General features: G+C 67.0%; 51 protein-coding genes (1 of these 51 cut by a window edge). 29 read left to right on the top strand and 22 right to left on the bottom strand.

Annotation, left to right across the window (positions count from 1 at the left end):
• Window positions 1-60: 60 nt before the first annotated feature.
• Complete coding sequence (locus EU513_RS02930; protein WP_129624394.1) at window positions 61-825, bottom strand: VOC family protein; 765 nt, start codon at window positions 823-825, stop codon at window positions 61-63.
• A gap of 121 nt (window positions 826-946) precedes the next feature.
• Here EU513_RS02930 and EU513_RS02925 point away from each other — a divergent pair, with 121 nt between their 5' ends.
• Window positions 947-1366: a YkvA family protein gene (locus EU513_RS02925; RefSeq protein ID WP_168990115.1), complete on the top strand. Its 420-nt coding sequence runs from the start codon at window positions 947-949 to the stop codon at window positions 1364-1366.
• 176 nt (window positions 1367-1542) lie between these two features.
• On the opposite strand, the gene EU513_RS02920 is transcribed toward EU513_RS02925, so the two are convergent.
• The 7 genes from EU513_RS02920 to bioB all read right to left on the bottom strand — a co-directional run bounded on the left by EU513_RS02920 (window position 1543) and on the right by bioB (window position 7015).
• Window positions 1543-2034, bottom strand: coding sequence for a low molecular weight protein-tyrosine-phosphatase (locus EU513_RS02920; RefSeq protein ID WP_129624392.1), 492 nt, complete (start codon window positions 2032-2034; stop codon window positions 1543-1545).
• A 15-nt stretch (window positions 2035-2049) separates the two neighbouring features.
• Complete coding sequence (locus tag EU513_RS02915) at window positions 2050-2844, bottom strand: GNAT family N-acetyltransferase (RefSeq protein ID WP_205744648.1); 795 nt, start codon at window positions 2842-2844, stop codon at window positions 2050-2052.
• Window positions 2845-2902: 58 nt separating this feature from the next.
• Window positions 2903-3592: a dethiobiotin synthase gene (gene bioD, locus EU513_RS02910; RefSeq protein ID WP_168990114.1), complete on the bottom strand. Its 690-nt coding sequence runs from the start codon at window positions 3590-3592 to the stop codon at window positions 2903-2905.
• Between the two features lie 76 nt (window positions 3593-3668).
• On the bottom strand, window positions 3669-4958 hold the full coding sequence (locus EU513_RS02905) for an adenosylmethionine--8-amino-7-oxononanoate transaminase (protein ID WP_129624389.1): 1290 nt from the start codon (window positions 4956-4958) through the stop codon (window positions 3669-3671).
• A gap of 63 nt (window positions 4959-5021) precedes the next feature.
• On the bottom strand, window positions 5022-5690 hold the full coding sequence (locus tag EU513_RS02900) for a hypothetical protein (protein WP_129624388.1): 669 nt from the start codon (window positions 5688-5690) through the stop codon (window positions 5022-5024).
• A gap of 109 nt (window positions 5691-5799) precedes the next feature.
• Window positions 5800-5994, bottom strand: coding sequence for a hypothetical protein (locus EU513_RS02895; RefSeq protein ID WP_239702616.1), 195 nt, complete (start codon window positions 5992-5994; stop codon window positions 5800-5802).
• 7 nt (window positions 5995-6001) lie between these two features.
• Window positions 6002-7015, bottom strand: a complete 1014-nt coding sequence (bioB, locus tag EU513_RS02890) for a biotin synthase BioB (protein WP_129624386.1) — start codon at window positions 7013-7015, stop codon at window positions 6002-6004.
• Window positions 7016-7147: 132 nt separating this feature from the next.
• Between bioB and EU513_RS02885 the strand changes: the two genes are divergently transcribed.
• The 3 genes from EU513_RS02885 to EU513_RS16575 all read left to right on the top strand — a co-directional run bounded on the left by EU513_RS02885 (window position 7148) and on the right by EU513_RS16575 (window position 11261).
• Window positions 7148-7753, top strand: a complete 606-nt coding sequence (locus EU513_RS02885; protein WP_129624385.1) for a TetR family transcriptional regulator — start codon at window positions 7148-7150, stop codon at window positions 7751-7753.
• A gap of 44 nt (window positions 7754-7797) precedes the next feature.
• Window positions 7798-10101 (top strand): MMPL family transporter, encoded by a 2304-nt coding sequence (locus EU513_RS02880; RefSeq protein ID WP_129624384.1) that lies wholly within the window; start codon window positions 7798-7800, stop codon window positions 10099-10101.
• A gap of 380 nt (window positions 10102-10481) precedes the next feature.
• On the top strand, window positions 10482-11261 hold the full coding sequence (locus EU513_RS16575) for a transglycosylase family protein (protein ID WP_305037030.1): 780 nt from the start codon (window positions 10482-10484) through the stop codon (window positions 11259-11261).
• Window positions 11262-11338: 77 nt separating this feature from the next.
• Here EU513_RS16575 and EU513_RS02870 read toward each other — a convergent pair whose 3' ends face one another.
• Window positions 11339-12643, bottom strand: a complete 1305-nt coding sequence (locus EU513_RS02870; protein WP_129624380.1) for a M1 family metallopeptidase — start codon at window positions 12641-12643, stop codon at window positions 11339-11341.
• 55 nt (window positions 12644-12698) lie between these two features.
• Window positions 12699-16571: a Pls/PosA family non-ribosomal peptide synthetase gene (locus EU513_RS02865; RefSeq protein ID WP_129624378.1), complete on the bottom strand. Its 3873-nt coding sequence runs from the start codon at window positions 16569-16571 to the stop codon at window positions 12699-12701.
• Between the two features lie 98 nt (window positions 16572-16669).
• Between EU513_RS02865 and argS the strand changes: the two genes are divergently transcribed.
• The gene (gene argS / locus EU513_RS02860) at window positions 16670-18406 is read left to right on the top strand and encodes an arginine--tRNA ligase (protein ID WP_129624376.1); all 1737 of its coding nucleotides are present in this window, start codon (window positions 16670-16672) and stop codon (window positions 18404-18406) included.
• Window positions 18407-18505: 99 nt separating this feature from the next.
• On the opposite strand, the gene EU513_RS02855 is transcribed toward argS, so the two are convergent.
• Together EU513_RS02855 and galE are read right to left on the bottom strand one after the other, a co-directional pair.
• Window positions 18506-20311, bottom strand: coding sequence for an alpha/beta hydrolase (locus EU513_RS02855; RefSeq protein WP_129624375.1), 1806 nt, complete (start codon window positions 20309-20311; stop codon window positions 18506-18508).
• Window positions 20312-20391: 80 nt separating this feature from the next.
• The gene (gene galE / locus EU513_RS02850; RefSeq protein WP_129624374.1) at window positions 20392-21411 is read right to left on the bottom strand and encodes a UDP-glucose 4-epimerase GalE; all 1020 of its coding nucleotides are present in this window, start codon (window positions 21409-21411) and stop codon (window positions 20392-20394) included.
• A gap of 114 nt (window positions 21412-21525) precedes the next feature.
• Between galE and EU513_RS02845 the strand changes: the two genes are divergently transcribed.
• Window positions 21526-22089 carry a DivIVA domain-containing protein gene (locus tag EU513_RS02845; protein ID WP_129624372.1) on the top strand — a complete coding sequence of 188 codons (564 nt, stop codon included), beginning with the start codon at window positions 21526-21528 and terminating at the stop codon, window positions 22087-22089.
• A 271-nt stretch (window positions 22090-22360) separates the two neighbouring features.
• Here the strand turns inward: EU513_RS02845 and EU513_RS02840 are convergent, their stop codons facing one another.
• A complete protein-coding gene (locus EU513_RS02840; RefSeq protein WP_239702607.1) occupies window positions 22361-22813 on the bottom strand; it encodes a hotdog fold thioesterase in 453 nt (150 codons plus the stop codon).
• Between the two features lie 60 nt (window positions 22814-22873).
• Between EU513_RS02840 and paaN the strand changes: the two genes are divergently transcribed.
• Together paaN and EU513_RS02830 are read left to right on the top strand one after the other, a co-directional pair.
• The gene (gene paaN, locus EU513_RS02835; protein WP_129624370.1) at window positions 22874-24589 is read left to right on the top strand and encodes a phenylacetic acid degradation protein PaaN; all 1716 of its coding nucleotides are present in this window, start codon (window positions 22874-22876) and stop codon (window positions 24587-24589) included.
• Between the two features lie 32 nt (window positions 24590-24621).
• Window positions 24622-25434, top strand: coding sequence for an NUDIX hydrolase (locus tag EU513_RS02830; RefSeq protein WP_239702606.1), 813 nt, complete (start codon window positions 24622-24624; stop codon window positions 25432-25434).
• Window positions 25435-25500: 66 nt separating this feature from the next.
• Here EU513_RS02830 and EU513_RS02825 read toward each other — a convergent pair whose 3' ends face one another.
• A complete protein-coding gene (locus EU513_RS02825; RefSeq protein WP_129624368.1) occupies window positions 25501-25899 on the bottom strand; it encodes a phage holin family protein in 399 nt (132 codons plus the stop codon).
• Between the two features lie 77 nt (window positions 25900-25976).
• Here EU513_RS02825 and hisC point away from each other — a divergent pair, with 77 nt between their 5' ends.
• The 9 genes from hisC to EU513_RS02775 all read left to right on the top strand — a co-directional run bounded on the left by hisC (window position 25977) and on the right by EU513_RS02775 (window position 36131).
• Entirely contained in the window at window positions 25977-27062 is a 1086-nt protein-coding gene (gene hisC, locus EU513_RS02820) for a histidinol-phosphate transaminase (protein WP_129624366.1), read from the top strand.
• 2330 nt (window positions 27063-29392) lie between these two features.
• Window positions 29393-30562, top strand: coding sequence for a pyruvate dehydrogenase (acetyl-transferring) E1 component subunit alpha (gene pdhA, locus EU513_RS02810; RefSeq protein ID WP_129624507.1), 1170 nt, complete (start codon window positions 29393-29395; stop codon window positions 30560-30562).
• 1 nt (window position 30563) lies between these two features.
• Window positions 30564-31553: an alpha-ketoacid dehydrogenase subunit beta gene (locus EU513_RS02805; RefSeq protein ID WP_129624362.1), complete on the top strand. Its 990-nt coding sequence runs from the start codon at window positions 30564-30566 to the stop codon at window positions 31551-31553.
• A gap of 13 nt (window positions 31554-31566) precedes the next feature.
• On the top strand, window positions 31567-33006 hold the full coding sequence (locus EU513_RS02800; protein ID WP_129624360.1) for a dihydrolipoamide acetyltransferase family protein: 1440 nt from the start codon (window positions 31567-31569) through the stop codon (window positions 33004-33006).
• Window positions 32993-33481 (top strand): DUF3253 domain-containing protein, encoded by a 489-nt coding sequence (locus EU513_RS02795; protein WP_240795892.1) that lies wholly within the window; start codon window positions 32993-32995, stop codon window positions 33479-33481. The genes EU513_RS02800 and EU513_RS02795 overlap by 14 nt, the downstream gene beginning before the upstream one ends.
• 308 nt (window positions 33482-33789) lie before the next feature.
• Window positions 33790-34572: a MerR family transcriptional regulator gene (locus tag EU513_RS02790; protein WP_129624356.1), complete on the top strand. Its 783-nt coding sequence runs from the start codon at window positions 33790-33792 to the stop codon at window positions 34570-34572.
• A 123-nt stretch (window positions 34573-34695) separates the two neighbouring features.
• Complete coding sequence (locus tag EU513_RS02785) at window positions 34696-34875, top strand: hypothetical protein (protein ID WP_129624354.1); 180 nt, start codon at window positions 34696-34698, stop codon at window positions 34873-34875.
• A gap of 42 nt (window positions 34876-34917) precedes the next feature.
• Window positions 34918-35742 carry an AraC family transcriptional regulator gene (locus EU513_RS02780; RefSeq protein WP_129624352.1) on the top strand — a complete coding sequence of 275 codons (825 nt, stop codon included), beginning with the start codon at window positions 34918-34920 and terminating at the stop codon, window positions 35740-35742.
• Complete coding sequence (locus EU513_RS02775) at window positions 35739-36131, top strand: VOC family protein (RefSeq protein WP_129624350.1); 393 nt, start codon at window positions 35739-35741, stop codon at window positions 36129-36131. Before EU513_RS02780 ends, EU513_RS02775 begins: the two co-directional genes overlap by 4 nt.
• Here the strand turns inward: EU513_RS02775 and EU513_RS02770 are convergent.
• From EU513_RS02770 to EU513_RS02755, 4 genes are all read right to left on the bottom strand, one after another.
• Window positions 36116-36910 carry an ABC transporter permease gene (locus tag EU513_RS02770; RefSeq protein ID WP_129624349.1) on the bottom strand — a complete coding sequence of 265 codons (795 nt, stop codon included), beginning with the start codon at window positions 36908-36910 and terminating at the stop codon, window positions 36116-36118. The two genes, EU513_RS02775 and EU513_RS02770, sit on opposite strands and share 16 nt — an antisense overlap.
• Window positions 36911-37017: 107 nt before the next feature.
• The gene (locus EU513_RS02765; RefSeq protein WP_345770871.1) at window positions 37018-37392 is read right to left on the bottom strand and encodes a GNAT family protein; all 375 of its coding nucleotides are present in this window, start codon (window positions 37390-37392) and stop codon (window positions 37018-37020) included.
• A 284-nt stretch (window positions 37393-37676) separates the two neighbouring features.
• Window positions 37677-39551, bottom strand: a complete 1875-nt coding sequence (locus tag EU513_RS02760; RefSeq protein WP_129624347.1) for an MDR family MFS transporter — start codon at window positions 39549-39551, stop codon at window positions 37677-37679.
• Window positions 39548-40015: a MarR family winged helix-turn-helix transcriptional regulator gene (locus EU513_RS02755; protein WP_168990113.1), complete on the bottom strand. Its 468-nt coding sequence runs from the start codon at window positions 40013-40015 to the stop codon at window positions 39548-39550. Before EU513_RS02755 ends, EU513_RS02760 begins: the two co-directional genes overlap by 4 nt.
• Window positions 40016-40274: 259 nt before the next feature.
• Here EU513_RS02755 and EU513_RS02750 point away from each other — a divergent pair, with 259 nt between their 5' ends.
• A complete protein-coding gene (locus tag EU513_RS02750; protein WP_129624344.1) occupies window positions 40275-40643 on the top strand; it encodes a DedA family protein in 369 nt (122 codons plus the stop codon).
• Window positions 40644-40646: 3 nt separating this feature from the next.
• Here EU513_RS02750 and EU513_RS02745 read toward each other — a convergent pair whose 3' ends face one another.
• Complete coding sequence (locus EU513_RS02745; RefSeq protein WP_129624342.1) at window positions 40647-41486, bottom strand: maleylpyruvate isomerase family mycothiol-dependent enzyme; 840 nt, start codon at window positions 41484-41486, stop codon at window positions 40647-40649.
• 50 nt (window positions 41487-41536) lie between these two features.
• Between EU513_RS02745 and EU513_RS02740 the strand changes: the two genes are divergently transcribed.
• The 6 genes from EU513_RS02740 to EU513_RS02715 all read left to right on the top strand — a co-directional run bounded on the left by EU513_RS02740 (window position 41537) and on the right by EU513_RS02715 (window position 50228).
• The gene (locus tag EU513_RS02740; RefSeq protein WP_129624506.1) at window positions 41537-42241 is read left to right on the top strand and encodes a class I SAM-dependent methyltransferase; all 705 of its coding nucleotides are present in this window, start codon (window positions 41537-41539) and stop codon (window positions 42239-42241) included.
• Entirely contained in the window at window positions 42238-44202 is a 1965-nt protein-coding gene (locus EU513_RS02735) for a cytochrome c oxidase assembly protein (protein ID WP_129624340.1), read from the top strand. The genes EU513_RS02740 and EU513_RS02735 overlap by 4 nt, the downstream gene beginning before the upstream one ends.
• Window positions 44202-44996, top strand: coding sequence for a carbon-nitrogen family hydrolase (locus EU513_RS02730; protein WP_129624338.1), 795 nt, complete (start codon window positions 44202-44204; stop codon window positions 44994-44996). The genes EU513_RS02735 and EU513_RS02730 overlap by 1 nt, the downstream gene beginning before the upstream one ends.
• A gap of 87 nt (window positions 44997-45083) precedes the next feature.
• On the top strand, window positions 45084-46895 hold the full coding sequence (locus EU513_RS02725; RefSeq protein ID WP_129624337.1) for an NHL domain-containing thioredoxin family protein: 1812 nt from the start codon (window positions 45084-45086) through the stop codon (window positions 46893-46895).
• A gap of 61 nt (window positions 46896-46956) precedes the next feature.
• Window positions 46957-49047: a phosphate acetyltransferase gene (gene pta / locus EU513_RS02720; RefSeq protein ID WP_129624335.1), complete on the top strand. Its 2091-nt coding sequence runs from the start codon at window positions 46957-46959 to the stop codon at window positions 49045-49047.
• Window positions 49044-50228, top strand: a complete 1185-nt coding sequence (locus EU513_RS02715; RefSeq protein WP_129624334.1) for an acetate/propionate family kinase — start codon at window positions 49044-49046, stop codon at window positions 50226-50228. The genes pta and EU513_RS02715 overlap by 4 nt, the downstream gene beginning before the upstream one ends.
• Before the next feature lie 342 nt (window positions 50229-50570).
• Here the strand turns inward: EU513_RS02715 and EU513_RS02710 are convergent, their stop codons facing one another.
• Entirely contained in the window at window positions 50571-52433 is a 1863-nt protein-coding gene (locus EU513_RS02710; RefSeq protein ID WP_129624333.1) for an acyl-CoA dehydrogenase, read from the bottom strand.
• A 145-nt stretch (window positions 52434-52578) separates the two neighbouring features.
• On the opposite strand from EU513_RS02710, the gene EU513_RS02705 reads away from it, so the two are divergent.
• The 5 genes from EU513_RS02705 (at window position 52579) to aroQ (ending at window position 56365) form a co-directional block, all read left to right on the top strand.
• A complete protein-coding gene (locus EU513_RS02705) occupies window positions 52579-53079 on the top strand; it encodes a Fur family transcriptional regulator (RefSeq protein ID WP_129624331.1) in 501 nt (166 codons plus the stop codon).
• Between the two features lie 47 nt (window positions 53080-53126).
• Window positions 53127-53660 (top strand): YbhB/YbcL family Raf kinase inhibitor-like protein, encoded by a 534-nt coding sequence (locus EU513_RS02700; RefSeq protein ID WP_129624329.1) that lies wholly within the window; start codon window positions 53127-53129, stop codon window positions 53658-53660.
• Window positions 53661-53863: 203 nt separating this feature from the next.
• Window positions 53864-54553 (top strand): Pr6Pr family membrane protein, encoded by a 690-nt coding sequence (locus tag EU513_RS02695; protein ID WP_129624328.1) that lies wholly within the window; start codon window positions 53864-53866, stop codon window positions 54551-54553.
• A gap of 42 nt (window positions 54554-54595) precedes the next feature.
• On the top strand, window positions 54596-55912 hold the full coding sequence (locus EU513_RS02690; RefSeq protein WP_129624326.1) for an MFS transporter: 1317 nt from the start codon (window positions 54596-54598) through the stop codon (window positions 55910-55912).
• A 9-nt stretch (window positions 55913-55921) separates the two neighbouring features.
• The gene (gene aroQ, locus EU513_RS02685; protein WP_129624324.1) at window positions 55922-56365 is read left to right on the top strand and encodes a type II 3-dehydroquinate dehydratase; all 444 of its coding nucleotides are present in this window, start codon (window positions 55922-55924) and stop codon (window positions 56363-56365) included.
• Between the two features lie 102 nt (window positions 56366-56467).
• Here aroQ and EU513_RS02680 read toward each other — a convergent pair whose 3' ends face one another.
• Both EU513_RS02680 and EU513_RS02675 read right to left on the bottom strand, forming a co-directional pair.
• The gene (locus tag EU513_RS02680) at window positions 56468-57316 is read right to left on the bottom strand and encodes a biotin-dependent carboxyltransferase family protein (RefSeq protein WP_129624322.1); all 849 of its coding nucleotides are present in this window, start codon (window positions 57314-57316) and stop codon (window positions 56468-56470) included.
• A protein-coding gene (locus EU513_RS02675) for an allophanate hydrolase subunit 1 (RefSeq protein WP_205744644.1) crosses the window boundary here: on the bottom strand, window positions 57313-57671 show its 3' portion. Its footprint extends 289 nt past the window's final position; 359 of the gene's 648 nt are visible here — the last part of the coding sequence; the start codon falls outside the window, past its right edge; it ends in the stop codon at window positions 57313-57315. Before EU513_RS02675 ends, EU513_RS02680 begins: the two co-directional genes overlap by 4 nt.

Raw genomic sequence — 57671 nt, 5'->3', positions numbered from 1 at the left:
ACCAGCGGCCGGGCGATAACCCGGACACCAGTTCGTGACCCGGCCACTCGGCGAAAGGGGTCAGGCCTCTTCTACCTCGACGATGCCGAACACCTCGCCGTGCTTGGCCTGGATGATCGCCTCCGGACCCATCGGGGAGTCGAAGGTCATCAGGATGAATCCGTCGAGTTCCTGCGCCAATTGCGCCGAGGAGTCGCGGTCGGCGACGCCGAAGTGGGGCAGCCAACTGGCGGACGCATCGTCCGGCAACTGGTCGGCCAGGTGGATGCTGCAGATGCGGGTGCCGTCGGGCAGCGCCGCCACAACGCCGTATTCGTCGGCGTCGACGTAGGTGTAGCCGAAGACCTCGGCGTAGAACGCGCGGGCAGCGTCGAGGTCCTTGGTCAGCAGGGTGCTCCAGGCGACCGTGCCGGCCTCGCCGCTGATCCCGAAGCCGGGGTGCTCACCGCCCTGCCAGAGACCGAAGACGGCGCCGGTCGGGTCGCTGCAGAACGCCATGCTTCCCGATGCACCGACTTCCTGCGGTGGGAGGATGATTTGCCCACCCGCTTGGGCCACGCGCTGGACGAAGGTGTCGACGTCGTCCACCGCGAGGTAGGTGTTCCACACGGTCGGCGCGTTCTCGTCCTGGGTGAGCGTGATCCCCGCAGCCGGGTGGTCGTCCTTCAGGCAGATCGCGTAGTCGTCGTCGCCGTCGACGACGTGCCACCCGAACAGGCGCCCGTAGAAATCCTTCGCGTGATGCAGTCCACGGTGCGCCTCCTGGTATGAGCAGTCGACCCAACAGGGGACGCCGTTGGGCCAGGTGCCGGTGTGAATCGCCATGGTGCTCCTTCGTCCGATATCTCGTTCGACCCTATGTCGCGGGCGGGTCGAAGGTGTCGAATCGGTACGGGTTTGGCGGATTCCGACTTCCCGACCTCCTCGAACTGCCTACCCTCGGAACATGCCTGCTGATGCCGCTACCCGGCGCCTGCTTGCTTCCGAACCTTTCGCGCGCTGCCGCCGGATGGCCGAAGACGCAGCCCGTGACGACCACCGACTCCGCGTGTTGCTCGCGGAGGTCGAGATGAAGGTCATCGAGTCGGAGTTCTTGCGGGCCAAGCCGATCGCGGTCAACATCGACATCGCTGCGGCGGTCGTCGAGGCGTTCCTGGAGAGCGGCGAGCCGTACGCGTCCCTGGACGCCACCCGCTCGGCCCGGCTGCGGCTGGTGATCGCCTGCCTGCAGTACCTCGTCATGCCGCACGACGCCATCCCGGATGACAGTAGACACGGCCTGATCGACGACCTCACCGTCGTGCGTTGGGTCGCCCGCGTGGCCTCCGGCTCCGAGGGGCACCCGGTCGACGAACTGGAAGAGTAGGCGCCGGCCGCACTGGGTGAGGTTGTCACCACGCAGCGGAGAAGTCGGAGACAGCCAGCATCAAGTAGCTGCCGCCGGTGACCAGCCCGAGGAGCACCGCGGTCGAGACCGCGGAGGCGGTCTTGGTGAAGGTCGTTCTGCCGGCCCGGGTTTCACCGCCGACCTGCGTGTCGGGCTCAGCGCTGTGACGTGACGGTCTTCAGGTGCTCGACCAGGCCGCGGCAGGCGGCCTCGACCTCGTCCCGGCAGCGGTCGAATCCGACCCCGTCACCGAAGTAGGGGTCGTCGACCTCGTCCTTGTCGGCGTCCGGATCGAACTCACGCAGCAGTCGGATCTGCGCGCTGCCCTTTCCCGCCTCGACCATCTCCTCCACCTCGTCCAGGTGGCCGCGGTCGGCCACGACAATGAGGTCGCGCTCGGTCAGGTCGTCAGCGCTCAATTGACGTGCCCGGTGCCCAGACCCGTCGTAACCGCCGGACGTGAGTGCGGTCAGCGTCCGCGGGTCGGCCGGGTCACCGACGTGCCACCCGCCCGTGCCAGCGGAGTCGACAATCACCTTGTCCGACAAGCCTTCCCGCTCAACGAGCTCACGCAGGATCACCTCGCCCATGGGGGAGCGGCAGATGTTGCCGGTGCAGACGACGCAGACGCGGTACGGATCGGTCATGCCGACGATTGTGTCTCAGACCCGCGTCCAGATGTACGGGGTCGTGGTGGTGACGGCGGTCAGGCCGCTGCGTTCGAGGATCAGCTGCGACATCGGGGAGCAGTCGCTCTGCATGAACTTCACTCCGGCTTGCTGTGCGTGCGCCGCCCGAGCCGCGGTCAGCGCGCGATAGATGCCCTGGCCACGGCGGGCAGCGTGGGTCACACCGCCCCAGAGGCCCGCGAAGTCGGTGCCCGGCACGATCTCGAGTCGTCCGGCACTGATCACCTCGTCGCCGTCCTCGGCCAGCCACATGGTCGCGTTGCCTCGGGACCGTTCGAGCCGATCGATGGTCTCGACAGCGGTCGCGTCGCCGCCACCGAAGACGGCGTTCTGCAGGTGATTGGCGCGGGTCACGTCGTCGGTGAAGTCACCGGCCACCCCGGCCTGCCGGATGCGTACCCCTGGCGGCAGTTCGACATCCTGCACCAGATGTTCGACCGGGCCGACCATCACGGTCTCCAGTTCCTCGGCCTGGAAGCCCTGCGCGACCAGGCGTTGTCCGAGATCGGCCGGTTGATCGTGCCCCCTGGTCTTCCATTCGAAGCGGGCCACCTCGGTCTCGTCGCGGTAGTGCGCGATGGTGCGTTCGATGAGTTCGTCGAGGTCATCGACGCCGTCGAGCGAGCGATAGGTCGTGAAGCCGCCCCAGCCGAAGACACCGCGTACGAGCGGTCCGTCCTCGGTGAAGGAGAGCGCGCCCACCACCTCCGCGTCCCGTCGAAGTTGGTCGTCGTACGCCTGCAGCAGTCGGGCGATGTCGTCGGTCATGGCGGCCATCATCCTCGCCGATCGGCCGCGAGCCCATCTCTTTTCGGGACGGCTCCCGTCAGAGGCGAATCCAGGTCGGGGCCTGCTCACGGAAGGTTTGCGGAGGGAGGTCACCGGCGCCGCTCGGCACCGCGCCGAGCAATTGACCCTCGGCCAGCGTGCGCAGTCGGTCGACGTTGGTGCGTTCGGCGAGGTCGGGCTGGTCGGATGCCGACCCGATGACGACGCCGACCAGGTCGAGTCCGCGGTTGCGGAGTGCTTCCAGCGTGAGTGCCGTGTGGTTGAGGGTGCCGAGTCCGGGCCGAACCACCACGACATAGCCGGTACGGATCCCCTTGGCTTCCAACGGGATACCCAGATCGGCCAGGGTCGCGCCCTCACTGTCGAGCCGAACGAGCAGCCCGCCGGACCCCTCCACCAGTATGACGTCGTAGCGATCGCTCTGCGCCTGTTCGGCGACGCGTTCGGCATGTTCGCCCACCGTCGGGATCGAGGTCTCGGCCAGTTCGGCGGCCACGTCCGGAGCCAGCGGATCGGGCAGCCGCAGGTGCTCGTCGACCTCGACGCCGGCGAGCCGGGCGATCGTTTGCGCATCGCCGTCCTCGTTCTCACCCACGCCGGTCTGGGCGAGCTTGATCGCCAGGACGCGTTGGCCGCGGGCGGCCAGGGCGGCCGCAATGACCGCCGCGGCGACGGTCTTGCCGACCTCTGTGTCGGTGCCGGTGATGACGAGGACAGGTGTGCTCACGCGACCACTGTCGCACCTCGCCCTGCGATGACTCAGGCCTGTTGTGGTTTGCGGTACGAACGTTCCTCGAACAGCGTCATGCGACAGCCCGGGTCGCCGCCACCATGGCTGCGCCGATCTTCTCCACCTCGTCCAGGGAGCAGACGTACGGCGGCATCGCGTAGATCAGGTCTCGGAAAGGACGCAGCCACACGCCGTGCTCCAGAGCGACCCGGGACGCTGCGGCGTGGTCGCGCGGCGCGTCGAGCTGAATGATTCCGACAGCTCCGATCGACCGGACGTCGGCTACTCCCGGCAGTGCACGGGCGGGTTCGATCGCCGAAGACAGCCGTGAGCCAAGCGAATTCACGCGCTCGAGGAGGTCGTCGCCGAGCAGGTCGATGGATGCGGACGCGACCGCACACGCCAACGGGTTCGCCATGAAGGTCGGCCCGTGCATGAGGGCGCCGGCAGGATCGGCCGAGACTGCATCGGCGACCTGCGAGGTGCACAACACTGCGGCAAGGGTCAGATACCCGCCGGTCAACGCCTTTCCGACACACAGGACGTCGGGGACGACGCCGCACCGGTCGGCCGCCCACATCGTGCCGGTACGGCCGAATCCGGTTGCTATCTCGTCGAACACCAGCAGCGCGCCGGATGACCGGGCGAGGTCGTCGAGCACGCGAACCGCCGACGGTGGATGGATCCACATGCCTCCGGCTCCCTGGAGCACCGGCTCGACGATCACCGCGGCGATGTCGTCTGCGTGCTTTTCGAAGAGTGCTCGCGTCTCGACCTCCCAGGCGGAGATGTCGGCGTCCAACCCACCGGGAGGTTGTGGCGCGAAGATCTGCTGCGGCAGCACCCCTCGAAAGAGCGTGTGCATCCCGTTCACCGGGTCGGTGACGCTCATCGGGGACATCGTGTCGCCGTGATACCCGCCACGGATGGTGAACACCTTCGAGCGCGGACGGCCAGCGGCGGCGTGCGCCTGCCAGGCCATCTTCAACGCGACCTCGACGGCGACCGAGCCACTGTCGGCGAAGAACACGTGCTGCAGCGAGTCACCCGGTGCGAGGCGAATGAGCTTGTCGGCCAACGTGATCGCGGGCTGGTGGGTCAATCCACCGAACATGACGTGCGACATGCGGTCGAGTTGCGAGCGGGCGGCCGCGTCCAGTTCCGGTACCGCGTACCCGTGGATCGCGCACCACCACGAGGCCATGGCGTCGATGACCTCGTGGCGCGCGCCGTCGGCTGTCCGCAACCGAAGTCGCACGCCCGACGCCGACTCGACCAGGTGCGTCGTGGTGGGTCGGGTGGCGGATGCGTATGGATGCCAAAGGTGTTCACGGTCGAAGTCGAATAGGTCTGGCGACGGCACCCGCCCATCAAACAGTAGGAGGGTCCGGGTAGCGCCCGGACCCTCCTACCTCGAAGTAATGCGTCAGTCGCGCTTGCGAGTGAGCTTGGCGACGTTGACCGCCAGTTCCAGCAGGACGCGGGCGCCGAAGATCACGGCACCGACGATCGCCAGGTCGGCGAGCATGTTGAGGACGGCCGGGAAGACCTTCATCTTCATCGTGACGTCGTTGTCGCCGTCACCCATGGTGTCGCCCATGAAGCCGTGCAGGATGTCGGTCAGACCCCAGAGGATCGCAGCCGCGCTGATCAGCATGAAGGCGAGCGGCGCGATCTTCTCGGTGAGCGACTTGCTGAACTTGTCGCTGAACATCGCGCCGGCGCCGTCGCCACCACCGGAGTTACCGGTCGGCTGGAAGCCACTCTGGTTGCCCGAACGGCCGGTGCCGTAGGCGGGAGAGTTGTCGCCGTAGGACTGCTGGCCGTAGGACTGCCCGGAGTTCTGTGAACCCTGGCCGTAACCCTGCGCGGCAGACGAACCGCCACCCTGGGACCCCCACTCCTGGGTGGACTGCGAACCGGCCTGGTTGTCGGCCTCGGGCGAACCCCAGTTCTGACCGAGCGAGCCGCCCTGGCCGCCTGCCTGCTGCTGACCGTAACCCTGGCTCGAACCCTGGCCCGCGTCCCCTTGGCCCCAGTTCTGGCCGAGCGAGCCGCCCTGGCCGTCGTACGACCCGCCTGTCGGCTGTGACATCTGCTTCCTCCTGAAGTCGTGCGGCCTGCCTCGGCCGCTCGGATCAAACCTAGTTCGCTCGCCGCGCCGACGGTGAGGGTTTCCTCGGCGATTCCGCAAAACGGGTCGTTCAACCGCCCTCCAACTCACCGTGCTGGACGCAGGTCGCGCTCCAGTGTGTCGGGGTGACCTGCACCTTCATCCGGCGTTTGCACTTCGTACAGAACCGCGGAGGTTCCTCGGCCGCCAACCAGCGTGCGCACACTTCGTGGTCGCCCTCGGCCACCGGCTCACCGCACCGGGCGCAGTAGCGGTCGTCACTCACCACCGGCTCACAGGGAAGCGTTCAGTGCCTTGATCGGCATCTGCAACTCGTCGAGCAGTTCGAGGTCCTGCTTGGGATTGCGTCCCAGGGTGGTCAGGTAGTTGCCGACGATGACGGCGTTGATGCCGCCCAGCAGTCCGTCGCGCGTGCCCAGGTCACCGAGGGTCAACTCGCGTCCGCCCGCGTATCGCAGGATCGTCCGCGGCATCGCCAACCGGAATGCCGCGATCGTGCGCAGCGCGTCCTTGGAGTCCATCGGTTCCAGGTCACCGAACGGGGTGCCGGGGCGCGGGTTGAGGAAGTTCAACGGCACCTCGTGTGGCTCGAGTTCGGCCAGCTGCGAAGCCAATTCGGCCCGCTGCTCCAGCGTTTCGCCCATGCCGACCAGGCCGCCGCAGCACAACTCCATGCCGGACGCCTTCACCATCTGGCAGGTGTCCCACCGCTCCTCATAGGAGTGGGTGGTGACGACCCGCGGGAAGAACGACCTCGCGGCCTCGAGGTTGTGGTTGTAACGGTGCACACCCATCTCGACCATCTGGTCGACCTGTTCCTGGGTGAGCATGCCGAGGGACGCCGCGACCTGGATGTCGACCGCTTCCTTGATCGCCTTCACGCCGTCGCGCATCTGCGACATCAGCCGCTCGTCCGGCCCACGGACCGCGGCGACGATGCAGAACTCGGTCGCGCCGGTGGCGGCGGTCTGCTGCGCGGCCTTCACCAACTCGGGGATGTTCAGCCACACGCTGCGCACCGGGGAGGTGAACTGACCGGACTGGCTGCAGAAGTGGCAGTCCTCGGGGCAGCCGCCGGTCTTGAGCGAGACGATTCCCTCGACCTCGACCTGTTCACCGTTGAACTTCAAACGCACCTCGTGGGCCAGAGCGAGCAGGTCCGGGAGCATCTCGTCCGGCGTGCGCAGCACCTCGACGATCTCGTCGTAGGTGAGTCCTTCGCCCTTGATGAGGACGCGGTCCCGCGCGCGTTCGAGGATCGAGGTGTTCGCTGTGGTGCTGGTCATGGCGCACGATCCTGCCGCAGGCCGGCACAGGGCTTTCGCCGGACCCGCTACTCGGCGGTCACCGGGCCGGCGTGGCACAACTCACTGAGTGCAAATTTGCACCCTCCGCCCTCAAAGGGCAAATATTGACCAGTGCCCGAATCCAACCTCTATGAGCTCAGCCGGCGCTCGCTGAACAAGCACCGCACCGCCCAGCGGATCACTCGCTGCGCCCAGCGGTTGGCCGCCGATCACGGTTACGACGAGTTCACCCTGGACCAACTCGCCGACGCCGCCGAGGTGTCGCGCCGGACGTTGTTCAACTACTTCCCCACGAAACTCGACGCCGTCCTCGGAGACGGTCCGCGCATCGACGCCGCCACCCTCGCGACGTTCAAAGCGGGTGGGCCTACGGGGGTCCTGATCGACGACTGCGTCGAGATGGTCAGGGTCATGTTCGACGACCCGGAACTCGACCGGGCGGCCATGGTCAAGGTGACGCAGTGCTTCGAGCGCAATCCGAAACTCACCCATGAGGCCCTGCAGCGCGCACGTCACCACATCGGTGAGTTCGCCGGCGTGATCGGTGAACGAGAAGACCTGCCGCCCGACCACCCGCGCGTCCGGGTCGCGATCGCTACTTTGCTGGCACTGGTCGAAGTGACCATGCAGCAGTTCGTGGCCGACGAGGGCGCCCACTCCTTCAACGAGTTCTACGCCGCCAATCTCCAGGTCGCGCACGACCTGCTCGGCCGCTGACCGCGATTCCCGACGACTTCCACCCGCACGAGAAGAAAGAAGCTATGGCTACCTTCCTGTACCGCCTCGGCAGTACGGCCTACCGCAAATGGCCGGTGTTCATCGCCGCCTGGCTGCTGGCCGTGATCGGATTCGGCGCGCTCGCCGGCGCCGTCTCCAAGCCGATGGCCGACTCCTTCAGCATTCCCGGAATTCCTTCGCTCCAGGCGCAGGACATGCAGAAGAAGCTGTTCCCGGACGCCAAGGACGTCGAGAACGCCGCCACGGTCAACGTCGTGCTGGCCGCGCCCGAGGGCCACTCGCTGCGCGAGGCGAAGTACCAGCAGGCCGCCGGTGCGCTGGTCAAGGACCTCGCCACCGTCCCGCAGATGCCGAAGACGCAGATCGCGCCGCCGGTGCCCGCAGCCGATGCGCAGTACAAGATGGCCGTCCAGGGCGCGATGAAGAACGGTGCTCCGAAGGCCGTCGCCGAGGCGAACGCGAAGGTGCTCCTGCCGCTCTCCGCAGACGGCCGGGTCGGCACGATCACCTTCGATTTGGACGTACCTGCCGTACCGGACGTGAAGCCGGCGACCAAGGACAAGCTGACCGAGGTGCTTCAGAAGCATGCGAAGACCAGCGGCATGCAGATCGAGGTCAACGGTCAGGGCATGCAGTCGATCCCGGAGACCGGCGGCAGTGCTGAGCTGATCGGTATCGCCGTAGCCGCGATCGTCCTGATCATCACCTTCGGCTCGCTCGTGGCCGCCGGTATGCCGATCATCGCCGCCTTCTTCGGTGTCGCGATGGGCATGATCGGGATGTACATCGCTACCGCCTTCACGACCATCGGCACCACCACGCCGATCCTCGCGACGATGATCGGCCTCGCGGTCGGCATCGACTACACGCTGTTCATCCTGGCTCGCTATCGCGCGGAACTGCGGCACACCGAGGATCGTGCGCATGCCGCAGGTCTTGCTGTCGGAAAGGCCGGTTCCGCCGTCGTGTTCGCCGGTCTGACCGTGCTGATCGCCCTGGCGGCGCTCGCCGTCGTCGGCATCCCGTTCCTGACCTCGATGGGTATGGCAGCTGCCGGCACGGTGTTCTTCGCGGTGCTCGTCGCCCTCACCCTGCTGCCCGCGATCCTCGGAATGTTCAAGAGCAAGGCATTCGCCGGACGCGTCCGTCGTCACAAGGACCCGCTGGACGAGGACGGTCGCCCGCTCAACAACGGCGTCCGCTGGGCCCGTTTCCTGGGCAAGAAGCCGGCCGCCATCGTCGCTCTCGTGGTCGTGTTGCTCGGTGCGCTGGCCGTGCCGATGAAGGACCTGCACCTCGCGTTGCCCACCGACTCCACGGCCGCCAAGTCGACTACGCAGCGCAAGGCTGCTGACCTGGTCGCCGGGGCGTTCGGCGAAGGGCGGCAGTCCCCGCTGGTGACCGTCGTGGACGGTTCGTCGCTGAAGACCCCGCAGGAGCGCGTCGCCGCCTACAACAAGGTCGTCCAGTGGGCGGCCGGGCAGGACAACGTCGCGAACGCCCAGATGGTCGCGGTCAACAAGGACATGTCGGGCGCTCAGGTGCTCATCACGCCCAAGACCGCCGCTGACGACACGAAGACCGAGGACCTGCTGCACGCGCTGCGCGGCGGTGAGTCCGGCATCGAGTCGCAGACCAGGACCGACATCGGGATCACCGGTGTGACCGCCATCCAGACGGACGTCTCGGAGCGGCTGACCGAGGCGCTGCCGATCTACCTCGCGGTGGTCATCGGCCTGGCGTTCCTCCTGCTGTTGCTGGTCTTCCGGTCGCTGCTGGTGCCGCTGACCGCGACGCTCGGCTTCCTGCTGTCGGTGCTTGCGACGCTCGGTGCGACCGTGCTGATCTTCCAGGAAGGCACGTTCGGCCTCGTCGAAGGCGCACCGCTGGTGAGCTTCATGCCGATCATCCTGATTGGTCTGGTGTTCGGCCTGGCGATGGATTACCAGGTCTTCCTGGTCACCCGGATGCGGGAGGCGTACGTGCACGGCATGTCGGCCCGCGAGGCGGTGGTCGACGGCTTCCGCCACGGCGCCCGTGTGGTCTCCGCGGCTGCGGCGATCATGATCTCCGTCTTCGCCGCGTTCATCCTGCAGGACAACTCGCTGATCCAATCGATGGGCTTCGCGCTGGCGATCGCGGTCTTCTTCGACGCGTTCGTCATCCGGATGACGCTCATCCCGGCACTCATGTACCTGATGGGCGACAAGGCGTGGTCCCTGCCGAAGTGGCTGGACAAGATCCTGCCGTCGGTCGACGTCGAGGGCGAGAAGCTCGTCGGTATCCACCCGGAGCTGGAGAAGGAGCCGGTGCTCGAGGACGACTGATCCTCGGGCCCACACAGCAGGCGGGGTCGCGCCCTTTTTTCGGGGGAGGGCGCGACCCCGTCGTCATACCCGCCCCAGCCCCGGAAAGACGCAAAGTTCGGTCGGTCGCACGCGGCAGTCCGGATGTGAGTCATGTCACATTTCGTGACCTTCCTGTAACACTTCGTCGACGTGTCGCGTTGTTGCCCCTGACCGCATGGTTGCCCGACCGCTCGGACCAATGAGTTGCGTCGGGAGCTGGCACGTTCGCTCGCCGTACCTCCCAGGTGAACGTCGCGTCCGGAACTTCCGGAGCCAGACGAGGCGCCGCGGTGCATGACGAGCCGACCGATCGGAGGCTTGCGTGCGCCTGGTGAGGCAGCAAACCGAAGGGAAGCATTTTGCTCAACAACCGCAAGACCCGAATCTCCACCCTCGCCGTGACGGGCGCCGCTGCCGCGGCTGCCGTGTCGTTCGGTACCGCCGGCGAGGCCAAGGCCGAGACCGTCTGGGACCGCGTCGCACAGTGTGAGTCGGGTGGCAACTGGAGCATCAACACCGGCAACGGCTATTACGGCGGACTGCAGTTCAGCCAGCAGACCTGGAGCGGCTTGGGTGGCTCCGGCTCGCCGGCCAACGCCAGCAAGGCCGAGCAGATCCGTGTCGCCCAGCGCACCCTCGCGGTGCAGGGCCCCGGCGCGTGGCCGGTGTGCTCCGTGCGTGCGGGTCTCACCCGCGCCAACGGTGGCGCCACCTCCTCGACCGCCCCGGCCCAGGCCGCTGCGCAGCAGCAGACCTCGCGCAGCGCTACGCGCAAGGCTCCGCAGCAGCAGGCTCCGACCTACCAGGCGCCGAAGAAGCAGTACCAGGCGCCGAAGAAGAGCTACCAGCAGCAGGCTCCGAAGAAGAGCTACCAGCAGCAGGCTCCGGTGCAGCAGCAGGCTCCCGTGCAGCAGGCCCCCAAGAAGGTCAAGCAGCACAAGCACGAGGTCACCCGCGCGACCCCGAAGGTGCAGAGCACCGGTGACACCTACACGGTGAAGTCGGGCGACACCCTTGGCAAGATCGCCGAGAAGCTCGGTCTGAACAACTGGAAGTCGCTGTTCCACCTGAACAACGACAAGATCAGCAACCCGAACCTGATCTTCGTCGGCCAGGTCTTCGACATCCCGGCGAACTGATCACCGGGTAGTCACCCCCCTGAACGAATCCCCCGGACGCGTCACGCGTCCGGGGGATTCGTTCTGTCGCGGAACGGTCAGCGAGGCAACGGCGGCAGCGGCAGCGCGTACACCCATGCGTCGATCAGGTCGTCGATGCGGACGCCGCTGTGCTCGCCGGCGAACGCCACGAACTCCTGTGTGGACACGTTCTTCCCGTTGTAGGCCTTGACCCAGTCCTGCAGCATCGAGAAGAAGCAGGAGTCGCCCAGACGCTTGCGCACCGCGTGGACGGTGAGCGCGCCGCGCTTGTAGACGCGGTCGTCGAAGACGTTCGCCTGGCCCGGGTCGCCGAGCAACAGATCCTGCGGCTTGCGCGTGAGGCCGGCGTGGTGCTCGGCGGCACGCTCGTTGGTCGAGGGCCCGCCGGACTCCTGCGACCACAGCCACTCGGCGTAGCAGGCGAAGCCCTCGTGCAGCCAGATGTCTTTGAGCGAGTGCATGGTGACCGCGTTGCCGAACCACTGGTGTGACAGTTCGTGCGCGATCAGACGCTGGGCGTCCCATCCACGGTTGAGGAAGTTCGTGCCGAAGATCGACAGCGACTGTGCCTCGAGCGGGATCTCCAGCGGCTCGTCGGTGACCACGACGCGGTAGACGTCGAACGGGTACGGCCCGAAGAGACGGGTGAAGAACTCCAGCATCGCCGGCTGGTCGGCGAACGCACGCTCGAAGGCGGTGAGTCGCGCCGGCGGCACCGCACCGCTCATCGGCACATCGGCCGACTGCGGCACCTCGACGTACCGCCCGATCTGGACGGTGGCGAGGTAGGGAGCCATCGGCTCGCGTTGTTCGTAGGTCCACACCACGCGTCCAGCGCGGCGGCGGGAGGCGGTGCGGATCCCGTTGCACACCACCAGGTAGTCGGGGTGGGTCGCGACCGTGATGGTGTAAGTGGCCTTGTTCGACGTGCGGTCGTTGCAGGGGAACCAGCTCGGTGCGCCGCCGGGCTGCGCGGCGACGATCGCGCCGTCCGTGAGCTCTTCCCAACCGGCGTCCCCGACCTCGTCCTTCACCGGTACCGGCACGCCGCGGTAGGCGACCGTCAGGCGGATCTCCTCGCCCTTGGCGAGTTCCTTGGCCAGCTTGATCCGCAGCCGTGAGTCGCGGTGGGTGTAGCGGGCCACCCGGACCCCGGAGATCTTGACGACCTTCAACGCGTGCAGGTCGACCACCAGTTCGTCGAGCTTCTTGCAGGCGCGGATGTGCAGCGTCGCCTTGCCGGCGAGGTTGTTGTTCTCGATCGCGTAGTCGAGGTCGAGGTCGTAATGGGTGACCTCGTACGAGGCATCACCGTGCCCGGGCAGGTAAGGATCGACGGGGCTCTTGCTCAGGGGGCTCAACAGGTTTCACCATCTACAGCGGTAGTCATCGGAAGTGGTTGCAGTAGCGACCGGTTCACGGCTGGTCGCCTTCGTTCCATGCGCCGATCGGGTTGCCCAACCAGCGGGTCTTGTCGGGCACCGACTCCCCGCGCATGACCAACGACACCGGGCCGACGGTAGCCGACCGACCCAGGGTTGCGGCGGGAAGTATCACGCCGTGCGGGCCGAGCGTCGCGCCTTCCTTGAGCGTCACCGTGTCCATCGACAGGACGCGGTCGTGGAACAGGTGGGTCTGGACGACGCAGCCGCGGCCGACCGTTGCTCCGTCGCGCAGTTCGATCAGGTCGGCCTCGGGCAGCCAGTACGTCTCGCACCAGACGCCGCGTCCGATCTTGGCGCCCATCGTCCGCAGCCAGAGGTTGAGCACGGGGGTGCCGGACGCCGAGCGGGCGAGCCATGGGGCGGCGAGCATCTCGACGAAGGTGTCGGCTAGTTCGTTGCGCCACACGAACGAACTCCACAGCGGGTGTTCACCGCGGCGGATGCGTCCGACCAGCACCCACTTCGACAAGGACGCCAGGCCGGACGCGATCGCGCCGCCGACCATCAGCACCGGACCGACCAGCACGATCATCGGCACGACGCCCCAGTGACGCTGGATCTCCAGCAACGCCGCGGCCACGGCGACACACAGCCCGAAGGCCAGCAACACCGGGACGATGCGGCACAGTTCGACGATGCCGCGGGCGATCCGCAGTCTGCGGGCCGGTCGGAACGTTCGGCTGTCGTCGGTCTTGCTGGACTCGCGACGCAGCTTCACCGGGGGACTGCCCAGCCAGGACGTGCCCGACTTCGGCTTCTCGGACTTGCTCGGTGCGGCGGACAGCACCGCGACGAGGCCGCGCTTGGGCACCTTGCGGCCGGGTGCGGCCATGCCGGAGTTGCCGAGGAAGGCGCGCTTGCCGATCTTGGTGCGGCCGACGCGCAGGCGTCCGTCATGCAGTTCGTAGGGGCCCACGAGGGTGTCGTCGGCGAGGAAGGACGCCTCCCCGACGGTGACCAGCTTGGGGATCATCAGGACGGTGGACGCCTCGACGTCCTTGCCGATGGTGGCACCGAGCGAGCGCAACCAAGCCGGGGTGAGCGCGCTGGAGTAGAGCGGGAACAGCCAGCCGCGCGCTTCGTCCATGAGGCGCAGGGTGCCCCAGGCGCGCAGAGCCTGCCCGCTGTGCACGGGGAACTCACCTTCCTGAAGCTTGGCCTGCAGCAGTCGGGCGAGCAGCCAGATCGACGCGGTGAGAAGGGTCAGTCCGGTCAGTCCACCGGCGAGGACCATCGGGACGGCCATCGTCCAGGCCGACCGGTCGTCGAGCACCAGGGAGCCGACGTAGATCGCGGCAGCTGTGGCAAGTACGGGCAGTCCGGCGATCAACAGGGCGAGCGTGCCGTACGCGAGGGTGAAGATCGGCCGGTGCGGAGGGCGGTCAATCTCCCGCGGCTTCATCCTGGCCAGCTTGGTCGCGGGTGCGCCGCTCCAGAACTCCTCGTCCGGCACGGTGCCGAAAACGCCTGAGCCCGGGGCGATCTCGCTGCCTCGACCGACGATCGCGCCCGGCGTGAGGGTCGACCGGGTGCCCACCCGGGAGTCCTTGCGGACATGGACCTGCCCGATGTGCAGGCGGTCGCCGTCGAGCCAGTGCCCGGACAGGTCGACCTCCGGCTCGATGGAGGCGTACTGACCGACGGTGAGCATGCCGGTGACCGGCGGGATCGTGTGCAGGTCGGCGTCCTTGCCCACCTTGGCGCCGAGCAGGCGGGCGTACGTCGTCATCCAGGGCGCGCTCGACAGTCGGATCGCACCGCTCTCCTCGGCGATCTTCTCGGCCAGCCACAGTCGCATGTGGATCTTGCCGCCGCGGGGGTAGTTACCCGGCTCGAGTCCGGCCAGCGTGATGCGAATCAGGCTGGTCGCCAGCAGGATTCGTCCAGGAGGCGTGAGAAAGATCAGCACCAACGGGAGGATCAGCCACCATGACGCCGTTGGGAGATCGCGATCGACCACGAGAGCGGTGAGCTTCGTACCCAGCAGCAACCAGGCGATCCAACGCATACCGGCCAGGGCCCGCGTGCCGACCAGCCCTACGTGCTGCCCGATCTGTGTCTTGAGTGGAGTCGGCGGGACGGTGCGTTCCCGCACGTTTGCCGGAGCGGCCATCGAATCCAGTTGTGTGGCAAGGGCTCCCACCGTCGGATAGTCGTAGATGTCGGCGACGGTTACCTCGGGATGCGTCTGGCGCAGACGGGACACCAGCTGCGCCGCGGTCAGGCTGCCGCCGCCGGCTTCGAAGAAATCGTCCTTGGGTGTGGCGACCACGACGCCCATGACCTCCAGCCACAGGTCGGCGACCATCTTCGCGGTGCCTTCGAGTTCGACAGACTCCTGCCCGACCGGACGCAGCGTGGGCACAGGCCAGGGGAGTGCGTCGCGGTCGATCTTTCCGCTGGTGCGCGTCGGGAGGGTGTCGACCTCGGCGAGCCGCGGCACCATCGTCGCGGGCAGTTCCGCACGCAGCCGGTCCATCGCCACCGACAGGTCGAAGTCGGGCTTGGTGGTCAGGTAGCCGACCAGGATCTTGTTGCCGGTGCTGGTCGATCGGATCGCCGCCGCGCCGCCGTGCACTCCGGGCAGCGCGGTGAGGGCGGCGTCGATCTCACCGAGTTCGATACGGCGTCCGCCGAGTTTGATCTGGTCGTCCGCGCGACCGGCGAAGAGCAGTCCTTCGGAGTCCTTCACCACGTGGTCACCGGAGCGGTACGCCCGCTCCCAGCCGAGAGTCGGCATCGGTGCGTACTTCTCGGCGTCCTTGGCCGGGTCGAGGTAGCGCGCGAGGCCGACCCCGCCGATGATGAGTTCGCCGGTCTCGCCCTCGGCGACCGGGTTGCCGTCGGTGTCGACGACCTCGAGGTCCCACCCGTCGAGCGGGAGGCCGATGCGGACGGGGCCGTCGCCGGTCAGCTGCGCGCCACAGGCGACGACGGTCGCCTCTGTGGGCCCGTAGGTGTTCCAGATCTCGCGGGTCTCGGTGGCGTACCGGGTGCCGAGCTCGGGCGGGCAGGCCTCGCCGCCGAGGATGAGCAGACGCACCTTCGACAGTGCTTCGGCCGGCCACAGGGCCAGCAAAGTCGGCACCGTCGAGACGACCGTGATGTCGTTGGCGATCAACCATGGACCGAGGTCCATCCCCGACTTCACCAACGACCGTGGTGCCGGGACGAGGCAGGCGCCGTACCGCCACGCCAGCCACATCTCCTCACAGGAGGCGTCGAACGCAACGGAGAGACCGGCCATAACTCGGTCGTCCGGGCCGATCGGGCTGTCCTGCAGGAACATTCGTGACTCGGCATCGACGAACGCTGCAGCATTGCGGTGCGTGACCGCGACGCCCTTCGGCTTGCCGGTCGAACCCGACGTGAAGATGATCCAGGCGTCGTCCTCGGTCGTCGGCGGCTCGACCGACTCCTTGGGCTCGGCCTCACGGCGGACGTCGATCGCCAGGTCATCGCCGAGCACGGCAGCCACCTGCGCCTCGCCGAAGACGGTGCGGGCGCGCTCGTCCGGGTCGTCCGCGTCCACCGGCACGTAGGCCGCTCCCGCGGCGATGATGCCGAGGATCGCGACATAGAGGTCAGTCGTGCCGGACTTGATACGGACGCCGACGCGGTCGCCGCGTCCAACCCCGGCGGTGGCGAGCTGCTCGCTGAGTTCGGTGACCCGCTCGTCGAGTTCGGCGTACGTCAGTACCTCGCGCCCGTTGTCGAGGGCGAGCGCGTCCGGGCACTCCTGCACGGTCTCGGCGAAGATGTCGACGAGCGTGCGGGGTGCCGGGGCCAGATCGCTTCGCAACAAGGACACGGATCCATCGCTTTCGTCGGGAGCAGCGGCCATATTGTGCCGCGGTCAGGTGAACGCCGCTGTGTCGGTCGGCATTCGGCCTTCGATGGACGAGGCAGAACCGATTTGCTCGCGTCCATAAACTGATTCACATGGTGGATCCGATCGCAGCCCTGACCTCACACGTCCAGAAGGCCATGGTGGCTGCGCTGGGCGACGAGTTCGCGAGCGCCGATCCGGTGATCCGTCCGGCCAACAAGAAGCAGACCAGCGCCGACCTGCAGGTCAACGCGGCGATGGCGCTGGCGAAGAAGGCCGGCAAGAACCCGCGTGAGGTCGCGCAGTCGATCGCGGCCGACCTGCCGCCCGACGACCTGATCGAGTCGGTTGAGGTCGCCGGTCCCGGCTTCCTCAATGTCACCCTGCACTCGCGATGGATCGCCGAAGCAGCCGCGTCGATGATCGGTGAGCCTTTGCTCGGCACGGTGCTTCCCGAGCAGCAGACGATCGTCATCGACTATTCCTCGCCCAACGCGGCCAAGGAGATGCATGTCGGGCACCTGCGCACCACCGTCGTGGGCGACTCACTCGCGCGAACGCTGGAGTTCCTCGGGCACGACGTCATTCGCCAGAACCACCTCGGCGACTGGGGCACCGCCTTCGGCATGCTGGTCGAGCATCTCCTCGAAGTCGGCGATGGCAGCGATGACGCAAAGCTGCTGACCATCGACCCCAACGCGTTCTATCGCGCCGCGCGGGCGAAGTTCGATGCGGACGCAGACTTTGCCACTCGCGCTCGTGCCCGTGTCGCGACCCTGCAGGGTGGCGACCCCGACAGCCTGCGGCTGTGGAGGGAGATCCTCGACCTCACCAAGGGCTACCTGCGCCGGGTCTACTCCGTTCTCGGGGTCACCCTCACCGACGACGACATCGCCGGGGAGTCGTCCTACAACGATGAGCTTGCCGAGGTGTGCAAGACGTTGGAGGACAAGGGAATTGCCGTCATGAGCGACGGCGCTCTGTGCATCTTCTCCGACGAGTTCACCGGACGCGACAACAAGCCGGTGCCGCTGATCATCCGTAAGTCCGACGGCGGATACGGCTACGCGACGACCGACCTCGCGACGATTCGTCGCCGTTCGCTGCAGATGAAGGCCGACCGCGCGATCTACGTCGTGGGCGCGCCGCAGAACCTGCACTTCCGCATGGTCTGGGCCGCCGCCGACAAGGCCGGCTGGATCAAGGGCACCGAGCCCGTCCACGTCCAGATCGGCAACGTCGTGGGCACGGACGGCAAGATCCTGAAGACCCGGTCGGGCGACCTGGTGTCGCTGCAGTCCATGGTCGACGCCGCGCTGGAGCGGGCCGCGGCCGTCGTGTCCGAGTCGCGTCCCGATCTGGATGAGCAGACGCGGAACACCATCGCCCACCAGGTCGGCATCGCCGCGGTCAAGTACGCCGACCTGTCGGTCAGCCACGCGTCCGGCTACACCTTCGACCTCGACCGGATGGTCGCCTTCCAGGGCAACACCGGTCCGTACCTGCAGTACGCGACCGCCCGTATTCGTTCGATCCTGGGCCGTGCGGACGTCGTCGACCCGAAGGGTCCGATCGTGCTCGGCGAGCCGGCCGAGCGCGACCTCGCCCTGAAGGTGCTGGAGTTCGGCTCGGTCGTCAACCAGGTCGGCGAGACCCTCGAACCGCACAAACTCGCCGCGTACCTGTTCGAGCTGGCGACCACTTTCACCGCGTTCTACGAGGCGTGCCCGGTGCTCAAGGCCGAGGACGCCGCCGTCCGTGACTCGCGCCTGGCGCTGTGCCGGCTGACCCTCGAGGTGCTGACCCGCGGCTTGTCGTTGCTCGGCATCGAGGCGCCCGACCAAATGTAGGCGCCGTCCACGGTCCTCCCGACGAGGGCACGCCAGATGCACGAGGGCACTCCGTATACGGAGTGCCCTGATGCATTTGGAGTGCCCTCGCCGGGACGGTCAGTCGCGCGGCGCGGTGTTCTTCGGCGTCAGCAACTCGTCCAGGACCGCTCCGAGGACGGCGAGCAGCGCCTTCTTCCATTGCGGCGTCGGGTCGACCGGCATCGCCAGCTTCTCGCCCTCGGGGTCGAAGCCGACCTTGTGCACTTCCTTGTCCTTCGGCAGCGCGATGCCGGGGCAGACCGAGTCCTTGTCCATCAGCTTGCCGTTCTGCAGGAAGCCGTAGGTCTGCTGCTCGACGCACAGGTTGCCGCTACCCAGCACGGCACCGTGGTTGCCCTGGTCGTTGACCGCGAGGAAGCGGGTGTTCTTGGACGCCTTGTGCGCCTTCAGCCCGCCTTCGTACGCGGTCGCCGGGTCGTTCTCGGTCTGCACCAGCAGCATCTGCGGCGCCTTCGAGGTGTCGACCTTCATGTCCTGTGCCTTGTAGGGCCAGTACGCGCACTCGTTCGCCATGTCGAAGTAACCGACGAGCGGGTACTTCTGTCCGTCCTGCTTGGCACGGTCGACGTACGACTTCTCGTCCTTGCTCCACGAGGTGTCGTTGCAGCGGATCGCCATGAACACGGTGTTCTGGTTGCGGGAGTCGTCGATGTCCTTCTTGGTGCGGCCGCCGCCGGCAGCGCCCTCGGCGGTGCGCAGCGCATCCGCGTCACCGTTCATCGCCTGCTTCAGCAGCGCCAGTAGCGCACCGGAGCTCTGGAAACCGCGGTCGCTGTACAGCGTCTGGGCGACGATGTTGTCGATGATCATCGGCTCGAACTGGCCGAGCTTGCCCTCGCCCGCAGCCTTGCGGATGTCCTCGTAGGAGGCGTTGACGTCGTCCGGGGTCGAGCCGAGGTTGTAGGTGGTGTTCTGGCGGGCCAGCCACGGCAGCAACTGATCCTTGAAACGGCGCTGGAACGACATCGGCTGGGTGGCCCAGCTCGACTGCAGTGTGCCGGTGAACTCGGTGTTGCTGTCCAGCACGAAGCGTCCGACCTGCTTGGGGAACAGCGTCGAGTAGTACGCCCCGAGCCAGGTGCCGGCGCTCACGCCGTAGTAGTCGACGGTCTCGACCTTCAACAACTGGCGGACGAGTTCGTGGTCACGCGCAGTGTTGGCCGTGGTGATGTACGGCAGCAGATCGCCGTTCTCACGCGCGCACTCGTCCACGGTCTTCTTCGCGGCGGTCTGAAGGGCCGAGATGTCGGTGTCGGACAGGTTGCGGTAGTCGGTGACACCGCGCGCGGAGTACGACTTGCAGGTCAGCCGCGTCCCGCCGCCGACGCCGCGGGGGTCGATGCCGATGACCACGTGGCTCTCGCCGAGCGGGGACAGTGCCGCGGTGATCACCGAGAAGGCACCGGCCGGTCCGCCGGGGCCGCCGGGATTGGTCATCAGGACGCGGTGGTTCTCGCCCTTGGCCGGCTTGGTGCGGGTGACCATCACCTCGATCTCGCCCTTGCCAGGGTCGCCGTAGTCCTTCGGCACCTTGATCTTGGCGCATTCGCTGCGGTCGTTGACCGGGGCCAGGTCACGCAGACTGAAGGACTTGAGTTCCTTCACGTCGTCGGTGCAGGTGTCCTTGCTCCACTGCATCTGCTGGGCGGTGTAATTGCTGAGGTCGGCGCCGGTGGGGGAGAGCTTGCCGTCGCCGGCAGCCTTCGTGTCGCCGCCGCCGTTCGGCGATGTCGAGGTCGTGGTCGTGGTCGACGAACCGGTGTTCTTGGAGCCTTCGCTGTCGCCGTTGCAACCCGCCAGCGTCGCCGCCAACGTGACCACCGTCGTCGCGGTCAACGCCCGCGTCCCCCACTTGTGCGCCATGTCCCCTGCTCCTGGTCGATTGAGTCCTGCCGGGAGCCTAGACGGGCTCGAGCGGGTAGATGGTTCCTGGTGCCAGACCGTCAGCCGGGGAAGCCCTGAGGATTCGCCGACTGCCAACGCCAGGTGTCGGCACACATGTCCTCGATGGACTTCGTTGTGCGCCAGCCGAGTTCGTGCAACGCGCGGGTCGGATCGGCGTACGTCACCGGCAGATCACCGGCGCGGCGAGGTCCGATCTCGTACGGGATCTCGACTCCGGTGGCAGTACGGAACGCGTTGATCATGGCCAACACGGACGTCGGCACGCCTGTGCCGAGGTTGAACGCGCGTACCGGTTCGGCCATCGCGTCGATGTGCTCCAGTGCGGCGAGGTGCCCGGCGGCGAGGTCTTCCACGTGGATGTAGTCGCGCTCGCAGGTGCCGTCGGCGGTGTCGTAGTCGTCACCGAACACGGTCAGCTTCTTCCGGCGTCCGACCGCGACCTGGGAGATGAACGGCATCAAGTTGTTCGGGATGCCCTGCGGGTCCTCGCCGATCGTGCCGGACGGGTGCGCGCCGACCGGGTTGAAATAGCGCAGCAGCGCGACCTGCATGCCGGGTGTCGCACGGGCGACGTCGCCGATGATCTGCTCGTTCATCACCTTCGTCCAGCCGTACGGGTTGGACGACTGCAGTGGTCGGTAGTCCTCCTGGGACGGCTGCGGGGACTCATCGCCGTACACCGTCGCCGAGGACGAGAACACCAGGCGGTGGACGCCGTGCGTCGCCATCGCGCGCAGCAGACTGAACGTGCTGTCCAGGTTGTTGCGGTAGTACTGCAGCGGCTTCTCGACACTCTCGCCGACGGCCTTGTGCCCGGCGAAGTGGATCACCGCGTCGAACCGCTCGGCCGCGAACAGCGCCTCGGTCTTGTCGGGGTCGCACAGGTCGAACGCGTGCAGCGGGATGTGGCCGCCGACAAGCTGCTCGACCCGTGCCACGGCGCTCGCCTTGCTGTTGTCGAAATCGTCGACAACGGTCACGTCGTGCCCGGCCTGCTTGAGCTGGACGACCGTGTGCGAACCGATGAAGCCGGCCCCACCGGCGACGAGAACATGCATGAGCGCATCCTACTTTCCATCGTCCCCGACCGGTTCGGGAACGACCTCTGACCGGCGTTCTGTTGCGTGCCGCTACCGTCCCCGTCGGCTCGGACGTCCTGACACTATGGACCGGTGAATTCCGTGCCGTGGACCCCGGAGCACGTCGCCACCGTGCGGCGCGCGCCGTTGTCGAAACAGCGTGGCGGCTACAACTGCGACGATGTCGACCGCTATCTGCAGCACGTCGTCGCCCTGATGCGCGCCCGCCGCGAGGTGCCCTCCGCGCCGTTGTCCGGGCTGCGTCGCTCGCCGCTCAAGCAGGGCTATTCGCCGGCCGCCGTCGAGGCATTGTTCGGCCACATTGCTGATTGGCAGAGCGAGTTGGCGGCGCCGAAGCGCGCCCCTGCCGAAGCGATGGCAGCTGCCGTGCCGCAGCGTCCGTACTGGACTCCGCAGCAACTCGACTGGGTGCGTGAATCGAACTTCCGGCCGGCCCGTGGCAAGCGCGGCTACGCCGAGGACGAGGTCGACTCCTTCCTCGACCGGGTGCTCATCGCGATGACCAAGGGGGAGGAGTTGCCCGACATCGACTCGGTGCGCTTCTACCCGCCCCGCGCTGGTCGCGCGGGTTACGAGGCGCTCGCGGTCGACAAGTTCCTGGACGACCTCAAGCGCCTGCGCCCCATCCTGCGCTGAGCGGCACGCTGGTCGAGTAGGTGCGAGCCCCTGGGCGAGTGCCGCGATCGAGACCATGGTGACGCGATACGCGGAGCCGGGTTGAATGTGGTTGCGTTCCAGCGGATCTCGCGTTGGTTTCGGCGCGTACGGATTCGTTCCTCATCCGTACGGCTCAACCAGCGGTGGTAGGTGAGTCCACACATCACGCAGTCCGGGGCGCAATCTTCGCTGGTTGAGCCGCGGGACTGACGGAGGAATTCCCGGGGGCTGTCATCGACGGCGGGCAGGATCATGACTTCTCCTCGGTGGTGCGTGCCGGCAGGCTGCGCGATCGTCCGCGGAATTCTGCGATCAGAGCGCCGTCTGATTCACGGGTGATCGTGACATCGGTGATTCCGCTACGTCCGAACCGTGCGCGTTCGGTTGCCACACAGCGCAATTCGTCACCGAGGTGAGCGCTGGTCACGAAGGTCACGTCTGCTCCGGAGGCCACGGTGAGTTGCCCGGACGCGTTGCACGCGAGCGCGAACGTCGAGTCGGCCAGCGTGAACAGGTAGCCACCGTGCGCGATGTCGTGCCCGTTCACCTGATCCGCGCCGATCGTCATCGTGGTTTCGGCGTGACCGAGGCCGTCGGTGACCCCGACGGCGAGCAACCGGATGCCGAGGCGGGAGGAGGCGCGGTCCTCGCGCCACATGCGGTGGACGTGTTCGAGGTCAGCTCCGACTTCATCCGTGGCCATGTGACGCATGGTTGCATAACTGCATGTGATCTGTAACACGTTGGCCGTTACGATGAGACGATGACTGCTGCAGACCAGACCACCGCATCCGCCGAGACCTCCACCGGCTCAAAGTTCGATTCGGTGCTCGATGACGCGCTCGCAGCCCTTGCCGGGCGCACCTACTTCTCGCGTTACCCCGAATCACCCTCGCCCCGCGTCTACGGCGAAACCGCCGCCGCACAAGGACTTTCCGCCTACGAGGGCCGCCTCGGCAAGCCGTTCGAGGGCCTTCAGGGTGCCTTCGACGACACCACCGTCGGCGACGAGGTCTCGCCCTACGGCCCGACGCTCGGTGTCGCCTACCCACACCTCGACGTCGACGCGGCCATGGCGGCAGCGACGGACGCGATCCCGGCCTGGCGCGATGCCGGCCCGCGCAGGCGGGCGCTGGTGCTGATCGAGGCACTGGACGCGTTGAACAAGCAGTCGTTCGAAATCGGCAACGCGGTGCACCACACGTCCGGCCAGCCGTTCGTGATGGCCTTCCAGGCGGGCGGACCGCAGGCCCAGGACCGCGGCCTCGAGGCCGTCGCCGCGGCGTACGCCGAGCAGTCACGCGTCCCCGAGAGCGTCACCTGGGAGAAACCGGGCAAAGGCGAACCGCTGCGGATGCAGAAGGACTACCGCATCGTGCCGCGCGGGGTCGCCCTCGTCGTCGGCTGCAACACCTTCCCGACCTGGAACGCCTACCCGGGTATCTTCGCCTCGCTCGCCACCGGCAACGCGGTCGTCATCAAGCCGCACCCACGCGCGATCCTGCCGCTCGCCATCACCGTCGAAACGCTGCAGCAAACGTTGAGCGACAACGGTTTCGACCCCAAACTCGTCCAGCTCGCCCCCGAAGCCGATGGCGAAGGCCTGGCCAAGACGCTCGCCGAGCGCGATGAGGTCAAGATCATCGACTACACCGGCGGCCCGACTTTCGGTGCCTGGCTCGAACGTGAGGGCGCGGCCCGTGGGCAGCAGGTTTATACCGAGAAGGCCGGCGTCAACACGGTCGTGGTCGACTCCACCGACAACGTCCGGGCGATGCTGGGCAACCTCGCGTTCTCGCTCAGCCTCTACTCCGGGCAGATGTGCACCACCCCGCAGAACATCTACCTGCCCAAAGACGGCATCGACACCGACGAGGGACACCTGTCGTTCGAGGAGTTCGGTGCCAAGCTCGGCGGCGCGATCGGCAAGCTCACCGGTGAGGACGAGAAGGCGGTCGAGATTCTCGGCGCGACGGTCAACGACGACGTCCGCGCCCGAGCCGGATCGCTCGACAAGATCGCCTCGGACGCCGGCGGCTCCGTCGTCGCCGACACCCGCCAGGTCACGCACCCGAAGTACCCGGACGCCGTGGTCCGGACTCCGGGCTTGATCGGTGTGGGTGTGGAGGCGCAGGGCGCGTACACCACCGAGCAGTTCGGTCCGGTGACCTTCCTCATCGGCACCGACGGCACCGACCAGTCACTGTCGACCTTCCGCGACACCGTCCGCAAGCACGGCGCGATGACCGCTTCCGTGTACTCGACCGACGAGGCCGTGCTCGACAAGGCGCGGGACGCCGCAATGGACGCCGGTGTGGCGCTCTCGGAGAACCTGCTCGGCCAGGTCTTCGTCAACCAGACCGCTGCATTCAGCGACTACCACGGCACCGGTGCCAACCCGGCCGCCAACGCCGCGTACGCCGACAGCGCGTTCGTGGCCGGGCGCTTCCGGGTGATCACCGCTCGCCGCCACGTCTGATTCCGCGCGGCGGATTGGGTTAGCGTCGGATCGTGAGCGATGACGTGACGATCCGACCCGACGGCTCCGAGTACGAGATCGTCTCGGCCGGGTCGGTGATCGGCCGAGCGGCTGTCCACCCGGACGGCGGGCTCACCTGGAACTTTTTGGAGGACGTCGACGAGCGGCTGGCCGTCCGCGGCCTGGACGCGATGATCGAGTACGCGTTCGGTGAGCTCGGCGTCCACCGGGTGCAGGGCCGACTACCCGCCGATGCCAAGCACGATCTGCGGATCGCGGCGCGGGCCGGACTGCGCAAGGAAGGTGTCGTTCGCGGGGGCGGCGTCGAGCAGGCCGACTTGGTGCAGTTCGCCCGGGTGGCCACCGACCCGCCGCTGGCCGACCGGTCGACGTTCACTGCCGTCCTCAACTCCAGCCTGCCGACCAAACGCTGCATCGCTCAGGCAATCGTTCGCGACGACGAGGGACGAATCCTGTTGTGCGAGTTGGTCTACAAACGGTTCTGGGACCTCCCCGGCGGAGTCGTCGACCCGCACGAGTCACCGGCGACCGCCGTCGTGCGCGAACTGCGTGAAGAACTCGATGTCGAGGCCACCGTCCGCGGGCTGGCCGCCGTCAGTTGGCTGCCGCCGTGGCGCGGCTGGGACGACGCGACCCTCTTCGTTTTCGACGTCGAGTTGGACCGTCCGCCGCACTCGCTGCAGCCGCGCGAGATCAAGGCCGTGCATTGGGTCGACCCGGCCGATCTGGGCGAACACGTCGCCGAGTACACCGTCCGGGTCATCGAACAAGCCCTCGCCGCCGACGTGCCGGTCTACCTCGAGGACGGACGCCCGCGCGTCTGACGAACCCGCCAGTGTCAGAAGGGATGCGTCGACTGCGACGCATCCCTTCTGACACTCGAGTCAGGGTCAGCGGTTGATCTCGTGCTTGTCGGGCAGGATCACGTTCGCGACGAACCCGAGGACGGAGATGATCAGCGCACCGATCACGGCGTCCCAGAAGAAGTGGTCGACGTGGAAGGCGAGGTCGAACTTTCCGGCCAGCCACGAGGTCAGCTGCAACATCGCCGCGTTGACGATGATCATGAACAGCCCGAGCGTCACGAGCAGCAACGGGAAAGAGAAGAACGTGGCGATCGGCTTCAGCAGTGCGTTGACCACACCGAAGACGAGCGCGACGAGTAGAACGGTCTTGATCTTGTCGAAGGTCTGCGACGAACCGTCGGCGAGATGGATGCCGGACAGTGCCGCGGCGGCCAACCAGAGCGCGATGGCGTTGACGACGAGGCGGATCAGGAAGTTCTTCATGCCTCCATCGTCGCAGGCGGCGCTGCAGAAACCGACTGGTTGAGACGCCGGTCACACCGGGTCGTAGATTTGCTCGCATGAGCGACACTCAGCCCGACGTCCGTCTGCGCGACACCCTCGGCGCCGTTCCCGCCTACAAGGCCGGCAAGCCGGCGCCGCCGCGGGAAGACCTGGTGACCTACAAGATCTCCTCCAACGAGAACCCGTACCCGCCGCTGCCGTCGGTGCTGAAGACCGTGCAGGACGCGGCCGGCCGGATGAACCGCTACCCCGACATGAGCGTGCGTGAACTCACCGAAGCGCTCGCCGCCCGCTGGGGAGTCACGCCGGACGAGATCGCGACCGGCACCGGCAGCGTCGGCGTCCTCGGCTCGTTGGTGCAGATCACCTGCAACCCGGGCGACGAGATGGTCTACGCGTGGCGCTCGTTCGAGGCCTACCCGATCGTCGCAGCGCTCGCCGGCGCGAAACCGGTTCAGGTCCCGCTGGATTCGCAGGCACGCCACAACCTGAACGCGATGGCGGACGCGATCACCGACCGCACCCGCCTGGTGATCGTCTGCACCCCGAACAACCCGACCGGTCCGAGTGTCACCGAGGACGAACTGCGTGGCTTCCTGGCCAAGGTGCCCTCGGACGTCCTGGTCGTCATTGACGAGGCATACCTGGAGTTCGTCGAGCCCGATCACCAGATCGACGCGCTCGCGATCTACCGCGACCACCCGAATGTCTGTGTGCTGCGCACCTTCTCCAAGGCGTACGGCCTGGCCGGCCTGCGGGTCGGGTACTGCATCGCCCACGAGCCGGTGGCCGAAGCGCTGCGCAAGGCGGCCGTCCCGTTCGGTGTCAGCGACGTCGCCCAGCAGGCCGCGCTCGCCAGCCTGGAGGCCTACGACGAACTGCAGGAGCGCGTCGACGCGCTGATGACCGAGCGCGCCCGTGTCGCGCAGGCGCTCGCCGAGCAGGGCTGGAAGATCCCCGACAGCCAGGCCAATTTCGTCTGGTTGCCGCTGGGTGACGACGCGATGGCGTTTGCTGCCGCGGCCGACCAGGCCGGTCTCGTCGTCCGCCCGTTCGACGGCGACGGCGTCCGCTGCTCGATCGGAGAGACCGAGGCGAACGACCGCCTCATCGAGGTGTGCGAGGAATTCCTCAACCGCTGAATCGGTTCTCGCGGGAGTCGTCATAACGGCTTACATTGTCTGGATTATATGGGCAAGCAAAGGCCGCCCCTCATCGATATGGAAGGGTGGTCATCACTGGCAAGGCACGGTACCTGGACCGCATCGGTGTCAGTGATGGGACGAAGCGCTGCATTGTCCTACACGCACGTCAACAGCAACCCTCGCGTAAACGTGGGTCTCGGCTACGGTGTGTCTGCCAGCAGAAGGACGTTCACTCGCGCCCCATCCGCATCTGTAGGGTGGTCGCCGGGCGTACCTCATACCAGGTCAAAATTCACAGGCGGCGGCGCTTTCTGCCGCAGCAGGTGTGTGGGCGCACAGTCCGGATACCGGAGTCGGCTCGCCTACCGCGGGCGGGTTCCCTACGTCGGCACCGGCGCTGGATACGGCGTCTGGGTTGCGGGAGGAGTGCCTGTGTGGGCCGCACGGAGGTAGTTTTGTGCAGGTTGCGTTTTTTGTTTGCGCTATCGGCCCCCACGCTGGCACTCTTGATCATGGCGTTTGGCCTGTTTTTATATGTGCCCATACTATTAGCGGTTGGTATGGTCCCACTGATGCTTAGGTACTCGCTTGCGGGCCCCCCGCACGCGACGATGACTTCGTGCATGGGTGGCTCGGTGTTCTAGGCTTGCAGCTAGAGCAGGTTGTTCGGCTGGCAAGAGGTACGTCGCTATCCCCTAGGGCCGCACAAAGGGCGTTTTATCTTTCTTGGGTTCCCTTCGGATGCGGATGCTTATTTTTTGTTGTTGCTGTGGTGATAAATGGAGTCACGGGAAGTTCGTCCTAGCCTCGAAATTTCATGGGCGGTGACGTGGAGGTCGTTGGCGGCGTGATTGCCGGCATCACCCGCGCCGGGATCGACCCACTCCTCTACTCCACGCACTCTACGCGCGGGGTTCATCACCTACGCCCACCTGCGCGGAGCAACCGACCGGGCGATCGCGCACCAATCCGGCTCTTCACAATCGAGGGTATAGATCTGTCAGCGCGTCGCTCACCGGGTAGGGGTCGAGGTCTTCCGAGGATGAATATTCCTACACGCCTCATCTGGAAGACCTCGACGTGCCCGACGCTACTGCCAAGGACGGCTTCAGCTGACCTGACCAGACCTCGTTCTGCGGTCTCGACGAACTTGGCCTTATCGACGTTAGGTGCAAACATCTCTAATCATCGTCCTCGTCCCACGCGTCGAAAGCTCCGGGCAAACGCTTTTGAAATGGGCTCCGCTGCGGAATCCTCTTTGCCACAAAGAAGCAGGTTAATCCAACAGCTAGCCAATAGAACGTGACAAGCATATAGAAGGTTATGAATGGGCCAGAGTCTGCTACTCCTTCCATCGCTACCGGCGTTAACAAGACCGTTATCGATTCGACGATGGCTGGGACCGTCGGTGACCAATAGAACAGCGAAGACACTAAACCCAGCGCCCCCGCGATGGCAAGGGGAACCCACACAACCGGTTCCAATAGATCCCGAGCTGATAATGGAGGATTAGTATTCCGTGCCATATAGTACAAGGGTCCGTATGCCAACGGAGACCAAATTATCGGAACTGCAGCTAGGATCGCTCGGCGTCGCCAGTATGTACCAGGCTCGAGCCGTGCCGCTTTCTCCTGATTGTCATGCCTGTGGTTGGTGCCTTCTTGGAGGCCCAAAGTATTCCTCCTAGCTCCGGTATAACAAACATGCGTCGTTGATGTTTGATTCGATACTGGTAGATTATTGGAGTTTAATGTCCCACGAAATCTGGAAGACCTGCTGGGTTCGGAAGCTTGCGTACGGGTTGGTGCAGCGAGCGATGGCGCTGCTACTAGCGCAGTACTTCCTGCGCAAATGAAGGCAGCGGAGAATTTCCTCACGGCCTCGTGATTCCCCTTGCTGACAACCGTTCTCAGCTCGCCGCTCGAGCGAGATCCGGCTCTACTGAACGCATTGAAGCGCACCCGCAGCCGCTGTCGCTAGGTTTCGGCAAAGGGAATTTTGCATGCGATAGTGCTTAGAATCCCGTGCAACACCCGCGTAGCGAGCACTATCAATAAGTCAGTTCGCCAAGGGTGGGTCGTTGCACCGCACCCCAGAGTGCCGCCGAGTGGATGACGGTCCGCCGGCAGCACGGGTCGATTCGCAGACACCGAGCGCGGACCAGTAGCCTCGTTCGTCGAGCCTGTGTGACCCACGTCATAGGCCGAAAGCCAGCGTCGGCACCCACGGTCACCCCCGTTCTGCCGGCCGCACGAGCAAGGAGTGGCATGTCCGACCCGACAGATGTGTCCGGAGCCCCCGGCGTGAACGCCGATGCCCGGCACACGATGCACCACGAGACCTCCGTGGCACCGAGCATGGAACACGACATCACCGACGGCGGCCCGGAAATGGTGCAGTTCGTCGACGCCGACGGCAACCGTCTGGCCACCTGCGAGGCCAACGCCCCGTACGCGCAAATCGTCGAGGACATGACCTCCGAGGATGCGCAGGCGATGTACCGCGACCTGGTGCTGGTGCGCCGGATGGACGCCGAGGGTCACGCGCTGCAGCGCCAGGGCGAACTCGGACTATGGCCCTCGCTGCTCGGCCAGGAAGCCGCGCAGGTCGGTGCCGGACGCGCCCTGAAGAAGCAGGACTACGCCTTCCCCGGCTACCGCGAGCACGGTGTCGCGTGGTGCCGTGGGGTCGACCCGGTCAACCTGCTCGGCATGTTCCGCGGCGTGAACCACGGCGGTTGGAACTCCAACGAGAACAACTTCCACCTCTACACGATCGTCATCGGCAACCAGATGCTGCACGCGACCGGGTACGCGATGGGCATGCAGCGTGACGGCGTCGTCGGTACCGGCGACCCCGAGCGCGACGCGGCCGTGATGGCGTTCACCGGTGACGGCGGCACCGCGCAGGGTGACTACAACGAGGCGATGGTGTTCGCGAGCGTCGCCAACGCGCCGGTCGTCTTCTTCGTGCAGAACAACCAGTGGGCGATCTCCGAGCCCAACTACAAGCAATTCCGCATCCCGCCCTATCAGCGCGCACGCGGCTTCGGGTTCCCCGGCGTCCGGGTCGACGGCAACGATGTCCTCGCGGTGTACGCGGTGTCGAAGGCCGCGATGGATGCCGCCCGCGCGGGTCAGGGCCCGACGCTGATCGAGGCGTTCACCTATCGCATGGGTGCGCACACCACGTCCGACGACCCGACCAAGTACCGCATCGCGTCCGAGGTCGACATCTGGCGTGAGAAGGACCCGATCAAGCGCATGCGCGGGTTCATGGAGACCAAGGGCCACGCCGACCCGGCGTTCTTCGAGCAGGTCGAGGCCGAGGCCGACGAACTCGCCGCTCGCATCCGACGCGAGTGCCAGCAGATGCCCGACCCGGAGCCGGTGACGATGTTCGACAAGGTCTACGCCGAACCGCACCCCGTGGTCGACGCCGAGCGCGAGGCGTTCGTCGCCTACCAAGCCTCCTTCGTCCAGGGAGGGGCGAACTGACATGGCAACGCAGAAGATGACGCTCGCCAAGGGCATCAACGCCGGTCTGCGCAAGGCGATGGAGGACGACCCCAAGGTCGTCCTGATGGGTGAGGACGTCGGCAAGCTCGGCGGCGTCTTCCGGATCACCGAGGGTCTGCAGAAGGACTTCGGTGAGGACCGCGTGATCGACACCCCGCTCGCGGAGTCCGGCATCGTCGGCACCGCGATCGGCCTGGCCATGCGCGGCTACCGCCCGGTGGTGGAGATCCAGTTCGACGGGTTCATCTACCCGGCGTTCGACCAGATCATCAGCCAGGTCTCCAAGATGCACTACCGGTCGCTGGGCTACCTGAAGCTGCCGATGGTCATCCGGGTTCCGTTCGGCGGCGGCATCGGAGCTGTCGAGCACCACTCGGAGTCCAACGAGGCCTATTTCGCTCACACCGCCGGTCTGCGCGTGGTCAGCTGCTCCGACCCGGCGGACGCCTACTGGATGATCCAGCAGGCGATCCAGACCGACGACCCGGTGCTGTTCTACGAACCCAAGCGCCGCTACCACGAGCGTGCAGAGGTCGACCTGGACGAGTCCACCGGTGCACCGCTCGGGCTGTACGACGCGCGAGTGGCGCGGGAGGGCAGCGACCTGACTCTCATCGCGTATGGACCGATGGTAAAGACCTGCCGCCAGGCCGCGGAAGCCGCTGCGGCAGAAGGACGTTCGATCGAGGTGATCGATCTTCGGTCGCTCTCGCCGCTCGACCGCGCGACGATCTTCACCTCGGCGAAGAAGACCGGACGCGTCGTCGTGGTGCACGAGGCGAGCACCTTCCTCGGACTCGGCTCGGAACTCGCCGCGCTGATCCAGCAGGAGTGCTTCTACCACTTGGAGGCACCTGTGCTCCGGGTCGGCGGATACAACCTGCCGTACCCGCCCAGCCGCTTCGAGGAACACTTCCTGCCCGACCTCGACCGCATCCTCGATGCCGTCGACCGCTCGCTGGCGTACTGAGGGGATCACTGACATGGGTGTGAAGCTGTTCAACCTGCCCGACCCTGGTGAAGGACTCGTCGAGGCGGACGTCGTCACCTGGAAGATCAAGCCGGGCGACACCGTCAAGGTCAATGACGTCGTCGTCGAGATCGAGACCGCAAAATCGTTGGTGGAGTTGCCGATTCCGTGGGCCGGCACCGTCGTCGAGTTGCTCGTCGAGGAGGGTGCGACGGTCGATGTCGGCAGCCCGATCGTGTCGATCGAGGTGGAGGGCGCATCGTCCGAGACCCCGTCGTCCACCCCGGCGGCCGACACCGCCGTCCAGGGCGCCGCGCCCGACTCGCAGGCCGCGAAGGAGGACGAGGAGGAGCGCGTGGCCAACCTCGTCGGTTACGGCGCGGTCGCCGGTTCGACCCAGCGGCGTGCCCGCCGCACAGCGCCCCCCGCGCCACCCTCCCGAAAGTCCGCAGAACTCGCGGGTCAAGTCGCCGGATCTGCGGACACTCCCCAGCCGAAGTCCGCAGAACTCGCCGGCCAGGTCGCCGGATCTGCGGACAATCGCGGGAAGGTGCTGGCCAAGCCGCCGGTGCGCAAGTTCGCCAAGGACAACGGGGTCGACCTGTCCGCGATCACCCCGTCCCGTCCGGACGGCGTCATCACCCGCGCCGAGGTGGAAGCACACCTCACCTCGCTGGTTGAGACTGGACGCAGCGACGTAAGAGCGGCGACCAGTGCCGAAACCCGAGGCGGCGCTGAGCGGGAGAGCCGTACGCCGATCAAGGGCGTCCGCAAGATGACCGCCCAGGCGATGGTCGGGTCGGCGTTCACCGCCCCGCACGTCACCGAGTTCATCACCGTCGACATGACCCGGACGATGGAACTCGTCGACCGCCTCAAGGCCGACCGTGAGTTCAAGGGCGCCAAGGTCACCCCGTTGCTCGTGCTCGCCAAGGCGCTGTGCGTAGCCGTGAAGCGCAACCCGGAGATCAACGCGAGCTGGGACGAAACGGCCCAGGAGATCGTGGTCAAGCACTACGTCAACCTGGGGATCGCGGCGTCCACGCCGCGTGGCTTGATCGTGCCGAACATCAAGGACGCCGACCGCATGAACCTGCGCGAGCTCGCCGACGCGATGGGCTCACTGGTCGAGACCGCCCGCGACGGCAAGACACCGCCGGCCGACATGTCCGATGGCTCGATCACGATCACCAACGTCGGTGTCTTCGGCGTCGACAACGGGACCCCGATCATCAATCCGGGTGAGGCCGCGATCCTGTGCTTCGGCGCGGTGCGCAAGATGCCGTGGGTGGTCACCGACGCGTCCGGCACCGACACGATCGTGCCGCGTCAGGTCACCCAGTTGTCGTTGGCCTTCGACCACCGCCTGGTCGACGGCGACCTCGGCTCGCGCTTCCTGGCCGATGTCGCGGCTCTGCTGGAGGACCCGGGCAAGGCGCTTGTCTGGGGCTGAGACGTCGGACGACGGCCGCTACATCATCGTCGACGGACGGCGGTGGCGGGCGACCGATCCGTCGATCCCGCAGAAGCTGAAGGCCGAACTGGTCGCCGAACTGATGCGGGCTCGACGACTGGTCAGGACGCGCGGGGACGAGGTGCGCCCGTTCGTCCAGGACGCCAAGGTGGCCCTCGGTGAGCGCGGCGAACCGTGGTGGGAGCAGGCGAGCGACGAAGGCGTCCGCGAGCGCTTGGCGGCGTCGATGCGCGTCCTGCTTCGGCATCGTGACGGAAAGACGATCTGCCCCAGCGATGCGGCCCGGGTCGCCGGTGGTGACGACTGGCGTGAGTTGATGCCGGTGGCCCGCGAGGTCGCCGGCACGCTCGCGTCCGAGGAGGTCGTCGTGATCCAGCAGCGCGGTGAGCCGGTCGACCTCGATGCGGCCAAGGGACCGATCCGGTTGGCCGCAGGGCCTGAGTTGAAGCGCTGATCGACGGTGCCGTTCGGTTTGGTTCGTGCTGGCGTCACGTGGTCTCGATTGCGGCACTCACTCGCCCAGCGGCTCGCACCTACTCGACCAGCGTGATGCTCGGGCACATGCAGGAAGCCGGTCAGCCCGAGAACGCGCGGCGGGCGACGTGATCCTGGCCGTCTGTCCCAAGCAAGCCTGACGCCGGCGCGTGAGGCGATGACGGACGTGGTCGTCGACTTCTTGGCGCTCACCGGCTGATTCCCGTCGGCGAGAGGCGCCGTGGTGTTGACTCTGACACGGTGTCAGACGGTCGAGTGGGTGGCGTCATGTTGAGTATCGGAGATTTCGCACGGCTCGCCGGGGTGTCGGTCCGGATGCTGAGGCACTACGACCGCCTCGGTCTGGTGTCCGCGGCTCGCGTCGACCCACACACGGGTTACCGCTTCTACGAGCCCAGGCAACTGCAACGCGTCCACGCCCTCATCGGCTTGAAGGACCTCGGGTTCACGCTCGAGCAGATCGGACCGATGTTGGCGGGGCAGATCGACACCGAGACCTTCCGCGAGCTCCTCGACCGACGTCGGGCAGCTTTGCGCGAACAGATCGATGCCGATCACCGGCGCCTCGCCGACGTCGAGCGACATCTGCGTCTGATGGAAGGAAACACCGTCATGGAGTTCATCGAGAAGTCATTGCCCGCACTGGAACTGAGCCAACGGACGGCGACGGTCGCCGATCGGAGCCAGATCGGGCCGGTCATCGGTCCGATGTTCGAGGAGTTGGTTGCCGCACAGATCGAAGCCGGGGGGCAGCCGGCACACCCCGCGTACGCCTGGTATCGGGCGGACGGTGAGCGGCTCGATTTCGGTGCTGGGTTCGACACCGAGATCGACGGGTTCGAGACCGGTGAACTCGACGCTGTCGAGCGGGCGGTGACCGTGACGTACGTCGGCCCGATGAGTGGCATCGGTGACGCGTGGGCCGAACTCGGCACCCACGTCGCGTCGCTCGGTCTCGAGCCGTACGGCCCGTGTCGCGAGGTGTACCTCGACACCAACGGCCCGCAGGAGAAGTGGGTGACCGAGTTGCATCAGCCGGTGCGCGGCTGAGTGGTCTCTCGCGTCGGGCGCGGGTTCGCGAACTCGCGCCCGACGCGACGTGCCGCGCGGACCACAAGCGACCGTCCGCCCGATCGACGGCCGACGTCCGCCGGTTCGGGCAAGCTTGACCACATGAACGAACTGCGACTGCGCACCGTCCTCGAACCCGCGGGGCCGGCCGGAGCCATCGTGCTCACCGATGAGCAGGTGGAACAGCTCGGCGCCGGCAAGCGCGCGCCCATTCGAGTGACGATCGGCGAGGTGACCCGGCCCTTGCGGCTCGCACGGATGGGTGGTCGAAATGCTGCGTGAGGGAAAGACCCGTAGCTGACCGGTCGGACTACCGTCGTCGACATGCCGTCGTACCCGTGGCGTGTGCCGCCGGAGTTGTCGCAGTTCGTCGAGTCCGTCGAGGGATTCGACTACCGGCTCGACCGCGACGCCGTGCACCACGGGCTGCCCTCGACGACCCTCACCGTGATCATCCAGTTCGACGAAGCGCTGGATTGCGGTTGGGTGGGTGATGCCGCCTCCGATCGTTTCTGGGTGTTGGCGGCCGGACTGCACCAGCGTCCGGCCCTGATCCGCACGCACGGCCGGCAGTGCGGCATCCAGCTGGCGCTCACTCCCTTCGGCGCGCGTGCGCTGCACGGCATGCCGGCGGCGGAACTTGCGGGCGGTCTGGTCCATGCGGACGACGACCTTCCGGCGTTCCCGGCGTCGTTGCACGAGCGGCTCGGTCCACTCACCTGGCCCGAACGGTTCACGGTGCTCGAACGCCACCTGTTCGCCCGGCTCGCTGCGGCGGACTGCGAACCTGCGTGCCCCGAGGTGCGCGAGGGGTGGCGACTGATCATCGCGTCCGGGGGACGGATGCCGATCGAGCGGGTGGCCGACCGTGTCGGGTGGTCGCGACGACACCTGCTCAACCAGTTCCGCAGCGAGTTCGGACTGACTCCCAAACAGGTCGCACGACTGGCGCGATTCGAGCGGGCGCACCGCTTGGCCGAAGGCGGCACCGCGCTTGTCGACGCGGCGTACGCCGCCGGCTACGCCGACCAGGCGCACCTCAACCGGGAATGGCGCCGCCTCGCCAGCCGCACGCCCACGGCGACCCTGGCTGAGTTCCCAAAGGTTCAATCCGAGCCGATGCGTTCCGGGAAAGAATCACGAACATGACCAGACCACAACTGTATTCCTGCCTCCGCTACGCCGACGCCGGCGCTGCGATCGAGTTCCTGACCGCGCTCGGCTTCACCGAGCGCCTCGTAGTGCACGACGACGCCGACCCGAAGGTCGTCCATCACGCCCAGTTCGCCTGGCGCGACAACGGCGGCATCATGTTCGGCACCGACCGCCCGGACGGCATCGGACCCAGGCCGGGCACCGCCTGCGTCAACCTCGTCGTCGAGTCCGACGATCAGGTCGACGCGACGCTGGCCCGCGCCTTGGCCGCGGGTGCGCGACAACTCGACGAAGTGCACGAGCCGCCGTACGGCGGTCGGTCGGTGGCCGTCGCCGATCACGAGGGCAACATCTGGAACATCGACTCCTACCCCGGCGCATGAGTCGCCGCCACCGCGGGGGACGGTCGGAACAACGAACGCAGATCGTCGCGCAGGAGCCGGCCGCGGATGATGAGTTCGTATTGCGCGAGCGCCGTGCAGCTCTGCGCGCACAACACCCCGAGCAGCACGACCACCTGCGCCATCGTGGCGTCCATCGGGGACCCGCCGCCGAGCATCACGCCCAGGAAGGCTCCGGGCAGGGTGACGATGCCGGCGGTCTTCACGCTGTCGATGCCGGGGATCAGCGACTCTTTGATCCGCGGGTGGAGCACCTGCGCGGCCGCGGTCTGCGCGGGCAGGCCGAGCGCGAGGTAGCCCTCGAAGATCTCGTGCTGCTCCTCGAGCGCGCGGAAGGAATTGCGGCCGCCGAGGGTGTGCACCGACATGATGTTGTTCATCACGACGCCGGCGATCGGGATGAGCGCGACCCCCTTGAACGGGATGGTGCCGGAGAACACCGTCACCGCGAGCACCGGCAGCAGCCCGGCGCCCATCGCGAGCGCGGCCATCGGCGCCTGGCGCCGACTGACGCCGACGCGCCCGACACTGGTCAGCACCGCCATCGTGAACATCGCCACGATGACCAGCAGCGTTGCCCACAGGTGCGAGATCGCGAACACGATGAGCAGCGCAACCACGACCAACTGGACGACCGAACGCAGCCCGGCGATCGCGATCGAAGGGGCGAGCCCGGTGCCGGCCCGCCATTCCAGGAGCACGGGGATTGCCAGCAGCAGCACGCAGCACGCGACGAGCGAGATGCCCCAGGTGATGACCACGGGTCGACTTTAGGTGGGATCGCCGACATCGACCTGGGAGGGTTTCGGTTTTGGCGCGGATCCTGAGGCCGCTGTGCTCGCGGCGAATCCGGCTCAACCACCGGGCGCTACCTGACCGGCGGGATCTGTGACCTCGGCGCCCACTCCCGCTCGAGCAGCGCGTACTCCAGCATCGTCGCCCAGCCGCCCTTGAACCAGATGCTCTCCACCGTGCGGGCCTCACGGCGGAAACCGAGCCGCTCGACGACGCGCACTGACGCCTCGTTCAACTCGTTGATGCGCGCGACTATGCGGTGCAGCCCGAGCCCACCGAACCCGAGGTCGAGCAGGGCCGCGACGGCCTCACCGGCGTACCCGCGTCCGCGGACACCGGGGTGGAAGATGTAGCCGACCTCGCCCGATCGGTCCTTCTCGCTGTGCCAGAAGAGCACGACGTCGCCGACCAGGCGACCGGTGGCGGTCTCCTCGACGCCGAGGCTCACATCGTCGCCCGGTGCGTCGAAAACGCTTCGGCCCAGGCCGATCCGATACGCCGCTCGACACCATCCCGGTCGAGGACGTCGTACGGCACGTACTGCACGACGTCCGGATCGGACTTGTACTACAGCATCGCGTCGGTGTCGGCCGACGTGATCGGACGCAGCGCCAGGCACTCGGTGCGGATCGGATAGTGGGGGTGCAACACCCCTCGATCGTAGGAGCGGGCACGACGAACCGGGCCCCTCCCCGCAGTGGGGGGAGGCCCGGTTGGGGTGCGAAGCGTGGCTCAGTCGGCCAGGTGCTTCGGCGTGGTGTGACTCGGCGCTTCGACCTCGACGTCGCCGGACGCGGCGTGCTTGGCCGCCGTGTCGGCATCGTCTTCGATCGTGCTGTCGGTGGCGTCGATGTCACAGGCCGCAGCGTTGACGGCCGGAGGCGTGCCCGCCGGCGCGGTGCCCGGCTCGAGACCGGCGAAGTTGTCGCCCGCCTCGTCGGCCGAGGACGCGCCGCCTTCGGCAGCCTGCTGGCGCATCGCTGCCGACGCGGACTGCGAGCGAAGTTCCACCTTCGGCATCAGCAGGGTGACCAGGAACCCGACCAGCATGACGGAAGCCGCCGCGATGAAGATCTGCGAGATCGAATCGGAGAAGCCGACCTTGAACGGGTGGGCGACGACGTCCGACATCTTGCTGATGATCGATGAGTCGTCCTGAACCCTGGCCATGATCGAGGTGTCGCCCTTGAGGACGCCGGCGTTGTACGGGTTCTGCAGCAGGGACGGGTCGGCCTTCGCGGCTTGTTGAATGGCGGGCAGCTCGGCCTTGAAAGCCGAGGAGATCTTCTCGCCGACGGTGCTGAACAGGATCGACAGGAAGATCGCGACACCGAGGGTTCCACCGAGCTGACGGAAGAACGTCGCGGCCGAGGTCGCCACACCGATCTCCTGCGGCGGCACGGCGTTCTGCACGATCAGCGTCAGCGGCTGCATGCAGTTACCGATACCGATGCCGAGCAGGAACATGAACGCCATGACGACAGCGAGGTTGGTGCCGGCGTCGATCGTCCACAGCAGCACCATCGCCAACGTCGCGATCGCGGTACCGATGATCGGGAACGGTCGGATGATCCCGGTGCGGGAGGTGATGATGCCGGACGTCATCGCCATGCTCATCATGCCGACGACCATCGGCAGCATCATCAGACCCGACATCATCGGGGACGCTCCGTGCACGATCTGCATGTACAGGGGCAGCACCATCATCGCACCGAACATCGCCAGACCGACGATGACGGATGCCACGACCGTGACGCTGACGGCCCTGATTCGGAAGATCCGCAGCGGGATCAGCGCGTCGTCGCCCATCGACCGCTCGATGAAGCAGAACGCGATGACGCCGACGGCACCGATCGCGAAGGCGGCGAGCGCCTTGCCTGAGCCCCAGCCCCACTCGCGGCCCTGTTCGGCGACGGTGAGCAGCGGGACGAGCGCGACGACGAGCGCGGCGGCGCCCCACCAGTCGACGCGGGCCTCGCGGCGCACGTGGTGCAGGTGCAGGGTGCGCGAGACGACCAAGAGTGCGGCGATGCCGATCGGCACGTTGACCAGGAAGACCCAGCGCCATCCGGTGATGCCGGCGATCGAGCTGGTCTGTGCGAACAGTCCGCCGATGACCGGGCCGAGCACCGAGCTGGTGGCGAAGACTGCCATGAAGTAGCCGGTGTACTTTGCGCGCTCACGCGGCGCCACGATGTCGCCGATGATCGCCAGGGCCAAGGTGAACAGGCCACCGGCGCCGACGCCCTGGATGGCACGGAACACGGCGAGCTGGGTCATCGAGTCGGCGAACGCACACGCGAATGAGCCGACGATGAAGACGCTGATTGCGAACAGGAACAGCTTCTTGCGGCCGTACAGGTCACCGAGCTTGCCGTAGATCGGGGTCGCGATCGTCGAGGTGATCAGGTAGGCCGTGGTGACCCAGGCCTGCATCGACAGGCCGTGCAGTTCGTCACCGATGGTGCGGATGGCGGTGGAGACGATGGTCTGGTCGAGGGCGGCGAGGAACATGCCCATGAGCAGGCCGGTGAGGATCCGCAGGATCTGACTGTGTGTGTAGTCGCCGTCGGACGTTGCGGTCGGCTTCGCGGCGGCGGTGGTCATGCGTCCTGCTTTCCGCAGTGGGTGTTGCGTTCGAGTTCGTGGGTGAGGGCTTGGTCGAACCGTCCGAGATACGCGGTGAAGTCGCGCACCTCGTCGGTGGTCCAGCCGGTGAGCATCGAGCGGAACCACTCGGCTCGGCGGGCGGCGAGTTCGTCGATGATCTGCTTGCCTTCGTCGGTCAGTCGCACCACCTGGGCGCGGCCGTCCTGCGGGTCGGCGACCTTCTCGGCGACACCGGCGGCTACCAGGTGACTGATCTGCCGGCTGACCGTCGAGATGTCCGAGTGCACGCAGGCGGCGATCGCCGAGACGCGCTGATCGCCCTGCTTGAGCGCGATGAGCACCGGGTAGGACGAGGCGTCGATGGCCGGGTGCAGCCGGGGGAGGTGGTTGCGCAGCGCCGACAGCTTTTTGACGACGTGCACCAGATCGGTGGCGAGTTCGCCGGCGACCTTCGTGCTCACGGACATGGACTTCCTCACAGGTTGTTTGCAGCAAGCAACTTTACACATAGTAGATCGATGCAAACAAGTGACGCGGTGAGGCTCGACACGTGCCGATACGGGGGGCCGGGTTGCCCCGACATGAAGCCTTGACTTAAGTTGCCTTACTCGATCGAAGGGCAGGGCATGACCACGACGGCCGACCCGCACGCATCGCTCACCGCCGCGGTGCGCGCGTTCGATCAACGTCAAGGTTTGCTCGCCCGAACAAGCTGACCGCGTGGACCGAATTCGTGACCTGCCGGGCGTACTCGCGTTCGTTGTGCTGTTCGTCGTGGTGTTCCTGCGTGCCGGTGGCACCTACCTGCTGGGTCGCGCCGCCATGCGGGCAGGACACGCCACGCGGTGGCGGGGCAAACTCAGTGGCCCACGGATGGCGCGCGCCAGGCAGTTGTCGTCGCGTTTCGGCGTGTTCGCGGTTCCGTTGTCGTTCTTGACCATCGGCGTCCAGACCGCCGTGAACTTCTCCGCCGGTCTCACTCGGATGCCGGCGCGCAGGTACGTTCCGGCTCTGCTCGTCGGGTGCGTGATCTGGGCGGCGATCTACGCCGGTCTGTTCACCCTCTTGCTCGACCTGTCGGAGCGCTGAATCTCAAGGAGTGACGGCCATCGCGTCGAGCACCCGGCGTGCGACGTCCTCGTCGCCCTCGACGTGGTAGCGCAGATCCTCGGTGGCGATCCGGCCCGCGCCGCGTCGGGTGAACTCCTCGGTGGTCATGCGGATCGACGTCACATCGGTGCTCTCGACATGTGAATCGCCGGAGAACAGTGCCTCACCGTACGGCTTGCCGTTCTCGTCCTCGATCACCCGGACGCCCGAGCGCGCGTTCACCGGGCCGGTCGTCTCCACGATCACGGTCGTGCCGATCGGTAATCCGGCCTTCGCGGCCCGGATCGGCAGCGCTGCCATCAGCCGGCCAGTGAACAGAGCGGCCGCTGGGGTGTCGAGATTGCCCGGCCGGTTGAGCGCCTGGCGAATGTCCTGCTCGTGGCACCACATGTCGACGATGCGCAGCGACACCAGGTCGACCGGACGACGCGGCCCGACCGCGGTCTCGACGATCGTTTCGGGGTCGGCGAGCAACTGGTGCAGGGCAGCGACCCGTTGTGGGAACAGTTCCTGCCACTGCGCGACCACCTCGGGTCCGGGTGTTCCGCGACGCGCCTCGACGTGGGCTTCCATGAAGCGTCCGAAGTCGCTGCGCAGCCACTTGTAATCAGGCACCTCGACCTCGGGTGTCGGGCCGCCGTTGAAGATGTCCTCCAGCCCGACGACGTGCGAGAACTGGTCCTTCACCGTCCAGCCGGGGCACTGCGTCGGCTTGGTGAAGTCGTCCTCATGGCAGGTGAATCCGAGGTCGAGGATCGCCTGTCCGGTGGCGGAGTAGGCCGCGATGAGCTCGGTCAGTTCGGTGGGGGCAGCCGGATGCATGTTCCCCAGGTTAGGGGTGTGAACCTGCGACGTACCCTGAACGGGTGGGCATGATCTCGAACGACGCGGCGTCGCTGGCGATCCAGTACGACACGACCGACCGACTCGCGACCAGGGCGTCGGTGTGGCGCGACACCCCGGACGGGCGCAACCCGACAAGGGCGGCGCTCGCCGCCGTCGTGGCGGCTGAACCTGCCGACTTCCTCGAGGTCGGTTGCGGGACGGGCGAATTCGCCGCGTCCGTAAGCGATGCTCTTCCGAACACTCATGTCGTCGCGACCGACCGTTCTCGAACGATGGCGCTCGCCACCGCTCGACACGGTGTCCTGACCCAGGTCGCCGAGGCCGCGGATCTGCCGTTCGACGACGCGTCCTTCGATGTGGTGTACGCCGGTTGGATGCTCTACCACGTGCCCGATCTGGACGCCGCGCTCAGGCAGGTGCGCCGGGTGCTTCGACCAGGCGGCGCTTTCGTCGCGGTCACGAACGGTGACCAGCACCTGGCCGACCTGCTGACGCAGGCCGGGGGAGAGCCGCTGATCAGCCGGTTCAGCTCCGAGAACGGCGCGGACGTGCTGCGTCGCCACTTCGCCGCCGTCGAGCGGGAGGACTTCGACACTCGGGCGGTTTTCGCCGATCACGCTGCGGCCCACGCCTACCTGTGCACCTTCCAGCCCGCGCTCGCCGACGCGCTGCCGCCCTTCGGGGGCGAGCGAACCTACTGCGGCGCCTCGACCGTGTTCGTCGCTCGATGACCAACCGCGTCCTCACCCCGTTCGCCGCAGCGGTCGCGCTGACTGTCTGCACCGTCGCCGTCCTCGCCGGTGGGGCTGCGAACCCGCTCGAACTCCTCGACCCCGGCCCGTTGGTGCGATGGGGGCTGCCGCTCACCCGCACCGTTCACGACCTTGCCGCCGCGCTCACCATCGGTGCCCTGTTGCTCGGCGGCCTCCTCGTGCCGGAGACCACGAGTTCACGCCGGCGGGTCATCGCCGGGCGGGTCGCGGCCTGGAGTGCACTGGCCTGGGGTCTGGCCGGCGTCGCCCGTGCCGTGCTGGCGTACGGCGACGCTGCCGGTGTCCCGGTCGGCTCCGAGGGATTCTGGACGGGCGCCTGGAAGTTCACCTGGGATCTCGAGGTGCTGCGCGCCCCGGCCATCACCGCCGTCGGTGCCCTGTCGGTCAGCGCCTGGTGCTTCCTCAATCCCCGCCGCAACGGACTCGCATGGGCCTTTTTCGGTGCTCTCCTCGCACTGTGGCCGCTCGCGCTCTCCGGCCACGCCGCCGGTAGCGCCGACCACGAGACCGGCGTCGACTCGCTCGCCGTCCACCTGCTGTCGGTGACGATCTGGGTCGGCGGGATCGCCGCGATCACGGTGATGTGGAACACCCTCGGCAAATCAGCAAGCGTCGTTCTGCAACGGTTCTCCTCCATCGCACTGTGGTGCTACGTCGGCGTCGCCGGGTCGGGGGTCCTGGCTGCACTCCTGCGGCTGCGCTCGCTGTCCGATCTCGGCAGTGCGTACGGCGTCCTGCTCCTGCTCAAGGTGGGTGCGCTGGTCGCACTCGGCGTCATCGGTGCCCGCCAGCGCTCAGCGGTCGTCGAGCGGCTGAAGAAGGACCCGCAGGACAAACCGGCCCGCTCGCTCGCCGTCCGGCTGGCGTCGGTCGAGGTGGTCATCATGGCCGTCGCGATCGGGTTGGCGACAGCGCTCGCCCGTACTGCACCGCCGGTGGTCCAGGAGGAGTCCGCCGACCCCGTCGTCGCGCTGACCGGCTACCCGGCACCGCCGCAGATCAGTGCCGCCGAGATCTTCGGATCGTGGCGCACGCAGTGGCTGTTCACCTCGGTCGCCGTCGTCGCCGTCCTCGTCTACCTGCGCTGGGTGCGCCGCCTGCAGCAGCGCGGCGACAAGTGGCCGATCGACCGCACGATCTCCTGGTGTTTCGGCTGGGCGCTGTTCGTGTTCATGATCAGCGGCGGGCCCGGCATCTACGGACGCGTGATGTTCTCGGCACACATGGCCGAACACATGATGCTGTCGATGGTCGTGCCGATCTTCCTGGTGCGCGGAGCCGGCGTCACGCTCGCACTGCGTGCGCTGCCCAAGCGCAAGGACAAGACCCTCGGCCCGCGTGAACTGCTGCTCGCCTCGGTGCACTCCCGGGTGCTCAACGTCGTCGCAAACCCGGCCATCATCGCAACGATCGTGCTCGGCACGCTGATTCTCTTCTATTACACCGGCTGGTTCGAGTTCGCGCTCACCACCCACACCGGGCACCTGACGATGATCATCCACTTCGTGCTGTCCGGTTACCTGTTCGCGTGGTCGCTGGTGGGCATCGACCCCGGGCCAGGTAAGTGGCCGGCGCCGATCCGGTTGCTCGTCCTGTTGGTCACCGTCGCCTTCCACGCCTTCTTCGGCGTGGCCTTGATGACCGGCACCGACCTGCTCGCCGGCGACTTCTTCACCCGGGTCGGACTGTCCTACGTGCCCGACCCGCTGCTGGACCAGCAGCGCGCGGGTACCGTCGCCTGGGGTGTCGGTGAGGTGCCGACGCTGGTGCTGACGATGCTCATCGCGTTCGAGTGGTACCGCACCGACAGTCGGGATGCCGAGCGTCAGGAGCGCAAGGCCGAGCGGGACGGCGACTCCGACCTGAACGCCTACAACGACTACCTGGCCGGCCTGGGCCGGGGCCGAGGAGGCAGCTGATGAAGGTAGCGCTGATCCAGTTGGCGTACGACGACAACGAGCCGAATGCCGAGCGGATCGATCGCGTGGTCGACCTCGTCGAGAAGCAGCGTGGACACGATCTGGTCATGCTGCCCGAACTCTGGTCGGCCGGCGGTTTCGACTACCGGGCGTGGTCAGGCGCAGCCCAGGCGACGGACGGCGTTGTCGCACAGCGGCTCTCGGACGCAGCGCGCTCGATCGGCGCGTACCTGCACGGGGGGTCCATCGTCGAGCGTCCGGCGGACGGCTCCACCGGTGCCGAGGGCAAAGACCTGTGGAACACGTCGCTGATCTTCGGCCGCGACGGGCGGACCCTCGCGACCTACCGCAAGATCCACCGCTTCGGGTTCGCCGGCGGCGAGCCGAAGCTGATGGAGGCGGGAGAGGACCTGGTGACCGTGGAGATCGACGGCACCAGGGCCGGCCTCAGCACCTGCTACGACCTGCGCTTCCCCGAGCTGTACCGGCAGTACGGCGACCGCGACGTCGAACTGTCGTTGATTCCGGCGGCGTGGCCGATGGCGCGGGTCGAGCATTGGCGAGTCCTGTTGCGCGCCAGGGCGATCGAGAACCAGACCTTTGTGCTGGCCTGCAACACAGCGGGCACCCACGCCAAGACCGAGATGGGTGGACACTCGGCAGTCATCGACCCCAACGGCGTTGTGCTGGCCGAAGCGGGGGAGGGTGAAGAGGTGCTCCGAGCAGAGATCGACCCCTCGCTCGTCGCCCAGCAGCGCGAGTCCTTCCCGGTTCTGCGGGACCGTCGCCTGTGAGCAGTCGCGCGGCCAGCCTGTCGCCATGCTGATCGACCGCCTCCGGGCCGGCCACGTCCTGAGTGCTCTCGGTGCGAGACTGGCGACATGGTCGACCGGTTGCGTGCCCCTGAACTTCGAGGCCGGCGGTGGCTGAACACCGGCGGCGAGGAACTCTCTCTCGTCGGTCTGCGCGGCCGGATCGTCGTTCTGGACTTCTGGACCTTCTGTTGCGTGAACTGCCTGCACGTCCTGGACGAACTGCGTCCGCTCGAGCAGGAGTTCGCCGACTCGCTGGTGATCATCGGCGTGCACTCGCCCAAGTTCGAGCACGAAGGGCGACCTGAAGCCGTCGAGGCCGCCGTCGAGCGGTACGCCGTCCATCACCCGGTGCTCGATGATCCCGACCTGGTGACGTGGGATGCGTACACGGCTCGTGCCTGGCCGACGCTGGTCGTCATCGACCCGGAGGGCTACATCGTCGGACAGATGTCGGGTGAGGGTCATGGACCGGGCATCGCCTCGCTGGTCCGTGAACTGATCAGCGAGCACAGCGCGAGGGGCACTCTGCGGCGAGGAGATTCACCGTACGTCCCGCCGAGCTCGGACTCGACGCAGTTCAGGTTCCCGGGGAAGGCCGTCCCGCTGGGTGACGGCGGCTTCGTCGTCAGCGACACCGCGCACCACCAGATCGTGCTCCTGGAATCGGACCTGCGGACCGAACGGGCACGATTCGGTGGGCCGGAGGTCTTCGAAGAACCGCAAGGCGTCTGTGTGCTCCCACCGGACGCGGCCGAACGGCTCGGCTACGACCTGCTGGTCGCGGACACGGTGAACCACCGAATTGCCTCGATCCGGTTGTCCGACGGGCGGATTCGCACTGAGGCGGGTACGGGTGAGCAGCTGCGTGAGCGTTCCGGAGGCGGTGCTGCGCACAAGCAGCCGCTGTCCTCGCCGTGGGACATCGTCTGGTGGCTCGACCGCGCGGTGATCGCAATGGCCGGTACCCATCAGCTGTGGGCGCTGCACCTCGCGACCGAACCTGAGAACAACACGGTCGCGGTCCTGGCCGGAACGAGCGCCGAAGGCCTGCGTGACGGTGCGGCGGACGAAGCGTGGCTCGCGCAACCGTCCGGCCTGGCTGTGAGTGCATCCGGCGACCGGGTCTGGATCGCCGACTCCGAGACGTCTGCGCTGCGTTCGATCGTGCTCGACGACAACGGTTTCCGTCTCGAGACGCACATCGGGGAGGGTCTGTTCGACTTCGGGTTCGTGGACGGTGTTCGTTCGCAGGCGCGCATGCAACACCCGCTCGGCGTCGCCGAGGCGGCGGACGGCACCGTGCTGGTCGCCGATACCTACAACGGCGCGATCCGCCGGTTCGACCCTGTGACGCAGGTGCTGAGCACGGCGCTCACCGGGCTGAGCGAACCCAGCGACGTGCTGCCTCTGGACGACGGTCTGATCGTCGTCGAGTCGTCGGCCCATCGCGTCGATCGGATGCGTCTGCCGGCAACCGCTGCGGCCGAGGGCGGCGCCGGACGAGTGCGTCGGTCTGCGACGCAGATCGCGCCGGGCGCAGTCGAACTCGTCGTGCATTTCGAGCCGCCGGCCGGGCAGAAACTGGACGACCGGTACGGCGATCCGACGATGCTGATGGTGTCCTCGACCCCGGATTCGCTGATCCGGTCCGGCGGTGGTCGGGCGACCGGTCTCGCCCGTGCGCTCGATCTCGACAGTTCCGTCGGAGACGGTGTGCTGCACATCAGCGTGCGCGCCGCGTCGTGCGACGCATCCGGGCCCGACGGGGAGGTGCCCGAGCACGCCGCCTGTCACCTGTACCAGCAGGACTGGGGTATTCCGGTGCGGTTGGAGGCCGGTGCGGACGCGGTGCTCGACCTGCATCTGCGCGGGGTCTGATCGTGACGTCGAACGCTCGCCCGGTCGGACGGGATGACAGCGCGCACATAGACTCAGGGGCATGGCTCGAAGCGTCTTCGTGACCTCCGCCGAGGGACAGGCAGGCAAGTCCACCGTCGCCCTCGGACTCCTTCAATTGCTGGCCCGCGAGGCCGGCTCGGTCGGGATCTTCCGACCCGTGACCGCGACCCTCGGCGAGCGTGACCCGATCGTCGAACTGATGCTCACCCAGGCCGGTGGCCACCAGTCCTACGAGTCGGCCATCGGCGTCGGGTACGAGGAGACGCACGGCGATGAGGAGGAGGCGCTGACCCGGATCGTCGAACGCTTTCACGCCCTCGGCGCCGAGCATGACGTCGTCCTCGTGCTGGGTAGCGACTTCCACGACGTGTCGCCGGGAGCGGAGGCGTCGTTCAACGCGATGATCGCCGCGAATCTGGGCACACCGGTCGTGCTGGTGGTGCCGGCGTTCGCCCGGTCGGCGGTCGATGTCGTGACTGCCGCCGAACTCGCCGTCGAGGAACTGCGCACGCGGCACGCCAATCCCGTTGCGGTCGTGGTCAACCGGGCCGACGATGCACGAGCCGACGACATCCGCACCCGCTTCGAGACGTCCAAGCGGCTGGACGGCTTGGCACTTGCCGGCATCCTGCCGGAGAACCCCCTGCTGGACGCCCCGACCGTCGGCGACCTGATGAACGCGTGTCGCGGCGACCTCGTCCAGGGAAACTCGGAGTGGCTGCACCGCGAGGCCCAGGGCTTCCTCGTGGCCGCGATGTCGATGCCGAACGTGCTCACCAGGCTCGTCGACGACGTCACCGTCATCGCTCCCGGCGACCGCTACGACATCCTTCCCGGCCTCGTCCTGGCCCACCAGTCGGGCACGTTCCCGGCGCTGTCGTCGATCGTTCTCACCGGCGGATACACGCCCCCGTCCAGCGTCATCCAGTTGATCGAGGGTGCGCACCTCGAACTCCCGATCATCGTCACCGAACTCGACACCTTCGAGACGACCGCGGTGCTGTCGCGGGTGACGGGGCGCATGCGTCCCGAAGCGAAGGCGAAGGTCGAGGCGGCCCTGCGTAACTTCGCCGATCACGCCGACGCGCAGACCCTGCTGGACTGCATGAAGCTGGGCACCAGCGCAGCCGTCACCCCCTTGATGTTCGGCCACCGGCTGATGGATCGCGCACGCGCGCAGCGCATGCACATCGTGTTGCCGGAGGGAGACGATCCCCGCGTTCTCGAAGCGGCGGACGCGGTATTGCGGCGTGGCATCGCCGACCTGACGATCCTCGGCGACGAGCTGAAGATTCGCTCGCTCGCATCGTCCATCGGTGCCGATCTCAGCGGCGCGAACCTGTTGTCCCCCAACGACCCTCGCCTGGTCGAGGAGTTCGCCACCGAGTACGCGCGGCTGCGGGCGCACAAGAACATCTCGATCGAGCAGGCTCGCGAGACGGTGACGGACGTGTCTTACTTCGGCACCATGATGGTGCACCTCGGCAAGGCCGACGGCATGGTCAGCGGCGCCGCGCACACGACGGCACACACCATCAAGCCGTCCTTCGAGATCATCAAGACGGTGCCGGGCACGAACGTCGTCTCCAGTGTGTTCCTGATGTGCCTTGCCGACGAGGTGCTGGTCTACGGCGACTGCGCAGTCAATCCCGACCCGACCGCCGAACAGCTCGCCGACATCGCGATCTCCTCCGCACGCACCGCACAACAGTTCGACATCGCGCCGCGCGTGGCGATGCTGTCGTACAGCACCGGAAGCTCCGGTCACGGCGCCGACGTGGACAAGGTGCGGCAGGCGACCGCGCTGGTCCACGAGCGTGAACCCGAGCTGCTGGTCGAGGGCCCGATCCAGTACGACGCGGCGGTCGAGCCCTCCGTCGCGAAGTCGAAGATGCCCGACTCCCCGGTCGCCGGTCAGGCCAGCGTGCTGATCTTCCCCGACCTCAATACCGGCAACAACACCTACAAGGCTGTCCAACGCAGCGCCGGTGCGATCGCGATCGGTCCGGTGTTGCAGGGCCTGAACAAGCCGGTCAACGACCTGTCCCGCGGCGCGCTGGTCGACGACATCATCAACACGGTGGCGATCACCGCCATCCAGGCACAGTCACTGCAGCAGGGGATCTCATGAGCAACGTTCTCGTCCTCAACGCCGGCTCGTCGTCGCTGAAGTACCAACTGGTCGACCCCGAGACCGGCGAGGCGTCGGCGAAGGGACTCATCGAGCGGGTCGGTACCGACAAGGGACATCTCAAGCACGAATCCGGTGACCGCAAGGACGAGCGGGACGTCGAGGTGGCCGACCATTCGGCCGCGGTGACGGTCATGCAGGACGCGATGGAACGGGGTGGCACACCGCTCACCCCCGACTCGGTGATCGCGGTCGGTCACCGCGTCGTCCACGGTGGACGCAACTTCACCGAACCGACGCTCATCGACGACGGTGTGGAGTCCGAGATCGATCGTGTCGCAGTACTCGCCCCGCTGCACAACCCCGCGGGACTGGCCGGAATCCGCAGTGCCCGCAAGGCTTTTCCCGACCTGCCGCACGTCGCAGTGTTCGACACGGCCTTCTTCTCCGACTTGCCGGCCGCCGCCGCAACGTACGCCATCGACCGTGATCTCGCGCGTGAGCACGCGATTCGCCGGTACGGCTTCCACGGGACCTCGCACGAATACGTCTCGCAGCAGGTGTCCTCGCTGCTGGGTCGCGACGACCTGAAACAGATCGTGTTGCACCTGGGTAATGGTGCGAGCATCTCGGCGGTCGATTCCGGCCGTGCCGTCGAGACCTCGATGGGTCTGACCCCCCTGGAGGGTCTTGTGATGGGTACCCGAAGTGGTGACCTCGACCCGGGAATCCTGTTGCACCTCAGTCGCGTTGCAGACCTTGACACACAGGGGCTCGACGACCTGCTGAACAAGAAGTCCGGCATCTACGGCCTCGGCGGTCACCGCGACTTCCGCGACCTGAAGCAGGCGAAGGACGACGGGGACGAGGCTGCGACGCTGGCGTTCGACGTCTACGTCCACCGTCTGGTGAAGTACGTGGGTGCCTACGCCGCGGTGCTCGGTGGCCTGGACGCCATCACCTTCACCGCCGGTGTCGGTGAGAACTCGCCCACGATCAGGGCTGCTGTGCTGGAGCGACTCGGCTTCCTCGGAGTGCGTCTGGACGAGCAGAAGAACAGTTCACATGATGGTGGCCCCCGCAGGATCGATGACGGCGCCGGTCGAGTCGCGGTTCTGGTGGTGCCCACGAACGAGGAATGGGCCATCGCACGACACGCAGCCGAGGTCGCCGTCCGCTGACCGAACTCCCACCTACTCACCCGGACTCACAGCTGTTGCGTGCGCGCCGCGAAACGTCGACTTGTTTCGAGCCGAGCGCGCAACAGTTGCGCACTCGGGGTCGGTGTCGCGTCGATGAGCAGAAGCCGGCGCCCCGAAAAACAGCGCTGGCCGCGACGGGCTATCCGACGTCGCGACCAGCGGTGTCAGATGAATCTATCCCACACCGCCACGAAACGGGTGCACGACGCCGACTGTGTTGATAGTGGAAACACCGAGAACAACGGTGGCCGACCCATCGAAAGGGGTCAGCCACCGTTGACGTGCAGAGGTACTCAGCTCACGATCGGCATGCGATCGGGCTCAGAACGCTTCTTCCGGCAGTTCCATCAGCGACAGGTCGGTTGCTTCCAGCATGGCCTTCTCCGCGCTCAGACGTGGCAGCACGTTGGCCGCGAAGAACTTCGCCGCCGCCACCTTGCCCGTGTAGAACGCCTCGTCCTTGCCGGCGTCCCCGGCGTCCAGACGGGCCTGTGCGACCTCGGCCTGGCGCAGCAGCAGCCAGCCGATGACGAGGTCACCGGCAGCGAGCAAGAAGCGGGTGGTGTTGAGGCCGACCTTGTAAATCGACTTCGGGTCGCCGTCCTCACTCATCGAACCCATCGCGGTCATGGCGAGGTTCTCGACCATGCCCTGGACGTCCTCGATCGCCTTGCCGAGGTGGTCACGCTCACCGCGCAGCTTGTCGTCGCCCGCGCCGCCCTTGGCGGTCTGCAGCATCTGCTCGGCCAGCGCGCCGAGAGCGACGAACTGGTCCTTGAGGATCTTGCGGAACAGGAAGTCCTGACCCTGGATGGCCGTCGTGCCCTCGTACAGCGTGTCGATCTTCGCATCGCGGATGTACTGCTCGATCGGGTACTCCTGCAGGAAGCCCGAGCCGCCGAACGTCTGCAGCGATTCGGTGCCCAGCAGCACCCACGCACGCTCCGAACCGACACCCTTGACGATCGGCAGCAGCAGGTCGTTGAGACGCGCGGCCATCTGCGCCGGGGTACCGTCCGCCGGGATCTCGCTGCCGGTGGCCAGGAACTCCTGGTCGACGATGTCCTGCTGGGTCGCGGTGAACAGCACCAGCGCCCGCAGACCCTCCGCGTACGCCTTCTGAAGCATCAGCGAGCGGCGGACGTCGGGGTGGTGGGTGATGGTGACGCGTGGGGCGTCCTTCTGCGGCGTGGTCATGTCGGCGCCCTGGACACGCTGCTTGGCGTAATCGAGCGCGTTGAGGTAGCCGGTCGACAAGGTGGCGATCGCCTTGGTGCCCACCAGCATTCGCGCGTGCTCGATGACACGGAACATCTGCGCGATGCCGTCGTGCTCGTCGCCCAGCAGGGTGCCGACGGCGGGTGCGCCGTCGCCGAAGGTGAGCTCGCAGGTGGTCGACACCTTCAGGCCCATCTTCTTCTCGACGTTGGTCGTGTAGACGCCGTTGCGCTCGCCGAGCTCACCGGTCTCCAGGTCGACCTGGTACTTCGGGACGATGAACAGCGACAGTCCCTTGGTGCCCGGGCCGTGACCCTCGGGGCGCGCGAGCACGAAGTGGATGACGTTGTCGGTCATGTCGGACTCGCCGGAGGTGATGAAGCGCTTCACGCCGGTGATGTGCCAGGTGCCGTCGTCCTGCTGCACGGCCTTGGCGCGCCCGGCACCGACGTCCGAACCGGCGTCCGGCTCGGTGAGCACCATCGTGCAGTGCCAGCCCTTTTCGACGATGTGAGCGGCGAGCTTCTTCTGCTCGTCGGTACCGAGCAGGTACAACAGCTTGCCGAAGGCGTAGCCGGCGGCGAACATCGCGATGGCGGGGTTCGATCCCAGCACCATCTCGTTCAACGCCCACTTCAGGCTCGGCGGAGCGACGGTGCCGCCCAGGTCCTCGTTCACGTCGACGCTCCAGAAACCGGAGTCCTGGTAGGTCTTGTAGCTCTTGGCGAACGACTCGGGCATGGTGACCGACTTGGTCTCCGGGTCGTAGACCGGCGGGTTGCGGTCGGCGTCCACGAACGACGAGGCCAGGTCGGTCTCGGCCAGGCGAGCGACCTCCTTGATCATCTCGCGGGCGGTGTCGGCGTCGAGGTCGGCATACGGTCCGGTGCCGAGCACCTCATCGCGACCGAGCACCTCGAAGAGGTTGAACTCGATGTCGCGGACGTTACTTTTGTAGTGCGTCAACGTGTGGCTCCTGTTCAAGCGCAGCGCTTGCCATCGCGCCAGTTACTGGGCAGTAATGTCATTGTGCTACCCGCCAGTAACGAATGACAACCGGGGTCCGGTGAATTCCTGGTGTGTCCCGCACGGCGGCTGACACCATGGGCTCATGCAGTCGCAACCCGCTACTCAGGTCGACGCCGCGGTCGCGGCCGTGCGAGCTCAGGGCGAACGCATCACAACGGCCCGGCGCGCGGTCCTGGAGGCGCTCGCCGACCGGCCGCACCTGGACGCGGACGCCATCGCCGGACGCGTCGCGGAACGGCATCCCGGCGTCCACCGCGCCACGATCTATCGCTGTCTGCAGTCGCTCGTCGACCTCGGAGTCATCGCGCACACCCACGTGCCCGACTCGGCGACGATCTACCACCTGGCGGTCTCCGGCCACAGCCACTCGCACCTGCAGTGCGCCGGCTGTCAGCGGATGTTCGACGTCCCGGTCGATTGGCTCGCCGAGCTCAGCGCTCGCGCCGAGCGTGAACTCGGCTTCACGCTCGACGCCGGACACGCTGCGTTGCTCGGCCGCTGTGCCGACTGCCGCGAGCCCGGCGCGCCGAGTGGCCGGGCTGTGAACGAGCGTCCGGGGTATGGCCCGGCCACCAATTCATAGCCCGGCCACTCGGCGTCGGGGCGGGTGCGTGGGGCACAGTGGGGGACATGAGTTCCCTCGAGCGCAAGCAGCCCCCGAACCCCTACGACTTCCTTCCCGCGCTGCCCTCCTTCGAGGTCCGCAGCGACGACGTGACCGACGGTCAGCCGCTCAAGGCCGACCAGGTGCAGGCGCAGGGCGACACCTCGCCGCAGCTGTCCTGGTCCGGAGCCCCTGAGGGCACCAAGTCGTACGTCGTCACCTGCTTCGACCCGGACGCCCCGACGCCGTCCGGCTACTGGCACTGGGTGCTCGTCGATGTGCCCGCCGACGTCACCTCGCTCGACACGGGCGCCGGCGCGGAGGGCGCGTCGCTGCCCGGCGCGGCATTCATGCTGAAGAACGACGGCGGCACCGTCGCGTACGCCGGGGCGGCACCGCCTGAGGGCGACGTCTTCCCGCACCGCTACTACTTCGCCGTCCACGCGGTGGGCGAGGAGTCGCTGGGCATCGACGCGGACGCGTCCCCGGCGGTCTGCTCGTTCAACCTGGCTTTCAAGGCGATCGGCCGCGGCTTCATCCACGGCACCTACCAGGCCTGAGCCACCCACTGGTCACCGATCGGCCACCCGCCCGCGAATGGGGTGGGTGGCCGATCCGCTTCAGACCCGGGACGCCAGGATCGCGTTCCGGCGCGCCAACCGGTGCTCGCGCCTGATCTGCGCCTCGCGGGGTTCTCCTCCAGCACGGTGAGGATCAGTTTGATCCCGAACTTCAGGTGAGATCCGGCCTAGCATTGCCGTTCATGGCCTCATCCCTGTCTGTTCGTCGCGCTCATGCGGTGGTGGCGATCGTCTCCTGGTTGTCGGTGCTGCTCGTCGCGATCGTCTCGGCCGCGGACGGTTTCGCCGCGCGCACGGTGGTCGAAGGCAACCTGTTCGGCACGCACACGTCCGGAATCGCCGGAGCGCCCGGCCGGATCGGCGACACCTTCAGCTACTTCACCGTCTGGTCGAATGTCGTTGTCGCGGTTGCCTTCACGCTGCTCGCGCTGCGGCCCGGGGTCGACTCGTTGCTGCACCGGGTGTTGCTGCTGGACGCGCTGCTGATGATCACGATCACGACCATCGTCTACTGGGCGATGCTCGCGGCGAACGACACTTGGCAGGGCTGGTCGGTGATCACCAGCCCGCTGCAGCACCTCGTGGTCGGTGTTCTCGCCGTCGGCGTCTGGGCGACCTACGGCCCGCGCGGTTGGTTGAGCTTCCGGCTGCTGCCGTGGGCGTTGGTCGTCCCGTTGATCTGGATCGTGTGGACGCTGTTGCGCGGACGGGTGATCGACGCCTACCCGTACGACTTCACCGACGTCTCGACTCTCGGATACGCCCGGGTGGCAGTCACTCTCGCGGCGATCCTGGCGATCGGCGCTCTCATCGCGGCGATCTACTGCCGTATCGATCGGGCCCTCGAACGTAGATCTCCGAAGCGCGCATAAAACGATTCGCTTTCGAAGCAGCGGTGCTGCGACCATTCCTCGGTGAGCAGCACCGTCAACACCGGGCACACCGACTTGCGCGCTTTCTGGCGCGACCTGCCGCGCGAGGGGAAATGGTTGCTGTCGACGACGGCGATCCAACTGCTCGGCCGCGGTCTCACTTTGCCGTTCACGATCATCTATCTGCACGAGATCAAGGGCGTCAGTCTCGACCTCGCGGGCACCCTGATGGCGTGGATCGCGGTCATCGGGGTGGTGGCCACCGGGCCGGGCGGCTGGGCGACCGACCGCTTCGGCGCCCGCGTCGTGTCGGTCTTCGGCTCGGCCTGCAACATGGCCGGCCTGTTCGTGCTGGCGTTTGCGCACACCGTGCCGTTCTTCTTCCTCGCGATGTCGTTGATCGGCATCTCGGGCATCACCTGGCCGGCGTTCAACTCGCTCATCGCGGCGATCGTCAGCGGGCCGGCGCGGCAGACCTATTTCGGGATCAGCTTCGCGTTGGTCAACCTGGGTATCGGGGTCGGTGGGCTGATCTCCGGGGCGTTCATCGACGTCCATCGACCCTCGACGTTCACCACCATCTACGTGCTCGACGCGCTCGCGATGCTGATCCCGATCGGTCTGCTGCTCGGACCACTTCGGCACGTGCGCACCCAGGTCGAGCCGACGCAGGAGACCGCCGGCGGGCGCACCTCGTACCTGTCCATCGTCCGCACACCGGCGATGAAGTGGCTGTTGCTGCTCACCTTCCTCGGCAGCTTCGTCGGCTACGGCCAGATCGAAGCGGGGTTCAGCGCGTACTCCCGTGAGGTCGGTGAGGTCAGCACCCGCGTCATCGGCTGGGCGTTCGCGGTGAACACCGTGGTGATCGTCGTGGCGCAGATGCTCGTGCTACGGCGCATCGCCGGACACCGACGCACGCGTGTCCTGCTGGTCATGGCCGTGGTCTGGGCGTGCGCCTGGACGTTGCTCGGTTCGTCCGGACTGCTACCCGCCTCGGCGTACGCCGTCTTCGCGGTCATCGCCTTCCATTTCGTCTTCGGGTTCGGCGAGACACTGCTGCAGCCGACCGTCCCCGCGATCACCAACGACCTCGCTCCCGACCACCTGCGCGGCCGGTTCAACGCGATTTCTTCCGGCGCCTTTCAGGCAGGCGCAGTCGCCGGGCCGGTCGCGGCCGGGTTCCTGCTGCGGCACCACTGGAACGTCCAGTACATCGTCGTGTTGCTGGTCGGCTGTGCGGCGATGGCCTGGTCGGCGCTCGCCCTGGAGCGTCGGATCTCCCTGCAGGTCAACGGCATCGTCCCGCCGATCAAGGACCCTGGCGTCGTCGGTGACGGCGCCGTCCACTCGGTCTAGTCTCGTGCCATGAGTGACGTCCTGCTGGTGCTCAACGGGCCCAACCTCAACCTGCTCGGTCAGCGCGACCCGCAGCAGTACGGCACCACGACCCTCGCCGACATCGAGGCGTCCGTCCGTGAGCGTGCCGGTGAACACGGCCTGGACGTCGACTTCCGGCAGAGCAACCACGAGGGCGAACTCGTCGACTGGATCCAGCAGTCGCGGACGTCGGCGGCGGGCATCGTCATCAACCCTGCCGCGTACACGCACACCTCGGTCGCGATCAGGGACGCCCTGGAGATCGTCACCTGCCCGGTGGTCGAGGTGCACCTGTCGAACATCCACCAGCGAGAGTCCTTCCGACACCACTCCTACGTGTCGGCGGTGGCGGACGGTGTCATCGCCGGACTCGGCGCGCACGGCTACGTCCTAGCCGTGGACGCCGTGGCAACCCTGCGCGCCCACCCCTGACCCGAAAGTCCGCAGGACGCGCGTCAGCTCGCCATGTCTGCCGACACTCGGACGTCGGCTGTCCGCAGGACGCGCGGGTCGACCCGTCGGTTCTGCGGACTTTCAGAGGGTGAAGCGGACGGTGTCGCCGGGGCGCAGTTGAGCGAGCCGGTCGGTGTCGGCGTCCGTCACGACCGCGATGACCGGGTAGCCGCCGGTGGTCGGGTGGTCGGCGAGAAAGACGACGGGCTGACCGTTCGGAGGCACCTGGATCGCGCCGCGCACCATGCCCTCGCTGGCGAGTTCACCGCAGCGGCTGCGCTCGAGCGGCGGTCCTTCCAGGCGGACGCCCACCCGATCGAGATCGCTGCTGGTCGTCCACTTTTGCTGCAGCAGAATGCGCACTGCGTCGTCGGTGAACCAGTCGTCCCGTGGACCGAGCAGGACGCGGACGGTCACCGGATTCGTCCAGGCGTACTGACCCGGGAAGGGTTCCGGCACAATCGAGTCGGGCGCATCTGCGACCGGCAATCGGCGGCCGGATTGGAGTGGTTCCGGTCCGATGTTCGCAGTCGGTGAGGTGCTGCGACTGCCGAGTGTTCGGGGTTCGTCGATGCCGCCTCGGACGCCGACGTAGGTGCGTAACCCCGCGACCGGCGTACCGATTCGCAGGCGATCGCCCTCCTGCAGCAGGAAGGCTTCGCCGAACGGCATCGCGCGATCGTCAGAGCTGACGCAAGCGGGTGCACCGGTGACGGCGACGACGACCGGCTGCTCGGCGAGCAGGACGGCGTTGCCCATCAGGAGTTCGAGTCCACAGGCTCCGTCCGGATTGCCGACCAGCCGGTTGGCCAGAGTGAGTGCTCCTCGGTCTGCGGCGCCGCCGGTCGGTACGCCGACGTCGGCGTATCCGGGACGACCGAGGTCCTGGACGGTGGCCTGCGCACCGACGGACTCGACGATCAAGGTCACGGCATCACCTCGAAGCGCACTCGGACGCCCGCTCGGAACAGCCCGGGCGGATCGCGGTCCACGTCCCAGATCGGCAGGTCGGTGCCCCCGATCAGTTGCCAGCCGCCCGGGGACGCGCTCGGGTACACCGCACTCCACCGTCCGGCGAGGGCCACTGCGCCGGCGGGGATACGCGTACGAGGTGAGTCGAGCCGCGGGATCTCGACATCGTCCAGCGGCGAGCCCACTGGCTCGCGCACGAGATAACCGAATCCCGGTGCGAATCCGGTGAAGTCGACCAGCCAGGGAGTTGCGGTGTGCCACTCGACGAGTTCGGTGGGCCTGACCCCGAGCTGATGGGCGAGTGCTTGTAGGT

The organism is Yimella sp. RIT 621 (assembly GCF_004146205.1).
Taxonomy (GTDB): domain Bacteria; phylum Actinomycetota; class Actinomycetes; order Actinomycetales; family Dermatophilaceae; genus Yimella; species Yimella lutea.
The sequence above is the reverse complement of the archived record's forward strand: the minus strand, read 5'-3'. Positions and strand labels throughout refer to the sequence as shown.

What these genes read in the sequence shown, in the direction of transcription:
- EU513_RS02930 (WP_129624394.1), bottom strand. Translation starts at nt 825, where the DNA reads ATGGCGATTCACACCGGCACCTGGCCCAACGGCGTCCCCTGTTGGGTC.
- EU513_RS02745 (WP_129624342.1), bottom strand. Translation starts at nt 41,486, where the DNA reads ATGCATCCGGCTGCCCCCACCGAACTGACCGAGCTCATCGCGGCCTAC.
- EU513_RS02725 (WP_129624337.1), top strand. Translation starts at nt 45,084, where the DNA reads ATGGTCGACCGGTTGCGTGCCCCTGAACTTCGAGGCCGGCGGTGGCTG.
- hisC (WP_129624366.1), top strand. Translation starts at nt 25,977, where the DNA reads ATGAGCGACACTCAGCCCGACGTCCGTCTGCGCGACACCCTCGGCGCC.
- EU513_RS02865 (WP_129624378.1), bottom strand. Translation starts at nt 16,571, where the DNA reads ATGGCCGCTGCTCCCGACGAAAGCGATGGATCCGTGTCCTTGTTGCGA.
- EU513_RS02785 (WP_129624354.1), top strand. Translation starts at nt 34,696, where the DNA reads ATGAACGAACTGCGACTGCGCACCGTCCTCGAACCCGCGGGGCCGGCC.
- EU513_RS02775 (WP_129624350.1), top strand. Translation starts at nt 35,739, where the DNA reads ATGACCAGACCACAACTGTATTCCTGCCTCCGCTACGCCGACGCCGGC.
- EU513_RS02915 (WP_205744648.1), bottom strand. Translation starts at nt 2,844, where the DNA reads ATGACCGACGACATCGCCCGACTGCTGCAGGCGTACGACGACCAACTT.
- EU513_RS02855 (WP_129624375.1), bottom strand. Translation starts at nt 20,311, where the DNA reads ATGGCGCACAAGTGGGGGACGCGGGCGTTGACCGCGACGACGGTGGTC.
- galE (WP_129624374.1), bottom strand. Translation starts at nt 21,411, where the DNA reads ATGCATGTTCTCGTCGCCGGTGGGGCCGGCTTCATCGGTTCGCACACG.
- EU513_RS02925 (WP_168990115.1), top strand. Translation starts at nt 947, where the DNA reads ATGCCTGCTGATGCCGCTACCCGGCGCCTGCTTGCTTCCGAACCTTTC.
- argS (WP_129624376.1), top strand. Translation starts at nt 16,670, where the DNA reads ATGGTGGATCCGATCGCAGCCCTGACCTCACACGTCCAGAAGGCCATG.
- EU513_RS02695 (WP_129624328.1), top strand. Translation starts at nt 53,864, where the DNA reads ATGGCCTCATCCCTGTCTGTTCGTCGCGCTCATGCGGTGGTGGCGATC.
- EU513_RS02920 (WP_129624392.1), bottom strand. Translation starts at nt 2,034, where the DNA reads ATGACCGATCCGTACCGCGTCTGCGTCGTCTGCACCGGCAACATCTGC.
- pta (WP_129624335.1), top strand. Translation starts at nt 46,957, where the DNA reads ATGGCTCGAAGCGTCTTCGTGACCTCCGCCGAGGGACAGGCAGGCAAG.
- EU513_RS02740 (WP_129624506.1), top strand. Translation starts at nt 41,537, where the DNA reads ATGATCTCGAACGACGCGGCGTCGCTGGCGATCCAGTACGACACGACC.
- EU513_RS02760 (WP_129624347.1), bottom strand. Translation starts at nt 39,551, where the DNA reads ATGACCACCGCCGCCGCGAAGCCGACCGCAACGTCCGACGGCGACTAC.
- bioB (WP_129624386.1), bottom strand. Translation starts at nt 7,015, where the DNA reads ATGACCAGCACCACAGCGAACACCTCGATCCTCGAACGCGCGCGGGAC.
- pdhA (WP_129624507.1), top strand. Translation starts at nt 29,393, where the DNA reads ATGCACCACGAGACCTCCGTGGCACCGAGCATGGAACACGACATCACC.
- EU513_RS02825 (WP_129624368.1), bottom strand. Translation starts at nt 25,899, where the DNA reads ATGAAGAACTTCCTGATCCGCCTCGTCGTCAACGCCATCGCGCTCTGG.
- EU513_RS02790 (WP_129624356.1), top strand. Translation starts at nt 33,790, where the DNA reads ATGTTGAGTATCGGAGATTTCGCACGGCTCGCCGGGGTGTCGGTCCGG.
- EU513_RS02780 (WP_129624352.1), top strand. Translation starts at nt 34,918, where the DNA reads ATGCCGTCGTACCCGTGGCGTGTGCCGCCGGAGTTGTCGCAGTTCGTC.
- aroQ (WP_129624324.1), top strand. Translation starts at nt 55,922, where the DNA reads ATGAGTGACGTCCTGCTGGTGCTCAACGGGCCCAACCTCAACCTGCTC.
- EU513_RS02900 (WP_129624388.1), bottom strand. Translation starts at nt 5,690, where the DNA reads ATGTCACAGCCGACAGGCGGGTCGTACGACGGCCAGGGCGGCTCGCTC.
- EU513_RS02735 (WP_129624340.1), top strand. Translation starts at nt 42,238, where the DNA reads ATGACCAACCGCGTCCTCACCCCGTTCGCCGCAGCGGTCGCGCTGACT.
- paaN (WP_129624370.1), top strand. Translation starts at nt 22,874, where the DNA reads ATGACTGCTGCAGACCAGACCACCGCATCCGCCGAGACCTCCACCGGC.
- EU513_RS02800 (WP_129624360.1), top strand. Translation starts at nt 31,567, where the DNA reads ATGGGTGTGAAGCTGTTCAACCTGCCCGACCCTGGTGAAGGACTCGTC.
- EU513_RS02730 (WP_129624338.1), top strand. Translation starts at nt 44,202, where the DNA reads ATGAAGGTAGCGCTGATCCAGTTGGCGTACGACGACAACGAGCCGAAT.
- EU513_RS02705 (WP_129624331.1), top strand. Translation starts at nt 52,579, where the DNA reads ATGCAGTCGCAACCCGCTACTCAGGTCGACGCCGCGGTCGCGGCCGTG.
- EU513_RS02700 (WP_129624329.1), top strand. Translation starts at nt 53,127, where the DNA reads ATGAGTTCCCTCGAGCGCAAGCAGCCCCCGAACCCCTACGACTTCCTT.
- EU513_RS02715 (WP_129624334.1), top strand. Translation starts at nt 49,044, where the DNA reads ATGAGCAACGTTCTCGTCCTCAACGCCGGCTCGTCGTCGCTGAAGTAC.
- EU513_RS02880 (WP_129624384.1), top strand. Translation starts at nt 7,798, where the DNA reads ATGGCTACCTTCCTGTACCGCCTCGGCAGTACGGCCTACCGCAAATGG.
- EU513_RS02805 (WP_129624362.1), top strand. Translation starts at nt 30,564, where the DNA reads ATGGCAACGCAGAAGATGACGCTCGCCAAGGGCATCAACGCCGGTCTG.
- EU513_RS02840 (WP_239702607.1), bottom strand. Translation starts at nt 22,813, where the DNA reads ATGGCCACGGATGAAGTCGGAGCTGACCTCGAACACGTCCACCGCATG.